52 protein-coding genes and 2 tRNA genes (2 of these 54 running past the window's edge) are annotated in these 57,671 nt (G+C 45.0%); 30 read left to right on the top strand and 24 right to left on the bottom strand.

What is annotated here, in order from left to right; all coding sequences use genetic code 11:
* The 5 genes from MUK70_RS21400 to MUK70_RS21380 all read left to right on the top strand — a co-directional run.
* Window positions 1-1,078 carry the 3' portion of a caspase family protein gene (locus tag MUK70_RS21400; protein WP_234655059.1) on the top strand. It extends 386 nt beyond the left edge of the window, so the window shows 1,078 of its 1,464 coding nt (coding positions 387-1,464); the start codon falls outside the window, past its left edge; its stop codon occupies window positions 1,076-1,078.
* 100 nt (window positions 1,079-1,178) lie between these two features.
* Window positions 1,179-1,547, top strand: a complete 369-nt coding sequence (locus tag MUK70_RS21395) for a hypothetical protein (RefSeq protein WP_234655058.1) — start codon at window positions 1,179-1,181, stop codon at window positions 1,545-1,547.
* A complete protein-coding gene (locus MUK70_RS21390) occupies window positions 1,544-2,497 on the top strand; it encodes an MvdC/MvdD family ATP grasp protein (protein ID WP_234655057.1) in 954 nt (317 codons plus the stop codon). Before MUK70_RS21395 ends, MUK70_RS21390 begins: the two co-directional genes overlap by 4 nt.
* On the top strand, window positions 2,460-3,341 hold the full coding sequence (locus tag MUK70_RS21385) for a hypothetical protein (protein WP_234655056.1): 882 nt from the start codon (window positions 2,460-2,462) through the stop codon (window positions 3,339-3,341). Before MUK70_RS21390 ends, MUK70_RS21385 begins: the two co-directional genes overlap by 38 nt.
* A 67-nt stretch (window positions 3,342-3,408) precedes the next feature.
* Window positions 3,409-4,098 (top strand): peptide arginase family protein, encoded by a 690-nt coding sequence (locus MUK70_RS21380; protein WP_234655055.1) that lies wholly within the window; start codon window positions 3,409-3,411, stop codon window positions 4,096-4,098.
* 697 nt (window positions 4,099-4,795) lie between these two features.
* On the opposite strand, the gene MUK70_RS21375 is transcribed toward MUK70_RS21380, so the two are convergent.
* From MUK70_RS21375 to MUK70_RS21335, 9 genes are all read right to left on the bottom strand, one after another.
* Complete coding sequence (locus tag MUK70_RS21375) at window positions 4,796-5,023, bottom strand: hypothetical protein (RefSeq protein ID WP_234655054.1); 228 nt, start codon at window positions 5,021-5,023, stop codon at window positions 4,796-4,798.
* Between the two features lie 196 nt (window positions 5,024-5,219).
* Window positions 5,220-6,440: a site-specific integrase gene (locus tag MUK70_RS21370; protein WP_234655053.1), complete on the bottom strand. Its 1,221-nt coding sequence runs from the start codon at window positions 6,438-6,440 to the stop codon at window positions 5,220-5,222.
* A 248-nt stretch (window positions 6,441-6,688) separates the two neighbouring features.
* Window positions 6,689-6,764, bottom strand: a tRNA-His gene (locus MUK70_RS21365).
* 116 nt (window positions 6,765-6,880) lie between these two features.
* Window positions 6,881-7,486 carry a superoxide dismutase gene (locus tag MUK70_RS21360; protein WP_234602836.1) on the bottom strand — a complete coding sequence of 202 codons (606 nt, stop codon included), beginning with the start codon at window positions 7,484-7,486 and terminating at the stop codon, window positions 6,881-6,883.
* Between the two features lie 63 nt (window positions 7,487-7,549).
* Entirely contained in the window at window positions 7,550-7,966 is a 417-nt protein-coding gene (locus MUK70_RS21355) for a nucleoside deaminase (RefSeq protein ID WP_234655386.1), read from the bottom strand.
* A gap of 117 nt (window positions 7,967-8,083) precedes the next feature.
* Window positions 8,084-12,235: a T9SS type A sorting domain-containing protein gene (locus MUK70_RS21350; protein ID WP_234655052.1), complete on the bottom strand. Its 4,152-nt coding sequence runs from the start codon at window positions 12,233-12,235 to the stop codon at window positions 8,084-8,086.
* 79 nt (window positions 12,236-12,314) lie between these two features.
* Window positions 12,315-15,371: a serine hydrolase domain-containing protein gene (locus MUK70_RS21345; RefSeq protein ID WP_234655051.1), complete on the bottom strand. Its 3,057-nt coding sequence runs from the start codon at window positions 15,369-15,371 to the stop codon at window positions 12,315-12,317.
* Between the two features lie 188 nt (window positions 15,372-15,559).
* On the bottom strand, window positions 15,560-16,267 hold the full coding sequence (locus MUK70_RS21340) for an ATP-binding cassette domain-containing protein (protein WP_234655050.1): 708 nt from the start codon (window positions 16,265-16,267) through the stop codon (window positions 15,560-15,562).
* A gap of 149 nt (window positions 16,268-16,416) precedes the next feature.
* A complete protein-coding gene (locus MUK70_RS21335) occupies window positions 16,417-17,532 on the bottom strand; it encodes an acyltransferase family protein (RefSeq protein WP_234602832.1) in 1,116 nt (371 codons plus the stop codon).
* A gap of 218 nt (window positions 17,533-17,750) precedes the next feature.
* Between MUK70_RS21335 and MUK70_RS21330 the strand changes: the two genes are divergently transcribed.
* Both MUK70_RS21330 and MUK70_RS21325 read left to right on the top strand, forming a co-directional pair.
* The gene (locus tag MUK70_RS21330; RefSeq protein ID WP_234655049.1) at window positions 17,751-18,161 is read left to right on the top strand and encodes a hypothetical protein; all 411 of its coding nucleotides are present in this window, start codon (window positions 17,751-17,753) and stop codon (window positions 18,159-18,161) included.
* A gap of 133 nt (window positions 18,162-18,294) precedes the next feature.
* Window positions 18,295-19,422: an ATP-binding protein gene (locus MUK70_RS21325; protein WP_234655048.1), complete on the top strand. Its 1,128-nt coding sequence runs from the start codon at window positions 18,295-18,297 to the stop codon at window positions 19,420-19,422.
* A gap of 5 nt (window positions 19,423-19,427) precedes the next feature.
* On the opposite strand, the gene MUK70_RS21320 is transcribed toward MUK70_RS21325, so the two are convergent.
* The 4 genes from MUK70_RS21320 to MUK70_RS21305 all read right to left on the bottom strand — a co-directional run bounded on the left by MUK70_RS21320 (window position 19,428) and on the right by MUK70_RS21305 (window position 25,604).
* Window positions 19,428-21,095 (bottom strand): complex I subunit 4 family protein, encoded by a 1,668-nt coding sequence (locus MUK70_RS21320; RefSeq protein WP_234655047.1) that lies wholly within the window; start codon window positions 21,093-21,095, stop codon window positions 19,428-19,430.
* A gap of 41 nt (window positions 21,096-21,136) precedes the next feature.
* A complete protein-coding gene (gene nuoL, locus MUK70_RS21315) occupies window positions 21,137-23,095 on the bottom strand; it encodes an NADH-quinone oxidoreductase subunit L (RefSeq protein ID WP_234655046.1) in 1,959 nt (652 codons plus the stop codon).
* Between the two features lie 61 nt (window positions 23,096-23,156).
* Entirely contained in the window at window positions 23,157-24,392 is a 1,236-nt protein-coding gene (locus tag MUK70_RS21310; protein WP_234602826.1) for a serine hydrolase domain-containing protein, read from the bottom strand.
* Window positions 24,393-24,467: 75 nt separating this feature from the next.
* Window positions 24,468-25,604: a T9SS type A sorting domain-containing protein gene (locus MUK70_RS21305; protein WP_234655045.1), complete on the bottom strand. Its 1,137-nt coding sequence runs from the start codon at window positions 25,602-25,604 to the stop codon at window positions 24,468-24,470.
* A 442-nt stretch (window positions 25,605-26,046) separates the two neighbouring features.
* On the opposite strand from MUK70_RS21305, the gene MUK70_RS21300 reads away from it, so the two are divergent.
* Both MUK70_RS21300 and MUK70_RS21295 read left to right on the top strand, forming a co-directional pair.
* Window positions 26,047-27,375, top strand: coding sequence for a hypothetical protein (locus MUK70_RS21300; RefSeq protein WP_234655044.1), 1,329 nt, complete (start codon window positions 26,047-26,049; stop codon window positions 27,373-27,375).
* A gap of 87 nt (window positions 27,376-27,462) precedes the next feature.
* Entirely contained in the window at window positions 27,463-28,491 is a 1,029-nt protein-coding gene (locus MUK70_RS21295) for a T9SS type A sorting domain-containing protein (RefSeq protein WP_234655043.1), read from the top strand.
* Between the two features lie 365 nt (window positions 28,492-28,856).
* Here the strand turns inward: MUK70_RS21295 and MUK70_RS31200 are convergent, their stop codons facing one another.
* Entirely contained in the window at window positions 28,857-29,030 is a 174-nt protein-coding gene (locus MUK70_RS31200) for a DUF6843 domain-containing protein (RefSeq protein WP_374759708.1), read from the bottom strand.
* Between the two features lie 74 nt (window positions 29,031-29,104).
* A complete protein-coding gene (gene asnS / locus MUK70_RS21290) occupies window positions 29,105-30,541 on the bottom strand; it encodes an asparagine--tRNA ligase (RefSeq protein ID WP_234655042.1) in 1,437 nt (478 codons plus the stop codon).
* Between the two features lie 192 nt (window positions 30,542-30,733).
* On the opposite strand from asnS, the gene MUK70_RS21285 reads away from it, so the two are divergent.
* From MUK70_RS21285 to MUK70_RS21275, 3 genes are all read left to right on the top strand, one after another.
* Window positions 30,734-31,372, top strand: a complete 639-nt coding sequence (locus tag MUK70_RS21285; protein WP_234655041.1) for a hypothetical protein — start codon at window positions 30,734-30,736, stop codon at window positions 31,370-31,372.
* Window positions 31,373-31,391: 19 nt separating this feature from the next.
* Complete coding sequence (locus MUK70_RS21280; protein ID WP_234655040.1) at window positions 31,392-32,171, top strand: enoyl-CoA hydratase/isomerase family protein; 780 nt, start codon at window positions 31,392-31,394, stop codon at window positions 32,169-32,171.
* Window positions 32,172-32,296: 125 nt separating this feature from the next.
* Window positions 32,297-32,370 (top strand) — tRNA-Arg (locus MUK70_RS21275).
* 335 nt (window positions 32,371-32,705) lie between these two features.
* Here the strand turns inward: MUK70_RS21275 and MUK70_RS21270 are convergent.
* Window positions 32,706-35,303 carry an AAA family ATPase gene (locus tag MUK70_RS21270; RefSeq protein WP_234655039.1) on the bottom strand — a complete coding sequence of 866 codons (2,598 nt, stop codon included), beginning with the start codon at window positions 35,301-35,303 and terminating at the stop codon, window positions 32,706-32,708.
* Between the two features lie 267 nt (window positions 35,304-35,570).
* Here MUK70_RS21270 and MUK70_RS21265 point away from each other — a divergent pair, with 267 nt between their 5' ends.
* From MUK70_RS21265 to MUK70_RS21245, 5 genes are all read left to right on the top strand, one after another.
* Window positions 35,571-36,800: an acetyltransferase domain-containing protein gene (locus MUK70_RS21265; protein WP_234655038.1), complete on the top strand. Its 1,230-nt coding sequence runs from the start codon at window positions 35,571-35,573 to the stop codon at window positions 36,798-36,800.
* 38 nt (window positions 36,801-36,838) lie between these two features.
* Window positions 36,839-37,849: an NHL repeat-containing protein gene (locus MUK70_RS21260; RefSeq protein ID WP_234655037.1), complete on the top strand. Its 1,011-nt coding sequence runs from the start codon at window positions 36,839-36,841 to the stop codon at window positions 37,847-37,849.
* Window positions 37,850-37,936: 87 nt separating this feature from the next.
* A complete protein-coding gene (locus MUK70_RS21255; RefSeq protein WP_234655036.1) occupies window positions 37,937-39,409 on the top strand; it encodes a M57 family metalloprotease in 1,473 nt (490 codons plus the stop codon).
* Window positions 39,410-39,460: 51 nt separating this feature from the next.
* Entirely contained in the window at window positions 39,461-39,991 is a 531-nt protein-coding gene (locus tag MUK70_RS21250) for a hypothetical protein (RefSeq protein WP_234655035.1), read from the top strand.
* Between the two features lie 28 nt (window positions 39,992-40,019).
* Complete coding sequence (locus MUK70_RS21245; RefSeq protein ID WP_234655034.1) at window positions 40,020-40,631, top strand: DUF3455 domain-containing protein; 612 nt, start codon at window positions 40,020-40,022, stop codon at window positions 40,629-40,631.
* A 267-nt stretch (window positions 40,632-40,898) separates the two neighbouring features.
* On the opposite strand, the gene MUK70_RS21240 is transcribed toward MUK70_RS21245, so the two are convergent.
* Genes MUK70_RS21240 through MUK70_RS21215 form a run of 6 tightly spaced genes read right to left on the bottom strand, consistent with a single transcriptional unit; the run spans window position 40,899 to window position 45,887 of the window.
* Entirely contained in the window at window positions 40,899-42,686 is a 1,788-nt protein-coding gene (locus MUK70_RS21240) for an NRDE family protein (RefSeq protein WP_234655033.1), read from the bottom strand.
* Entirely contained in the window at window positions 42,674-43,180 is a 507-nt protein-coding gene (locus MUK70_RS21235; protein WP_234655032.1) for a hypothetical protein, read from the bottom strand. Before MUK70_RS21235 ends, MUK70_RS21240 begins: the two co-directional genes overlap by 13 nt.
* A gap of 53 nt (window positions 43,181-43,233) precedes the next feature.
* Window positions 43,234-43,632: a DoxX family protein gene (locus MUK70_RS21230; protein ID WP_234655031.1), complete on the bottom strand. Its 399-nt coding sequence runs from the start codon at window positions 43,630-43,632 to the stop codon at window positions 43,234-43,236.
* Complete coding sequence (locus tag MUK70_RS21225; protein WP_234655030.1) at window positions 43,632-44,072, bottom strand: YHS domain-containing (seleno)protein; 441 nt, start codon at window positions 44,070-44,072, stop codon at window positions 43,632-43,634. Before MUK70_RS21225 ends, MUK70_RS21230 begins: the two co-directional genes overlap by 1 nt.
* Window positions 44,073-44,087: 15 nt before the next feature.
* A complete protein-coding gene (locus MUK70_RS21220) occupies window positions 44,088-44,555 on the bottom strand; it encodes a YHS domain-containing (seleno)protein (protein WP_234655029.1) in 468 nt (155 codons plus the stop codon).
* Between the two features lie 45 nt (window positions 44,556-44,600).
* Window positions 44,601-45,887, bottom strand: coding sequence for a spondin domain-containing protein (locus MUK70_RS21215; RefSeq protein WP_234655028.1), 1,287 nt, complete (start codon window positions 45,885-45,887; stop codon window positions 44,601-44,603).
* Between the two features lie 138 nt (window positions 45,888-46,025).
* Here MUK70_RS21215 and MUK70_RS21210 point away from each other — a divergent pair, with 138 nt between their 5' ends.
* The 7 genes from MUK70_RS21210 to MUK70_RS21180 all read left to right on the top strand — a co-directional run bounded on the left by MUK70_RS21210 (window position 46,026) and on the right by MUK70_RS21180 (window position 52,110).
* A complete protein-coding gene (locus MUK70_RS21210) occupies window positions 46,026-46,730 on the top strand; it encodes a response regulator transcription factor (RefSeq protein WP_234655027.1) in 705 nt (234 codons plus the stop codon).
* Window position 46,731: 1 nt separating this feature from the next.
* Complete coding sequence (locus tag MUK70_RS21205; RefSeq protein ID WP_234655026.1) at window positions 46,732-48,234, top strand: HAMP domain-containing sensor histidine kinase; 1,503 nt, start codon at window positions 46,732-46,734, stop codon at window positions 48,232-48,234.
* Window positions 48,235-48,372: 138 nt separating this feature from the next.
* Window positions 48,373-48,651 (top strand): DUF4242 domain-containing protein, encoded by a 279-nt coding sequence (locus MUK70_RS21200; protein ID WP_234655025.1) that lies wholly within the window; start codon window positions 48,373-48,375, stop codon window positions 48,649-48,651.
* A gap of 147 nt (window positions 48,652-48,798) precedes the next feature.
* On the top strand, window positions 48,799-49,299 hold the full coding sequence (locus MUK70_RS21195) for a GNAT family N-acetyltransferase (protein ID WP_234655024.1): 501 nt from the start codon (window positions 48,799-48,801) through the stop codon (window positions 49,297-49,299).
* Between the two features lie 299 nt (window positions 49,300-49,598).
* Window positions 49,599-50,978, top strand: coding sequence for an alpha/beta hydrolase family protein (locus MUK70_RS21190; RefSeq protein ID WP_234655023.1), 1,380 nt, complete (start codon window positions 49,599-49,601; stop codon window positions 50,976-50,978).
* Window positions 50,979-51,088: 110 nt separating this feature from the next.
* Window positions 51,089-51,439, top strand: coding sequence for an IS66 family insertion sequence element accessory protein TnpB (gene tnpB, locus MUK70_RS21185; protein WP_255716374.1), 351 nt, complete (start codon window positions 51,089-51,091; stop codon window positions 51,437-51,439).
* A gap of 65 nt (window positions 51,440-51,504) precedes the next feature.
* Window positions 51,505-52,110 (top strand): plasmid partition family protein, encoded by a 606-nt coding sequence (locus MUK70_RS21180; RefSeq protein WP_234655021.1) that lies wholly within the window; start codon window positions 51,505-51,507, stop codon window positions 52,108-52,110.
* Window positions 52,111-52,167: 57 nt separating this feature from the next.
* Here MUK70_RS21180 and MUK70_RS21175 read toward each other — a convergent pair whose 3' ends face one another.
* Window positions 52,168-52,578, bottom strand: coding sequence for a hypothetical protein (locus MUK70_RS21175; protein WP_234655020.1), 411 nt, complete (start codon window positions 52,576-52,578; stop codon window positions 52,168-52,170).
* A gap of 149 nt (window positions 52,579-52,727) precedes the next feature.
* Window positions 52,728-53,624, bottom strand: a complete 897-nt coding sequence (locus tag MUK70_RS21170; protein WP_234655019.1) for a helix-turn-helix domain-containing protein — start codon at window positions 53,622-53,624, stop codon at window positions 52,728-52,730.
* A 256-nt stretch (window positions 53,625-53,880) separates the two neighbouring features.
* On the opposite strand from MUK70_RS21170, the gene MUK70_RS21165 reads away from it, so the two are divergent.
* From MUK70_RS21165 to MUK70_RS21140, 6 genes are all read left to right on the top strand, one after another.
* Window positions 53,881-54,294 (top strand): (R)-mandelonitrile lyase, encoded by a 414-nt coding sequence (locus MUK70_RS21165; protein WP_234655018.1) that lies wholly within the window; start codon window positions 53,881-53,883, stop codon window positions 54,292-54,294.
* Window positions 54,291-55,361 carry a carboxymuconolactone decarboxylase family protein gene (locus MUK70_RS21160; RefSeq protein ID WP_234655017.1) on the top strand — a complete coding sequence of 357 codons (1,071 nt, stop codon included), beginning with the start codon at window positions 54,291-54,293 and terminating at the stop codon, window positions 55,359-55,361. The genes MUK70_RS21165 and MUK70_RS21160 overlap by 4 nt, the downstream gene beginning before the upstream one ends.
* Window positions 55,361-55,867 carry a cyclophilin-like fold protein gene (locus MUK70_RS21155; protein WP_234655016.1) on the top strand — a complete coding sequence of 169 codons (507 nt, stop codon included), beginning with the start codon at window positions 55,361-55,363 and terminating at the stop codon, window positions 55,865-55,867. The genes MUK70_RS21160 and MUK70_RS21155 overlap by 1 nt, the downstream gene beginning before the upstream one ends.
* A 10-nt stretch (window positions 55,868-55,877) precedes the next feature.
* Complete coding sequence (locus MUK70_RS21150) at window positions 55,878-56,444, top strand: sugar O-acetyltransferase (RefSeq protein WP_234655015.1); 567 nt, start codon at window positions 55,878-55,880, stop codon at window positions 56,442-56,444.
* A gap of 117 nt (window positions 56,445-56,561) precedes the next feature.
* On the top strand, window positions 56,562-57,200 hold the full coding sequence (locus MUK70_RS21145; RefSeq protein ID WP_234655014.1) for a (2Fe-2S)-binding protein: 639 nt from the start codon (window positions 56,562-56,564) through the stop codon (window positions 57,198-57,200).
* On the top strand, window positions 57,197-57,671 hold the beginning of the coding sequence (locus MUK70_RS21140; protein WP_234655013.1) for an FAD binding domain-containing protein. 509 nt of this gene lie beyond the right edge of the window; the window shows 475 of its 984 coding nt (coding positions 1-475); its start codon is at window positions 57,197-57,199; its stop codon lies off the right edge, out of view. The genes MUK70_RS21145 and MUK70_RS21140 overlap by 4 nt, the downstream gene beginning before the upstream one ends.

Here is a 57,671-nt window from a genome sequence, read left to right as displayed (position 1 = left end):
GGAACCTAACTTCCTAAATCGCATATTTGATCTTTCAAAAATACCTTCGAATGATTCAAGATATGACAATGCATTTGACGACATTCATAAACATCGAATAATGAATTATGATTGGGAAGACGATTGGGTGTTTACTGATAGACGATTTAATTTACTTCATTGTGAAGAAGACATATTTCTTAAGTTTTTAGCTCTGATTATAAATCCAGTTGCAAGAACCGACGATGAAAGTGTAAGCCAATTGGTAGAGATATATAATAGAAACCTGGCAACTAGTGACATCGAATACTATGAAAAGTCAAAAATTGCCGGGAAGTCTATTTATGGATATCGAGAAATTAATATTGAAGCATCTGAATCCATTAGTAATGAGGCCAAGCAGCAAAAGCTTGCATTAGTTGTGGGTTGCAATCAATATGAATTTGGAGGGAGTCTGCAAAATCCAATTAATGATGCAATTGCAGTTAAACAAAGTCTTGAATCCTTAGGATTTGATGTGATGTCAGCAGAGAATACAAAACTGAAAGAGCTTAAAATAATAATTGATGACTTCGGAGTGGAACTTGAAAAGTATGATGTAGGACTATTTTATTTTGCTGGGCATGGAGTTCAAGTTAAAGGTTTAAATTATTTGATACCAATTGACGCAAATTTAAAAAACGAACGAACTGTTGAATACGACTGCGTCCAAGTCGATAGAATATTAAGCCATATGGAGAATGCCAAAACCACAGTGAACGTTCTAATTCTGGATGCATGTCGTGATAATCCCTTCGAACGGAATTGGGGACGAAGTTTAACACAAAGAGGATTTGCAGTCATGGATGCTCCGAAAGGATCATTAATTGCATATTCAACGTCTCCTGGCAAAACTGCTTCGGATGGGGAGGGCCAAAATGGACTTTACACTGGTGAGCTAATTTTGGAAATTAAAACAGTAAACCTATCTGTGAATCAGCTGTTTCAAAAAGTAAGAAAAGCAGTTATGGAGAAGTCGAATGACGCGCAAATACCTTGGGAATCAACATCATTGACCGCAGACTTTTACTTTAATCATGATGGTCACAGCAATTTTTAAGACAAATCGAGGACTTTATCCATAAATGATAATATTAAAAATAGTTATTAAAGCTAGTATAAACCTGTTCATTTCGTAAAATTAATTTAGGTATAATAAAATGAATAAAACAAAACCATTTATCTTAAATTTTGGAACAGAAGTATCGAATGAGGGACTAGATTTTTCCAAGATCGAATACTCCTATACTAAAAATTTAAATGTTATTATGACTACTGGCATGCCTGCTATTAATATGGCTAGCCTGGATACAGAGACTTTGACTAAAACCGGTTTTGAGTCTTCTGACTCTGACAAAGACTTTAACCTCAAACAATTATTAGATACTTCAACAGGGACCCGAGCCTTCGGGGAAGTGTCAGATACTGATCAAGATAGAAATACTCGGCTTGAAATTTTGTCTTTGATTGATACAGCAACTTTGACGGAAAGTGGTACAGAGGTAACGGATACTGATCAAGATCTATGATCCTAGTCGTTACCCACAAATCTGATTTTACAGCCGATTTTCTCATCCAGAAGCTCAACGAAAGAGATATTCCTTATTATAGACTCAATTGTGAAGATATCGGCACACGTACAGATGTCAGTTTATCAAGTAAGTCAGGCTTTGCGCCAGTAATTGATGGGCAGGATAAGTTTTCTGGTGTATGGTTTAGACGCACAAAGCTTCCTGATCTCGAAGGTATCGACCCGTATGTCGAAGCTTATTATTTATCTGAATTCCAATGGTTTCAAAGAAACTTATGGAATACCATAGATGCGCGGTGGATCAGTGAGCCAGATTACGTTTATCGAGCTGAAAACAAATTCTTACAACTAAAAACTGCTCAACAAATTGGCTTTGCTATCCCTCCAACACTGATTTCGACTGATATTCAGGAGATTAGTAAATTTTACGAGGATTGCGAAGGGCAACTTATCATAAAGCCGATTTACAATAACCGATTTGAGCATAAAAATGGAAGCCAACTAATCTACACAACAAAAATTTCAAATTTAGAACTAGAAAAGTTGCTGGAATCCATTCCGCTGCCAAGTATATATCAGAGGTACGTAGAAAAAAAATGTGAGATCAGAGTAACAGTAATAAATGACGCAGTCTTTGCTGCTAGCGTCAATTCTCAACAAAGTGAGATGACCAAGGTTGACTGGAGAAGAGAAAGGCTACCATTCACTTCATACAGCTTGCCACAAATGCTTCAAGATAAATGTGTTGAAATTGTTAGAGCCCTAAACCTGTCGTTTGGAGCCATTGACTTAATCGAGACTCCCGAAGGGGATTATGTTTTTCTTGAAATCAACCCAAACGGTCAATGGGCCTGGATCGAGATGGATACGGGACTACCAATTTCTGATACGATAATTGACTTCTTACAAAATGCTAGGATTAAACAACAAGCTAGAGAGATTAGCTAATTTTTATGGATTCTATGGGGTTTTTATTAGGCCAACAAGTCCTACTCCACCGACCTTTCAACCATTATCTGGTAGCAGGGAATCAGACTTAGAAGATTTGAGATTGCAATACAGATATCAAAGGGATATCTCCGAACAGCATCTTTTAACAATCAAAGAACTTGTCAGTGATGAAGAGACAAGGCATAGCTCTATTGAAACAAAAATAGGTAATGTAATCACTCAGGCGGGATTAGTGTTTTCTATAACAGCTGTCATTGCTCCATTTTTTAATGATACGTTAAGCTCACAAAAATTAGGTATAAAGATATTCGTCTTGATCATTTTTGCTCTGGCGTTTTCAGCCTATGTCACTTCTATTTTGTTCGCAACTCAGATATTTGGAATCAATAAATTTGTATACAAGAAAACGAGTGTTGCATCGGTAATTGATTCAGGATCAACAAGTGATGCTATATTTGTAAAGCGAGTGAAGGATTTGATTTATCAACATCGAGAGAACCAAGTGGTAAACGATAAAAAGGCTGATATTCTTATTTATGCAAATCGGTGGTTTGTTTCTGGATTTATTCTTTCTGGTTTGTTGACAGGATTAATTACCGTATCGCTGCTGTTTGTCAATAAACCTGATGAAAAGGAGAAAGAAAATGATAGGATCATCAACAGCCTAAATTCTAGGTTGTTGATTGCTGAATCTCGGTTAACACAACATCAATTCACGATTTTGAGCAACAATGATTTTTTGAGTAATCAACAGGTAGGGAAAAGATTCGACCGCAGTATGAATGAGATTGATAGTATTCGATTTGAATTAAAAAAGTTGAAGGCATTGATTCACAAGTGAAGCGATCATTGTGGATAGGTCGAACAGTAGATAGCGGTAAACGATTTTCTATTTCAAGTTAGTATAAATGGAATTCAAAGTATTAATCAATAGCGGTAGACAAATATCAATGTCTGAAAATTTGAACTATTTTGCTCAAGCGGACCATATATATATTATGGATAATCATTTAGGCGCTATTTGGTGTTGGGACAAACTGCCAAAAGATAGAAATATAACTGTTGTACACATAGACGCACACTATGACCTAGGTTGCTCTCCACCTGGGGAATTTATTTATGGTTCCGTTGATTTAGAAGCTCTTCCAATAGATCAAATTGTAAATTTTAAACATGAATGCGGTTATAATTATTTTATGTGGGATAATTATATTCGTTTGTTTATTGAGAAATATCCTAATTTGATAAATGAATTTGTGTCAATTACCCAGGGAATAGGAGATATGTCAGATATAGAGGGTGTAAAATTCAATGAATTTAACATTTGGGATCTAAGTTCTAGACTATGGCATAAATATGAGAACAGAAAAATTTTAAACATTGACATAGATTACTTTTTTAAACACGATGATCACATAACCTTTGAAATATTCAGCACAAAGTTTATAAGTTTCTTTTCAAGATGGCTTCTAAAAAACAAAGACAATTTTGACTTGATAACTATTGCGTTAAGCCCCGAATGTTGTGGCTCATGGGATAATTCTGTAAACATGGCCAACAGGATATTAAAACCATTGAATATCAAGATAGAAATTTGAGATAGAGATAAGTTCGGTAAAAGTATTAATAAATTAAAATTAAGGTTAGAAATATGTGCCACAGAAACGATCGTTTCCGCGGACGCTGATAAACAACGACAAATGGGAGAATGAATCAAGGGACCTAGCCCATTGCTGGCCATGCAAAGTATGAAAGATTCCATGTCTTTAAGGGCAGAGCAGCTACATCATGCCAATGATTGCAAAGATTGAGCTATTGTATCCTAATCATCAAATATCGGTCTACCTCAATACATCCGGGTACAGCCATAAAAGTGTTAATAACCGGGAAACAGATATATTGCACCGTTGAAAAGTCAAAGTTCAGGAGTATGGTTCATGGGGCAAACCCAAATTTCAAAGACCTGACTATCAGCACGGACGCCATGTTATGCAATACGTATGATGAAAGTCGCTACTGCTCAAAACAGCTAGGTAGCCTCTTTACCCAAAAATCACTGGAATGCTGAATCGATAATGGCGAGCCTGCTAAGAAGTCACGGCATGACCATGCCAATATGCTGCGAGTATGTGATGAGGAAGCTTTATCCGATCATTAAGAGTTGATTGGTCATAAAGGATGGCTGGAATTGGCCCCTAAGGCATATACGTCACAGGCCTTTATTTGGAGATCTTTGAAATTTATGAATAAAAATTTCGCTTGTATGTTAACTAAAAATTGTCGTAGAAGATCGTTTTAGAAATTGAAAACAAATCCAACAGAACATTCTTTTGATTTTTGGCCAAAATAACCGTTAGTTATTTTTTTTATAGCTTCCAGATATAAAATATAATCTCTATCAAAGGCTGCACATTCGCTCTTAATCTGTTTCTCAAACCAGCAATAGACTGTACGAAATCGCTCACCGCCTGTAAAGACCGTGTCAACGATTGCATAGCCGATGGCGAGTTCTTCGAACGACATAAAATATAGGTATAATTTGAATACAAAGAATAGACATAAAAAGTTCTCGACAATATTCACTTTCATTAGCTTACAGAGTTAGTGTAAGGCTATTTCAGTGCAATACAATATGTTGTATAATTAACATTATGCTAAGCGTAGTCCAAAGTAGCCTCAAAGCGCTAGGCTTTGTAACCTAGCGCTCCTCCCTGATAATCTATCCACCCTTCAACCGCTCGCGCAACCCCTTCATATCCTCACTAATCTTCACATCGAGAATCTTCGCATAAATCATAGTCTGCTTCAACGACCGGTGCCCCAGCATTTTGGAAACCGTCTCAATAGGCACCTTATTACTCAGCGTCACAGTTGTAGCAAACGTATGCCGCGCAATATGAAAAGTCAGTGTCTTGGAAATCCCGCACAGGTCAGCAATCTCCTTCAAGTAAGCATTCATCTTCTGATTACTCAGCACAGGTAGCACAACACCGGCCACACAACATTGTGGATGATCCTTATACTTCTCAATAATTTCCAACGCTGTATCCAGCAGCGGAATACGTGTAGGGGCATCCGTTTTCTGCCGCGTGGTATCGATCCACGGCTCGCCATCCATTCCGACGACAATGTCCGTTGTCTTCAATTGCTTCACATCCACATAAGCTAACCCGGTGTAGCAGCAGAAAAGGAAGATATCCCGCACCTGGCTGATTCTTTCAACTTCAAACACTTTTTCCGTCAATCGTTTCAGTTCATCCCTGGATAGAGGATTCTTCACAACCTCTTTCTTCGTCAGCTTGAATCCTTGGAACGGATCCTTCTTCAACCACTTGTTATTGACGCAGATCAACACAACCTTTTTCAGATTGCTCATATACTTGATCGCAGAGTTATGGTTGCAGCCTCGCGCACTCCGAAGCCAGAAATTGAATTCAGTAATGAATTCATAATTCAAGTCCCTGATCGCCATATCATCCTTCTTGTACTTCCACTTGATGAAGGAAGCTGTATGCTCCTTGGCGGTCTTATAGCGCTTCAAGGTGAGCGGAGCGAACTCTTGGCCGACCAGTGCTTCCATTTGCTCATTATGGCGCTGGAAAACTTCAAGGACCGTGCGAGTCTCATTGCTCTTACCAAGCAGGACATTCTTCAATGCTTCGGCTGTTAATTCCTTGTCATCCTCGATCAGAATCTTCTTCGCTTGAAATACTTTTGAGCCCAGCATGTCCAGATAGGCATTAAGTGTGCGGGTGTCTTCTTTTTGGCCAGTAGCTCTACCCGCATCTGCATTCCATCTGGTAGGGCTCCAAAGCTGTTTCGTGGACATTTCGACAGACTTGCCGTCCACTGTAATTCTGAGGTAAACATAACGTAAACCCTCCTTCTGGTACTTGGCGTGTTTCAAATAGAAGAACAGGCCGAAAGTTTTTTCTAACATGACGCTAACATTTAAGTGGTTAAATATCGCGTTACCGGCCTTTCTAAACAAGATATTTACGGCGTAAACAGGTTGTCAATCAGAAACTTACGGGCATTTTCCAGCGTCTTTTTTCGTCAAGCGTTGAACTACACGAATGACGCTGGAAAACATGGGAATTTTTGTATTTTTTGATATAATCTGAAAAACCAAAATGCCCGCAAATCATTGATTTACAGGCATTTTGTTTGACTTTGAACTGTTTTCAAGGGAGGGAGACGGGTCTCGAACCCGCGACCTCTAGAACCACAATCTAGCGCTCTAACCGACTGAGCTACAACCTCCGTTCTGAGGGGAAAAACCCCTTTCGAGGATACAAAAGTAGGAAAAGGTTTGAAGGTTGCAAGGCTAATAGTGCACTTTTTTTTCAACCTTCAAACCTCAATCTATATTTCTAACCCTTATTTCGATGCAACGTAAAGAGCGTCAGCAGCTTTCCAGTCTACTACGTTCCAGTAAGCGTCGATGTAATCCGGGCGCTTGTTTTGATATTTCAGGTAATATGCGTGCTCCCACACGTCTAAACCGATGATAGGCGTTCCTTTTGCTTCTGCGATGTCCATTAATGGGTTGTCCTGATTAGGCGTAGAAGTGATCGCCACACCGTCGCCAGATTTGATAAGCCAAGCCCAGCCTGAGCCGAAACGACCTGTCGCTGCTTTTTTGAACTCATCTTTAAATGCCTGGAATGATCCGAATTTCGCTGTGATAGCTTGGGCCAATTCGCCTGTTGGTTCACCGCCTCCGTTTGGGGAAAGGGATTTCCAGAAAAATGCGTGGTTCCAGTGACCGCCGCCATTGTTGCGTACAGGAGCTGGTGCTTTGCTGATATTCGCAATAATTTCTTCTATGCTTTTGCCTTCCAGTTCAGTTCCTGCTACTGCTGCATTCAAATTGGTAACATATGCCTGATGGTGACGGTCGTGATGTATCTCCATAGTCAATGCATCGATATGCGGCTCCAATGCATTGTTTGCGTAAGGTAAGGGATCTAGTGTAAATGCCATTTTCAGTGTAGTTTAATGTTTTAAATAAATACTATATCACTAGGCTAACAGCAGAAGAAAGCTTTATGTTCTTAATTGCTTAAAAAATTTGAGCAGCAGTTCCTGTGATTCCTGGGCCAAAATTCCGGTTGTAAGACTCGTTTTAGGATGTAAAATGACGTTGCCAAGCCTCGAAAACCCCCGCTTTTCATCGGCTGCACCAAATACGACGCGGCTCATCTGCGTCCAGAAAAGCGCCCCGCCGCACATCACACAGGGTTCGAGCGTGACGTATAATGTGCAGTCCTGCAGGTATTTTGACCCGAGGTTATCGGACGCCGCGGTAATCGCAATCATCTCTGCGTGAGCAGTTACGTCGTGTAATTTTTCGGTTTGATTATAACCTTTGCCAATAATGCGCTCGCCAATCACAACTACGGCACCAACGGGGATTTCACCTTCGTCATATGCTTTTTCAGCTTGCCGCATGGCCTCGGCCATAAAGTAGTTGTCGAGAATGTCTGCCTGGATGTTCAAGGTATGGGTCCGTTGATGAATGAAAACGGGACATTCATTGCCAAGCAATAAATGTCCCGTTTGTTGTTTGTTATATCAAAATTATGGCTTCATAATGCGCCACACTGTATTCTTATTTCCGTTTGTAACTCTCAGCAGGTAAAGTCCGGAAGGGAAGGAAGAGAAATCCACTTCCGTTGTTTTCTGGCTGATTGTCTTCACTGCGCGTGAACGGCCGGTCAGGTCAATGACTTCCGCACTGGCTTCTTTTAGCGATATTGCGCCTTTTAACTCAACAGTGCATTGTGATGTTACAAGAGTAGGATATACATTCACCCAATCCGCTGATGCTGGCGGTTCGACACCCAGAATCGGGTCAACTTGTACACGTGCGGTGCCTGCACCTTTGCCCGTTCCACAGACGTTGGTTACTTTGGTAATGGTATAGGTTGTGGTTGTTTTCGGCGCAAGTTTGAACGTGTAAGGCGTTACGGCTGCGGTGATCAGTGAATCTTTTTTGCCATCGCTCAATGTAAATGTCCATGGTGCTTTTCCGGTGGTTGCAATCTTCATATCAGCTTTGTCTCCTACCAAAATCGTTTGCGTGCCTGTGATCGTCGCAATGGGAAGCGGGCTTGCTGTAATGGTGATCGAGCTGACACTGCCTTTCACAGTAAAATTCGGATTTGTGCCTGAACTTACCACGCGGACATAATAACTTCCGGCCAGCGTTGTGTCCGGAAATGTTGCGGTTATGATGTTCGATGAGGCAACTGACGGAATGCTTACAAATTTCGCATCCGTGTTTTCCGTCGCGATCTGAACTTTGAAAGTGTTTTCAGTAGGGAAATCCCCTGACTGCTGGAACGGTACACTAAATGTTTTTCCGGCGCAGGCTTCTGCCACGGACGGGTTACCCGAATTAATGGTAGGAACCTTTACCGTCACCAGGGCGCTGCCGATCGGCAAACCTTTACCACAAGCGTTAGCCACATTCGTAAGCAAATAAGATGTCGTCGTTGTTGGCTTAACCTGAATTTCGTGATTTTGTTGGTCTGTTGTATCAGTTGTGCCGTCTGAAAGTGCGTAAATCCAGGGGCCGTCACCAGTAAATCTGATCCGGATCGTAGCAGTTTGTCCAAGGTCAATGGTGGAGTTGCCCGAGATCGTAGCCGATGGTAATGCCTTAATGTGGATCCTGATCTCTTCTTTTGGACTTTCGCAGCCATTGGTGCCTGTTTGTGTCACGAAGAATGAATAATCCTGCACCTTTTCTGTAAACGGTGTAAACGGAATGCCTTGGAATTCAGTGTCATTTGCATTGCGATACCATTTCAGGATAGAACCGGTTGCGTCCAGTCTCGGCGCCACTTCATTCTGGCAGTAAGCAAGTTGCGTCGTGGTCTGTGGTTTTGGTGTTGTATTGATTTTTACATCAATTTTCGCACGGTCACCGATACATCCCTCCAAAGCCTGTCCTACAAAATAAGAAGTAGTCCCGCCCTCGGCTGTGGATGGAATTGGGGCATTGTCACTTGGATCACCGCCTGATGCGTTTGTTCCGTACCATTTCAAGATTCCTCCGGTTACCGGCGTTGCAGACAATGGCTGAGCGGCCACAAACTGGCATATTTCGACTAGTGGTTTTTCGACGCCTGGCAAGCCTGGAAGTGGTTTCACGCGGACTTTTTGAACGGCCCTCGGTAATGGGCTCTCACAGCCTTTTGCAGAAACCTGAGTTGCATAGGCTATTGTTTCGCCAGCGTTTTTCAGGTTTACCGATGGCGCATTTTTTGAAGCAGTTCCACCGGTAGGAGTTGTATACCAATTCACTGTGTTGCCACCGGACGGTTGAGCGGCGAGATTATATACTTTGTCTGCACGTTCCTGGCATAAGGCTTCTGAAATTGCTTGCAACGCAACAGGTAAAGCGTTAACAGTCACTTTTAACTCCGCACGAGGGCTTTCACATGATAGGCCATTTGCAGCCGTCTGGCTTACAAAATATGAAACTGTTCCAACTGTCGTGGTCGATGGCTTTGGAGCACCCGCCAAAGGACTTCCACCTGTTTCGGTGGCATACCACTTCAAACCCGTTCCAGAAGCAGTCAATGGAACTGCATTAGTGACGTCTTTGCAATATTCTAAGTTTGAGACTGTTGGTCTTTCCGGTAGAGCCTTAACCTCAAAGCTTACCGCCGCTCTTTCACTTTCGCATTTATTAACAGTTTGCGTTACGTAAAAGACTTTTATACCAGCAGTGGTTGTAGATGGTGTCGGAACTGTGGTGGAGCCGGTGCCGCCAGTAGCGCTATCGTACCACTTCAAGCCAGTCTTTTGCGAGACGGCACTTGATAAGAGCGAAGATGGAACTGTTGCATACATACAAACCGGATCAATAGCTGAGACTGTTGGCTTTGCGGGTGGGGTGCAAGCACTTACTGAGACTACGATTTCTGCCCTCGCACTCTCGCATCCACCAACGGTTTGACTCACAAAGTAACTCCTGGTTCCGGCCGTCGCAGTGGACGGTTTGGGAGCAGAAGCTAACGGAGAGCCGCCGGTGGCATTGGCATACCACTTTAAGTTTGTTCCGGTTGCTGTAAGCGTTTCTTCAGGATCACCAATCGTATAACTCTTATTTGCAACTCCCGGCTTGGCAGGCGGTGTGCAGGCGCTTACTGTGACTACAATTTCTGCACGCTCACTTTCACATCCTCCGACGGTTTGGCTTACATAATAACTTGTGGTTCCCGCTGTGGCAGTAGATGGTTTGGGAGCGGAGGCTAATGGGGAACCGCCCGAAGCATTTGAATACCATTTCAAGTTCGTTCCTGTTGCTGTCAGCACTTGCTCGGGATCGCCAATCGTATAACTTTTATTTGCAACTCCCGGCTTAGCAGGCGGTGTGCAGGCGCTTACTGTGACTACAATTTCTGCACGCTCACTTTCACATCCTCCGACGGTTTGGCTTACATAATAACTTGTTGTTCCCGCTGTGGCAGTGGACGGTTTCGGAGCAGAGGCTAATGGTGAACCACCAGATGCAGCCGCATACCATTTCAAATTTGTTCCTGTTGCCGTCAGCACTTGCTCAGGGTCACCAACTGCATAGCTTTTATTAGCAACTCCCGGCTTAGCAGGCGGCGTACAGGCGCTTACTGTAACTACAATTTCCGCACGCTCACTTTCACATCCTCCGACGGTTTGGCTTACATAATAACTTGTTGTTCCCGCTGTGGCAGTGGACGGTTTCGGAGCAGAGGCTAATGGTGAACCACCAGATGCAGCCGCATACCATTTCAAATTTGTTCCTGTTGCCGTCAGCACTTGCTCAGGGTCACCAACTGTATAGCTTTTATTAGCAACTCCCGGCTTAGCAGGCGGTGTACATGCACTTACAGTCACTACAATTTCCGCACGCTCACTTTCACACTCGTTAACTGTTTGGCTTACGAAATAACTTGTCTTCCCGGCTGCTGCGGTAGACGGTTTTGGCGCAGAGGCTAATGGTGAACCACCCGAAGCAGCCGCATACCATTTCAAATTTGTTCCTGTTGCCGTCAATGCTTCTTCCGGGTCACCAATTGTATAATTTTTATCAGCCACAACTGGTTTCGCAGGCGGCGTGCAGGCTGTTTTGGTTACATTAACAACAATTTCAGACCGCGCACTTTCGCAGCCGCTTACTGTTTGGCTTACGAAAAAATTTTGTGTTCCCTCCGTTTTGGTGTCCGGGACGGGAATCGTTGTTGATCCTGTGCCGCCGGTTCCTGCATTATACCATTTCAGGCCAGTGCCGCTAGCCGCCAATGCAACGGGCGTAGCTCCGACTTCGTAAGCAACAGGTGAAGTCACGGTCGGGGCTGCTGGAATAGCGTTGACTTTAAGCGCAGCGCTTTCCGAACCAGTGGCAATTGTAACGGCGGCTAAAACCGAAATAACTCGAACCTTGTAAGCAGCGCCAGCGACTGTGCCGACAGGAATGATTGCGGTAATGGGAGATGCCTCGGCAGAACCGATGTTAACCGGTGTTGTAAACGCCCCTGCGGCATCTGACAGTTGGGCAATAAAATTGGTTAATGGGGCAATCGTGCCGGTTGTGGTAAAAGGAACAGTAATATTTCCGCCTGCACAAACTTCCGTCGGGCTTAGGGCACCCGTGGTTATTGCTGTCTGGCCAAATGAATTTGCGACGCTTAAAATCGCGGCCAGGATTGTAAAAATACTCTTTTTAATAAATGTTCTTTTCATGTATCTGTCTTAATATCTTTCCGCTAACCTGTTTGTCTGGTAAAGTTAGAGATATTTTTCAAATACACTTTCGACTCGATTAAGGAAGCTCGCTTTTCCTTTCAATAAGTGAACTGTAGACTACATCCTGGATTTTCCTACGTGTGCGCTGCGTGGTAATTGCGGTGTTTTCGGCATCCGGATTGACGCGGTTTGAGAGGAAAATAAATAGCAGATCTTCTTCCGGGTCAATCCAGACCATGGTTCCGGTGAAGCCCGTGTGACCGAAAGAATTCACCGACGCTTGTGGCGATACGTAAGAACTATTTCCATCGACCGGCGCTTTGTCCCAGCCTAAACCGCGGTGATGCGATTCGTCATAAACCCGTGAAAAGAGTGGAACGGTTGCGTTTTCATAATATCTGCGGCCTGCGTAGCTCCCTTTCCAAAGGTTCATTTGGAACAAAACAGCAAGGTCACGCGCAGTTCCGAAAAGCCCTGCATGTCCGGCAACGCCGCCTACAATGGCCGACATCTGATCATGCACAGTCCCTTGAAGCAGCTGGTTTCTGAAACGGTAATCCTGCTCGGTGGGCGCTATTTGTTTTTCAGAAAAACGACGCAGCGGATTGAAACCCAGATAAGCGAGGCCCAATGGTTCGTAAATGTTAGCCGAAACAAAAATGTCGAGCGGCTGACCGGTTACTTTTTCAACGATCTTTTGCAATGTCAGAAAACCAAGGTCGCTGTACAGATAACCGTAACTTCCCGATCTTTCTCTGCGATTGTTCATTGGCGACTCGACCACCCATTTCCAAACCGAATCGCGCATGGCACCTTTGGCGAAAAGCTTCGGTGCAACTTGCAGATAATAAGCTGTATCCGCTTTGGAACTGTAATATTCCGGAAGCAAACCGCCAGCGCTGGTTTTAGTCCTATCCCAAAGCGGCGGATAAAACGAAACGAGGCCCGATCTGTGCAAAAGCAAATCCCTTATCGTGAAATTCTGCTTGTTCGTGCCGGCAAGTTCGGGTAAATAAGTGGATGCTTTTTGGTCTAAATCAATTTGCTTGCGATCGTACAAAAGCATGATGGCCTGTAATGTAGCCGAAACTTTCGTCACGGAAGCCAGGTCATAAATGGTTTCCGAAGTCACGCGGTCCGGCGTGCGGTAATCGAGGCCGCCGAACTGTTTGTCGTAGATGATCTTTCCTTTTCTTGCCACCAAAACTTCGCAGCCCGGAAAAACGTGATCGTTAACCGCAGCCGTGGCCAGCTCGTCGATTCTTTTCAGTGAACTGCCGTCCATGCCCACGCTTTCCGGCGTTCCAAATGCGATCCGGTTGATTGTCGTCGTGGTTACGCCGCTTCCGGCTTTATAGGAAAGCACCGAAACCGGCAAGCGCCCCTGCGATTTTAATGCACCAAAAATAATTTGCGGAACAATTTCCTGCTGGTCTTTTCCATCCTGGCTTGCGCAGATCAGAACATCTGTTTCCGGGAAAAACTGAATGCTATATGGTGTCCCGAACAAGCATAGGATTACTTTTTTGTTCTGCTGTTTCAATTGGTTAACAAAATCCACCATGCCGGTCGTAACCCCGTAATTGCTTTTGGGATTGGAAGTTACGCCATGCACATCCACGATCACGGTGTTGTAATTAGCCAGGTAACCAATCATTTCAGTAATCTGCGCTTGCGACGAAGGCCCTTCGTAGAATGTATAAGAGCGCATCGGCTTGTAAGTCGAAAGCATTTTCTGGAATGCAACGCTGCTTCCTTCCCCAATGCTCACAGAAGCCATTTTGTCATCTAAAACCGACCCGATTGGCAGCAAATCATTGTTGTTTTTGACCACCGTAACCGAAGCTTCACACAATTCACGATAAAGCTCTTTGCTCTTTTCGGTGTTCAGGTCTGCGTAAAGATTGTTGGTGTCAATCGGTTTATACTGGCTTAATCCCGACCAGTATTTGGCTTGCAGAATGCGTTTTACTTTATCATCAATGATTTTTTCACTAATTCTTTTCGAATCGATCGCATCCTTGATCCTGGCAACTGTTTCGGCAATGCTTTCAGGATAAAGGAGAATGTCATTCCCGGCGATTAATGCTTTCAGGTTGACGTCTGCGGCTTTTCCGGTTTTCAAAACACCGCGCATGTTCATGGCGTCCGTAAACACCAACCCACGAAATCCAAGATCTTTGCGTAAAAGGCCGGTAACGACTTTTTCAGAAAGGGAACTGGCCAGATTTGGCGTGCTATCCAGTGCCGGAATGTATAAATGACCATTCAAAACGCCCATCAGGCTGTCCGCGATCATCGCGCGATAGGGGTAAAGATCCGTTTCTGTCAGCTGGTCAACGGAATGCGTGAGAACGGGCAATGTAAAATGCGAATCAGCATCCGTATCGCCGTGGCCTGGGAAATGCTTTGCCGTTGCGATGATCTTGTTATGCTGCAAACCCTTCATGTAGGCAATCGCTTTGCGGGTCACGTTGTCGCGGTCTTCACCGAAAGAACGTATACCAATTACCGGGTTGCCGGGGTTGCTGTTGATGTCGGAAACAGGCGCAAAATTAATTTGTATGCCAAGACGGCTGCATTGTCTGGCAATGTCGCTCCCCATTTTGTAAACGAGCGCGTCGTCCTGGATGGAACCCAGCACCATTTGTTTAGGGAAAGATATGGTGCTGTCGAGGCGCATGCCGAGGCCCCATTCACCGTCAATGCCTATAAATAAAGGAATGTTGGAATGTGATTGATAGCGGTTGGTTAGCTGCGCTTGTCCTACCGGGCCGCCCTGAAAGAATATCAGGCCACCGATATGGAAATCGCTGATCAGGCGGTCAATGTATTTATAATGAGACTCGTCGCGATTGGAGAATGTGGCCACCATAAAAAGCTGGCCGATTTTTTGTTCAATGGTCAAAGACTTTAATGTGCTGTCAACCCACTCGTTTTCAGGCAACACAAGCACCGGGTCCAATCTTTTCTTTGCTTTTTTAGCGGGTTGCTTTACGGTTTCCGGCAATGTGGTAACAGGTTCTTCAAAAACCCGTATGCGCTTCCAGGCAACGGAAACCATTGAGGTTAAAATCACCAGAACGACTACACTTACAACTAAACGAAACCGGCTTAACAACCAATTTTTCATATTCTGAACTACTGATTTTAACGAGGGAATGTTAGGTTATCTGACTTTTGCACTGCTCGATTGAATTTATCAAAGGTTACAATAATAACAAATTACGGTCGGAATAAATCCGAAAAAAAGTTGTTTTAATGCAATTCTAATATTTGATCCTTCTGAACTTTAATCTCAAATAAACTTTAAACTAAGAACTATTTGGTAAGGCTCCTGAAAATTTCTTCGAGGGAATCTCCGGTTTTTCGAAGCTCGTCTAATGAGCTGTCGCTCACCACTTTTCCCTTGTTAATAATGATCACCCGATCGCATAATGCTTCCACTTCCTGCATAATGTGCGTTGAAAAAAGCACTGTTTTATCTTTCCCTGCATTGCGGATCACGTCCCTGATTTCCTGTATCTGATTGGGATCCAGACCCGTAGTGGGCTCATCCAGGATCAGCACAGAAGGATTATGCAAAAATGACTGCGCAAGTCCCACGCGCTGCCGGTAACCTTTCGAAAGCTGGCCGATCTTCTTGCGTTTCTCCGCTTCGAGACCGCACAATGCAATGACCTCGTCCACCCGCGTGCGCAGCTCGGCCGACTTCATGCCATACAATTTTCCCGAAAAGAGGAGAAATTCGCTCACGTACATATCCAGGTAAAGCGGGTTGTGCTCTGGCAAATATCCTATTGTCCTGCGCGCCGGCATCGGCTCCTCAGCAACGTCATAATCAGACACTTTCGCCGATCCTTCCGAGGCTTTGAGATAGCCCGTGAGTATCTTCATCGTCGTCGATTTCCCAGCTCCGTTCGGCCCCAGGAACCCAACGATTTCTCCTTTTTTCAAACTAAAAGAAATGCCATCAATCGCACGCTGCGTTCCGTAGAGTTTGGTGAGGTTTGTGACGGTTATGGACATTTTTTAATGAGTGAATGAGTGAATGATTGAATTTTGAATGATTGAATGAGCGGGCGCCATTGCGCTGAATGAGTTTTAGGGTTTAGAGTTTAGAGTTTAATGTTTAATGTTTGAACTTAACTTCTAAACTCATCAACTTTAAACTCTCTCTAGACTTTCAAAAATAGCTTATTTCTAAACAACAGATACATAAATGCCCATTGGACCATGATGTAGGCGATTACTTCTCCTACCGCTTCGATGGTGTGGGGGAAGTAACTTAGTATGCCGCCGAAAAGGGCATGGGCCGTGTAATTGAAGTTGATAAAGCTTCCTACCATATAAATTACGATGGAATTCATCCCGATTACGACGAAAAACAATGTCCATTTACGGTAATTCAGCACGTCCACGATCCAGTAGAACAGCGCCAGCAATAAGGTACTGAACCCGCCGGCACAAAGCACGAACGAACTTGTCCACAGATTCTTGTTGATCGGGAAAAAGTAATCCCAAACGACGCATACGAGCAGGCTGATAATGCCCGCGAAAACGAGGTAAACGACTTTGGTGTTTTTTGAAATAACTTCTTCACTTGTCCGCAAAAGTTCACCTGCAAAAATGCCCATTAACCCCGTCGCAATGGCTGGAATGGTGGAAACCAGGCCTTCCGGATCATGGATTTTCAAATGCAGCCTTCCGGGAATGATCATTTTATCGATGTAACTGGCCGGGTTGCAATCAATGGTCAGTAAGCCAGCGCCGCAGCCTGGGACCGGATAAAATTTCATAAACAGATAGTAACCGATCAAAATGGCGGCGAACCAGATCCAGCGGGTTCTTTTTTCTGTGTATAAATAAATGATTTGCGCAAACATTCCGGCTAACCCGATTCGGGCCAAAACACTCGGGTAACGCATGTTTTCCCATTCCGTTTGGAATAAACCATTGTTATAAATGACGCCCAGCAAAACCAGGGTTAACCCACGCTGAACCACTTTTCTGATCAGTTCGGAAGGCGGAATGCCTTTTTCTAATCGGCTGCCCAACGAAAATGGTGCGGAAACGCCAGCCATAAATAGAAATGTGGGGAAAATCAGGTCGTAGGCCCGGAAACCGTTCCAATCGGGGTGGGTAAACTGGTGCGCCATAAAAATAGCCCAGGACCAGCCGGTAACTTTTGCGAGCACTGCGAAAATTTCTTCGCCTCCTGAAATCCAAAACATGTCAAAACCACGCAATGTATCCAGCGATAACAACCTCTGCGGCGCAGGACTATCTTTCATTTGATAAAGTAGGGTAAAGAGAAATAAAATTTGGTAAAAAGGACATAGTTTGAAATAAAAGCTGTTTGTGTTTACTGTAAATATTGCAAAAAATACTATTTATACTTTCCGTCAAAACTACATTTATTTGAAAATACATATAAGTGTTGCCGACGATTATATATCAATGCCCCGGCGTTGCGTTATAGCATCCATATTTTAACCCATTAATTCACCCCATGAAAAAATTATTGATGCTGGGCCTAATGGCCGCGACCTTGTTTTTCACCGGCTGTGCCACTTCCAATACCGGAAACACGGCAGATAACGACGAGGCTTACCGCAGCGAAGAGCCTGTTACCAACAGCAAGCTCAACAATCGCCGCCTCGAAAAAAACCTCGACCGCTTCGCAGAAGAGCTCAACCTCAGCAAACGTCAGCAAAAACAGTTAAAGAAAATCGACCGCAGATATGCGCGCATGGATAGAAAGCTGTCAAGAAATGACGAAGCCAAACGCCGCGATCACAAAAGACTAGCCGAAGAAAAAAGACAAGAAATTATAGAAGTTTTGACGCCGGAGCAGCAAGAAACATTACGAGCATTGGCTAAGAAGGGAAGGTTCAGCCTGGATCAGATTTTTGGGAAGTAACATCCAAATCCATAATTATTATGGTTTTTATGGATTTGAATCCTTTAATATTATGGTTTTTTAGGATTCAAATCCCAAAATATTATGAATTTGAATTTGGTTGTTTCTACATTTGTGGTAAATCCAGTAAGCCATGATAGACAGAAACCAACTTGATTACGCGCTTAGCCATTTATTCAAAGGAAAAGCATTTATAATATATGGCCCAAGACAGGCTGGAAAGACTACTTTTTCAGAGCAATTGTTAACCTCGGTTTCAAAAAAGACATTACGCTTAAACGGGGACGAAGCCGACATCCGTGAGTTATTTGTCCGTCCGAATTCAGCATTTTTAGAAAGACTAATTGGTGATAATGAAATCGTGTTTATTGACGAGGCGCAACGGATTCCTGAAATAGGGCTTGTCATTAAAATTATTGTGGACAAATTTAAAGAAGTCCAGGTCATTGCCACAGGCTCCTCGTCGTTTGAACTGGCAGGAAGCATCAACGAGCCACTTACTGGCAGGCGCTACGAAATGCAACTTCTGCCATTGTCTTATAATGAGCTGCTCAAATACACTGACTTTCTAAATGAGCAACGGCTTTTGGAGCAACGTTTGATTTACGGATCTTACCCTGAAATTGTTGTCGACCCGAACAATGCAGAAAAGCATCTTAAACTGATCGCTAACAGCTATTTATATAAAGATCTTTTAATGCTGGAACAAATTAAAAAACCTGCGTTATTGGAAAAGATAGTTAAAGCAATTGCATTGCAGGTGGGTAGCGAGGTGAATGTCACTGAGATTGGCCGCCTCGTCCAGGCCGATAACAAAACGGTTGAAAAATATATCAACTTACTGGAAAAGGCCTTTGTTCTGTTTTCTGTGCCTGCATTTTCAGGGAACTTGCGCAACGAGATCAAGAAAGGGAAGAAGCTATATTTCTATGATAATGGCATCATTAACGCAGTCACCAATAACTTTAATCTATTAAAGAATAGAAGCGACACAGGTGCCTTGTGGGGAAATTACATTATAAGCGAACGTGTTAAATTCTTAAATGAAAATGGGATCGATGCTAAAATCTATTTTTGGAGAACCACTCAACAGCAGGAAGTCGACTATATAGAGCAGACTGGAACAGGTTTACGCGCAGTTGAATTCAAATGGAATGCTAAGGCAAGCCAACGCTTCCCATCGACATTTCTAACGACTTATCCTCAGGCAACCACAGAGATTGTGACGCCGGAAAACCGGGACGATTTTTTAAGAAAATAATAAGCCTACCGCAACCCATCCAACCAAGCCTCAACCGTCGGCCCAGTTATATCAAATAAAATTCCTGGAAGCAAACCCAATAAAATAGTCAACACCACCAAGGGGAGCAGCATGGCTGTTTCCCTTGGTGTTAGGTCGGAGAGGACGTGGGAGCTTCCGTTTTTGTACCAGAATGCGCCGAAGAACATACGCTGGTAGGTCCAGAGGAAATATGCGGCTGCTAGCACGATGCCTAACGTGGATAATGCAGGAATCCAGACAGGCAATGCTTCGGATTGAAATGCGCCCATTAATGTGAAAAGTTCTCCCACGAAACCTGAGAATCCAGGAAGTCCTAATGATGCGAAAAATGCAATGCCGGTAATAATGGTGTATTGGGGCATAACGGCGATTAGCCCGCGATAATGGTCGATGCGGCGGTCGTGCGTGCGGTCGTAAACAACGCCGGTGAGGATAAACAGCATAGCGGAAAGTACGCCGTGGCTCACCATTTGGTAAATGGCCCCGTTAATGCCTTCTGCGGTGAATGCTGCAATTCCAAGTAACACAAATCCCATATGTGAAACAGAAGAGTAGGCGATCATTTTCTTCAAATCGCTTTGTCCCAATGCATTAAATCCACCATAAATGATGGAAATCATGCCTAATACGGCCAGCGGAATGGCGCTGTACTGCGCTTCGAACGGAAAAAAACCATCCACGATCCGGATAAAACCATAACCTCCTATTTTCAAAAGAATCCCTGCCAGCACAACGGAAATAGGCGTCGGCGCTTCTACGTGCGCATCGGGCAGCCATGTATGCACGGGAACGACAGGCAATTTAACCGCAAAGCCGATGAACAGGAACCAGAATGCCAGCAAACGCAATGGAATGTTACCAATCAGATATTCGGAAGCGGTGCTTAGCAACGAGCCGGGAATATAGTTGTTAGGATCGGCCAGATAGGCGAAACGGAATGTGTGAACGAGCTGCTCCGGAGCAATTTTACCGTCAATAAGCCATTGCTGAACTTGCGAAATGAGGTCGGGATGGATTGGGTCTTCTATTCCTAAAATGCCTACGACTTTCGCCGTTTCCAGCGGATCGATCACAGACAAATACAGCGCGATCATCACAATGAGAATGAGCAGCGAGCCGAAAAAAGTGTAAATAAAGAACTTCAATGCAGCATACTCCCGCCTCGGACCGCCCCATAAGCCGATGAGGAAATACATCGGCAGCAGCATGAATTCAAAAAACAGGTAAAAAAGAAAGAAGTCCTGGGCAAGAAAACAGCCGATTACGCTGCCTGTGAGTAATAAATATAGTGCAAAGTAAGCGCGGGATTTTTGAATCACATTCCAGGAACTGATCACCCCAACGAAAAGCACGATCACCGCCAAAAGCACGAGCGGAAAGCTGATGCCGTCCACTGCAAGTGCGTAATCGATAGAAACCACACCCAATGCGCCGATGGGCAAAGTAATCCAGTCGGTGACTTCGCTGAGCTGGTGGCCTGGGTTTTGGCTGTCAAAAGAAAAATAGAGCAATGCCGAAATGACCACCTCCAAGGCCAGCGCGACCAATGCTATAATCCGGAAATTTTCGGGTTTTTGTGCCGGCCAGACAGCCACAGCGGCCGCGCCCAGCAGGGGAATGGCAATAAGTAATGTCAGTATATGATCAATCATTCAGCATTAGGTTAAAATCGTGGCCGGTCCATTGAGCCGCTTTACAGGACAACCAACCACAATATCAATAAAAACACGCCCATGGCAGTTACAATGAAATAAGACTGGATCTTGCCATTTTGTAAATTACGGACTGCCTGCCCACCGGATTTGATCGAAAAGATCAGCAAATTCACACCGCCATCCACAAAAAACCGGTCGAACCACCCGATGAGGTGGCCGATGACAACGCTCACTTTCGCAAGCCTGTCAACGAATGAGTCGATGATCCGCTTTTCGAATATTTTCAGATATTTTGTAATGAATGCAAAGGGAATGATGAAATACCGGGTGTCGGAATAATCCCTTAACCACACGAATTTTTGCAGCACATTCGAAGCGTTAGTAGCATTTACAGCATTTATACCGAATGGATTGTCGGTCTTAATTTCTCTGTATGCCAAAAAAATCGAAGCAAAAGTCGTCAAACTCGCAACAACCGGGACCCAAACTATATGTGTTTCTGAATGTTTTCCTATGAATGCCAAAAACCAGCCAGCTGCATCAAACGGGTTCCAGGAGAACCAAATAAAAATCGAAAAAACAGTCAGGACTGCCATAGGAAGCCACATTATGGCCGGTGATTCATGCGGGTGAATGTGCGTAGCCTTAAACCTGTTTTCGCCAAAAAACACCAGCCAGAGCTGCCGGGTCATATAATAGGCGGTCAAACCCGCGGAAAGGATCACGAGAATAGGGAAAATATAAAACAATGCACCCAATTCTCCTGCCCAAAAAAATCCTTCGGTAATGATGGCGTCTTTGGATAAAAAACCTGAAAAAAATGGCAATCCGGCCAACGCTGCCGCACAAACTGAAAAACAAATGAATGTTACCGGCAATGCTTTACGTAACCCGCCCATCATGCGCATATCCTGCGGGTCAAAATCGGAACCCAGTTCTGATGGCGTTACAGCGTGAATGACGGAACCGGCCGAAAGGAATAGTCCGGCTTTGAAGAAAGCATGCGTTGCGAGATGAAAAAGAGCAGTTTGCCAGCTTCCAAAACCGACTGCAATGACCATTAACCCAAGCTGCGACATTGTAGAATAAGCCAGAACACGCTTAATGTCCCAAACCTGCGTCGCCTTCACAGCCCCGATCAGCATGGTAATGGTGCCAATGATCGCAATGATCAGCTTGGCGTCGAATGTGAGCAGGAAGGAAATTCTTGCCAATAAAAAAATCCCCGCCGCAACCATTGTGGCCGCGTGAATGAGCGCGGAAACAGGCGTAGGGCCTTCCATCGCATCAGGTAACCAGCCCGAAAGGGGGAATTGGGCCGACTTTCCCATGCAACCACCAAAAAGACAAAGACCAATGGCAGTCAGGATTCCGGGACTTAGTGAGTTAATTTTTAAGGAGAGCACCTCAAAGTCGGTAGAACCAATATAGTAAAACAGCATTAAAATACCGGTCAGGAATGCTGCGTCACCGATTCTGTTGAGTACAAATGCCTTTTGCGCAGCCCAGACGGCCCTTGGTTTGAAATACCAAAAACCAATAAGCAGATAAGATGAAAGCCCTACCAATTCCCAGAAAATGTACATCACCAGCAAGCTGCCGGAAAGTACAATACCGATCATGGAAAAAAGAAAAAGCTGTATAAAAGCGAAATAGCGGTGTAGATTTTTGTCTCCGTGCAAGTAAGCCGTGGAATAAAGCTGGACCAGCAGTGCCACAAAATGCACGATAACGAGCATAATGCATGTTAATGCGTCAAAACGAAAAGGGATGTCAATGGAAGTTTCGCCGATTGTAAGCCAGTGAAAACTGACTACATGTAATGTCTGCGCATCTGCATATAAAATGCTGACAGCCAGCCCAGATGCTGTGATAAATGCGCCCGCCCAACCTGCTGCTTTATTAAAACTTTTTCCAGCCAGCCAGAGCAAAAGAAAACCAACAAACGGCAATCCCAACAGCAGACAAGCAGGTAAAAAGTATGCAGAATCGGGCATAGATGCTGGAATTCGTTTGTTTCGGCAAATATCCTGAATTCGCGGCCGAATTCAAATAAACCTAGATGTCTTTCTCAATCTCCTCGACTTTGCCAGGTCCGTGGATCACTTCGAGCAGTTCTTTGAGGTCGTAAGTGGAGCGGTTATAGGAATTTCCCAGTACAATGATCACCGCCTCGTCTTCCGGGCAAACCCAAAGCATGGTGTTATAACCTTTCCACCAGCCGCCGTGGTAAATGAAGCGCGGCGTGTTATCCTCTTTTGTGTGCATACGAAAGCCATAACCATAATTCCGGATGCCGGCGCGTTCGAAACTGCGCGGTTTGAATGCTTCGTCGAGCAGTTTTTTGTCTAACAACAAACCTTGCGAAAGGCCATTGTAAAACTTATAAATGTCGCCTGTTGTCGAGTATAAGCCCTTGTCGCCGACCACATCGTCATAATAATCCTTTTCCAATTTGCGCCCGAACTGATGGCCATCCGTTCTGTGTTGCATAGCGGCGCTGGATGTATCTGTGACCAAAAACGAATTCGTCATGCCGAGCGGCGCGAAAATTTGATCAAACAAATAGGTCCCGAAAGGTTCGCCCGATACTTTTTCTACAATCGCGGCCAGCACGCAGTAATTGGTGTTGCAATAATTAAATGACCTTCCGGGGCGGTTATACGGCGTTGGCGTAGGAACCACTTTGGCATACCAATCCATAATATCCAGGTTATCAGGATATTTCTTGCCGTGGCGCACGCTATCATCAAAGGAATAAATGTAATTGGGAAGTCCGCTGCGGTGGCTCAGAAGCATATCCACTTTCACGCCGTGGTAAGGGAAATCAGGGAAAAAACGCTGCACAGAATCGTCCAGGCTTACGCGGCCTTCCTGCACGAGTTTGAGAACGGCAATGGCCGTGAAAGGCTTGGAAAGCGAGGCAAGCTGAAAGCGTGAATGGCTGTTTAATGTATCCTTTTTCTTAATGTGAGCAAAACCAAAGGAATTCTGATAAAGCACTTGTCCTTTCTGAACAATGAGCACATTACCATTAAAACCGGCCCTTTTTTTACGCCTGAAAATATCTTCAATTTTAGCGATCTTCGCCGCAGTTGCAGCGTCAGGATTTTTAACGGGAACAGGGTCGAGCTTGGAGACCATCTTGCCGTCGACCATAATTTCCTCCGGTCCCGACTTCTTTTTCCTCACCAATCCCCAGGATACAACGAGGATTACCAGGACAGCTAATGCCGCCCACCACACTTTCGGCTGCACTTTTTTCAACATAGGCTTCAAGCCATTAATTTTCATCGGAACATTGCTTAGCTAACGACGAATCGCAGGCAATTTTTATACTAGAGCATTACAAATTAAGCGCACAATATTTTACCGAACTAATACTTTCGCATGTTCTTTGCGGCCATTTGTTTGGCAGGATAATAAATATAAACCGGGCAGAAGTGGCCGAACAGGAATTATATCAACAAATCCTTGTGCATTGAATTCCAGTTTCGTGACTATACGTAAGCCGGTCAAATCTCTGAGTTCAAATGATTCAGCATCCATATTTTTACCAAAAACAGAAATTTTCGTGGCGGAGGCCGGGTTAGGGACAATGCAGAACGAAGCAGATGCAGGCTGGATCAAAACATTCGCCGAACACGAAAATGCGGATTTCCCACCTGCATCGATCATTTGCAGTCTGTAATAGTTTATGCCGGGAAGCGGCGCCGGGTCGGTGAACCCGTAACGCGTTCTTCCATCCGTTTCGCCACTAGCGGGCAATGTTCCGATTTCTTCAAAATTGCTGAGATCGGCGCTCCGTTCGATTAGGAAATGCCTGCTGTTCCTTTCCCAGGTGGTTTCCCAGGAAAGCAGTGTTTTGCCTTCGCGCGCTGTTGCTTTGAAATAAGTGAGATAAACAGGCAGCACAATCGCCAGCACATCGCCGTTCACAACGATCTCATCAAACCATAATGTGCCGTAAATGCTGGTGGGGCCGTAGCCGTAAATGCGGAATGTGAAAGTGTTTTCTGAGAGGTTGTTAAATCCTGCCGGGACCGAGAATGTGTAAAATTGGCTGGGATTAACCAATGTAGATGCAGTAAGGTCCGAAGCAAAGCCATCCATACTCGTCCGGATTTTGAATTGCTTTGGCCCGTCGGGCGAGCGCCGGAGTCGCAGGGAAATGCTGGTAATGTTGTACTTAAATGATTTGGCAGTGAATTTGAACTCCATATAGCGGCTATCGGAAAAAGAGTTTGGCCAGGGCCGCACCACATATGCCGCCACCGTTGCGCCGCCGAGCCCATAACCGGCATTGAGCGCGTTCGTATTGCCGCCACCTGCGAGCACGGCGTCGGCAGGAATAAAATTAGCATGGTTGGAAACACCGCTCTGGATGTAATCCATCGACCATTTGATTTTAAATGCTTCCTGCGCAAAGCTATTTAAAACAGAAAACAGCATCATTGACGAAGTCAGAATGATGCTGTTTCGAAAAGAATGAAAGTCCTTTTTCAAGCGCGTGAAATTTAAGATTTACAGTATTTGCTTTATTGATACGGTAAAATCTGAAAAGGTCACGCGGGGATTGTCTTTTTCTTAAAGTGACTTTTTTGTGATTGTAAGTCCGGTTATCGTTTAGCCCTAAATCCTCATTTGTTGATAAACCTCGAGCCTTTCGCATGGATGTGAATTTAAAAGCCTGTCAAAAACATTGTAGTTGCAATTACTGCAAATACCTTCCCAATAATCAAGAACCAATTGCTTTCGACGCTGAAAGACAAGTAAATATTATAGGAATACCGTTGGTTCACTCAGACTAACCCTTCATTCATTACATTATCCAAAGTCTAATTAGCCACTCCAAATTACAACCCGTAATCCGATTGCTCGGGCCTAGATGAAACAATGAACACAAACAGTTTAAAGATGCTTATGAACATTTAAACACTATAATATTATGAATAAGATTTTTTTATCAGCTATCGCTATTTTTCTTCTTGCATTAGGTCATTCCAATGCCCAGCTTTTACAGGATTCTCATGGGGATCCCTGCGTAAACTGCGTTCCTTCCGGATGGACAATATCAGCATACCAACCTAGCATTTCTAATATCAAATACTTGGGGGGAAACACTTCGGCAGGCACTACCTGGAATCCCGCTATCTTACCTCCACCAACTTTTGAGGCTTGTCTTGACCCTTTGGCAAATGGGTTTCTTACAATTATGGCTAACTACTTAGGCGCCGCGGTGGCTCAAACAACAATCAGTAATCTGACACCCGGGCGGAAGTATAAAATACACTACAATGTGATTTCATTAAGAGTCGGCAATCTGGGCTTTGGTACGCAAGCGAAGCTAGGTCTTGTCTCTGGAGGTTCGGGAATAAACGTAACCAAGTTTCAACCAGGCGGTGGGCCAGGATTTGGTAATGTCAGCACTTGGATTCCCCAGGTTCTGGAGTTTACAGCAACAGGAACCACTGCAGTCGTAGCCTTTTCAGGAGAAGGCGGACAACTGACGGGCTACCTGGGCCTGGATATCGGACACAGTGCAATTAGCGCATGTGACGCCGGTTTATCCCAAGTAGCGTTAATACAACCCATTAATAAGGGAACGAATAAGTGTCCTGAGGCCACTGTCAATCTGAATGATTTTGTTGTCGCTGGTACTCCGCCATGTCCGTCATGTGTTGTGGTTTGGCAGCAATCCCAGTATCATAGCGAACCTCTAAATTTAACTGATGCGCATATTGCTGCTGCGGGGGATGGGCAGTATTTTGCTTTTTGGTATGATAAGCACAATTCGTGCTTTAATACGGACCTCTCTACCTCATTGGTTACCGTTCAAATAAGCGATTGCCCCGACCTGAGTCCTTCTCTGGATATCAATGCAATAGTTGTTACTGAGGCAAGCAAGGATTTTGTGGTTAACCTTTTTGAAAACAGTGGCGTACCTACTTCAGGAGCTGTCACATTTCGTATAAACAAAGTTGGAGGTTTTAAAATAACTTATCCAACTGTGAGCGGTGTCTCTGATGTATTTCAAGGAGGTACGCCTAACCAAAATAGCAACTGGACGTTTTCAGAAAATGCCAGTTATATCACCGCGTCTTCCACAACACCCATTCCTGCAAAAGGGAAAGCGGTTGTTGGTTTCACGATAAAGCCAAATGAAGGAGTCACACCCGGTACTGGCCAGAATATAAAAGCAACACTAATTGGTAAGACGGGTGGTGATAAAGATTCGCGCAACAACGCGATAGTGACATCTATTTCCACAAATTAAGGCCTGTCAACAAAAAGACCCGTGCTATATATAGGCCAATGCAATACTATTCAATTTTTAGGTCGATCCTTTAATTCAAAATGAACAATGAAAATCAAAACACTTTTACTTAGTAGTCTAATTGCCGCTTGCACCTGCATTTTCAATTTTGCACATGCACAGGATATCGGCATAAATATTACGCCTTTACAATCATCAATTCTCAACTACGAGACAGGCGCAATTGACGTGACGATATGCAATGATGATCCAGATCCGATAACTGCTCCTGCTAATAGAATACGACCACTAATAAGCTTTTCAGAGAATCTAACAATTACCGAAGTCGTAAATAGTGATGGAACTCCCCTAAGCGATTTTACGATCCTCTCACTTGAGAATATTCCGGGCAGCCATTCGGTTCGTTTACTGTACAACCCTCCCCTTGAAAATGCAACTTGTATTAGTTTTCATATTCTGTTTACTGGAAATAAGGTCGGTAACGGGATTATAGTGGCAAACCTTGGTTTTGCAGATCCAGGCCAAACTCCGGGAAACGACACTGGTAATGACAATAGCACAACAACCACACCTGTCGAGGTAAACCTCCCGGTAACGCTAAAAGAATTCAATGCTTCAAGTGAAGGAAAAACTGCATCATTGACCTGGGCCACAACCGAAGAAACCAACAGCGACCGCTTCGATGTACAGCGTAGTTTTGATGGAAAAAAATGGAAAACAATTCAGACAGTGGCTGCAACGGGTGAAAGTAAGGCGCAGGTCAACTATGTTGCAGTTGATAATGATCCACTGGAGGGTGATAACCTTTATCGTTTGCATATGATTGACAGAGATGGAACGAGCGCTTATAGCCGGATTCGTACTGTTAAGTTTGAGGGGGTTGCTACCTACACGTACCCTAATCCTGTTTCGGAGGAATTGACAATTCAAGCTGCTGATTGGAGCAAGATTTCGAAAGTGAAGATTGTCGGTTCTGATGGAAAAGAAGTTTACCGTTCAGCTGGTAAGCCCTCGTCAAAAGTGAATGTGAAGGGTATGCCGAATGGCATTTATGTGGTACAATTGACAAACACCAATGGATCGGAAACCACCTATAAAATCGTGGTTAATCAATAATCTTAAACAGTAAGCTATCCTCGAACATCGGCCAAACTCAATAGCGTTAGTTACAAAATTGAGTTTGGCCGAATCTCCCACTGTAATTAGATAGCTATCTGATCTTCATAAAATGGTCGTTGTTGCTCCGCGCGCAAGCACAAAGATTGTTTGGTTTCAGTCCTATCTCTGATTGGTGCCGATGTAGAAATATGAGAATCTTACCTCCTCCTTACTTTCATCGTCTTTATAGGATATGCCAGATACTTCTTCAAAACCAACAATAGTCTCCTTTGGTATTTCCTTTGATATGTTATATGAGGGCAGCTTATATCGCGGTGCTACTTTTTCATAATAATATTCTGCAAACTCTCGCCTTCCTGTGTTTATTTCAAGTTATGTTCCAAAATACTTTTAGCGTGGATTTCATACATGATTTTTCGGCCTTCTTGTTTTGGTAATACCCCTGATTTTTGGTTGAAAATTATTACGATGTACCCTTTAAAATCCTTTGGGATTATCCAAATATTCCCATCTCCGAAACTGCAACCAGATAGCATAAATAATAATATGGGAAGAGCAAAAGTAGCTTCTTAAAAAGGTAACAGGGTTACCAAAAAACTTCAAAATATTGTTAGAACTCTGCGCTTTTCGGATATCTCGGGAATGGAATTACGTCACGAATGTTGCTCATACCCGTCACAAACAGCACCAAACGCTCAAATCCAAGTCCGAAACCGGAGTGCGGCGCGGTTCCGAATTTGCGCGTTTCCAGATACCACCAAAGGTTTTGGGGATCGATGCCGACCTCGTGTACGCGACCTAAAAGTTTATCATAATCCTCTTCACGCTGGCTTCCGCCAATGATTTCACCGATGCCGGGAAACAAAACATCCATCGCACGAACCGTTTTGCCATCCTCGTCCAGTTTCATGTAAAAGGACTTGATCTCTTTTGGATAATTGGTGAGTATAACCGGTTTCTTGAAATGTTTTTCAACCAAATAACGCTCATGCTCGCTGGAAAGGTCAATTCCCCAGCCCACCGGATATTGGAATTTCTTTTCTTTATGTGGTTTTGATTTCAATAAAATATCAATGGCTTCCGTGTAAGTCAGGCGCTCGAAAGGATTATCAACTACAAAACTCAGTTTTTCGAGAAGTGGGATAGAACGCTCGTTTTGTGGCTTGTTCTTTTCTTCCTCTGCCAACCTGTTTTGCAAGAAATTAAGATCGTCTTTGCAGTTATTCAAAGCATAAGTGATCACTTTTTTCACAAAATCCTCTGCCAGATCCATATTGTCTTCCAGCTCGAAAAACGCCATTTCAGGTTCGATCATCCAGAATTCAGCCAAATGGCGCGTTGTGTTGGAATTTTCCGCGCGGAATGTTGGTCCGAATGTATAAATCTTGGAAAGTGCCATCGCACCCAGCTCGCCTTCAAGCTGACCGGAAACCGTCAGATTAGCCTCTCTCCCAAAGAAATCTTCTTTGAAATTGATCGCGCCTTCTTCCGTTCTTGGTAATTTATTGAGATCTAATGTCGTAACCCGGAACATTTCACCCGCACCTTCTGCATCCGAAGCCGTAATAACAGGTGTGTGCAGATAGAAAAATCCGCCATCATTGAAATATTGATGTACTGCAAATGCCAACGCGTGACGAATGCGCAGAATGGCGCTGAATGTGTTCGTACGAGGGCGCAAATGCGCTATTTCGCGTAAAAATTCGAGGGAATGTTTTTTAGGCTGCAAAGGAAAGGTCTCAGGATCGGCCGTTCCGTAAACCAGGATATCTTCGATTTTAACTTCAACAGCCTGACCAGAACCCTGTGATTCAACCAGTTGTCCCGTTATTTTAAGGCAGGAACCAGTCGTGACGGTGCTTAGCAGTTCAGCAGAAAACTGGCCGGGCTCGGCCACGGCCTGAATATTATGAATGGTTGAACCGTCATTCAACGCAATGAAAATCGCGTTTTTGCTCTCACGTTTTGTCCTGACCCATCCTTTAACTGTAACGGATTGGTTTTCAGGAGAAGTCTGTAAAATGTCTTTAATTTGCTGCGGTCCCATTTTCTTTTGGTTTCAATCTTAATGTACTGAATGCTTGTGAATCCGGCTTTCCGAATGAGGCGCAAAATTACAAATTACCCTACGAAAACCTATTCCGTGCGCCTAACTTACTTTTCTATGGGAACTGACTCTTGTGCAGACTGGTTTTCAGCGTAATTTTGTCAATCAATATCCGATTAAAGACATTCTCCCTTGAACAATCGAATCGCACTCATATTATCAGTAGCATTTCATCCGCTGATTCTTACGACTTATTTATTCGCACTATTATTTCTTATTTCCCCTGAACTTGTCGGCGTCAGCGCTCTCGAACTTCCGGCACTGGGCAGCCTGCTGATGCTTTTATTCCTGAACACATTCATCGCGCCCACATTGGTTGTTTATTATTTTCAAAAAATGGGCATTATCAGCACGATGCACGTGGACGATCTCGCCGAGCGCAGATTGCCTTACCTCGCCTGTATCATTATTTACGGCCTGGCCACTTACCTGTTTGGCTGGAAGCTTCAACCCATTAGCGAACTTGCCCCGCAAATCTCAATTATTCTTGGCGCTGCCACTGTTTCGTTACTCATTGTCACTGTGGTGAGTTTGTTTTGGAAAATCAGCGCACACGCAACCGGCATAGGAGGCACAATCGGCATGTTGACGGGCCTGTTAATGCGTCACGATGATGCGCAACTGCTTATCCCTTTAATATTTACTGTCTTGATCGCGGGCTGGCTGCTCAGCGCCAGGCTGCATTTGAATGCGCACACGCCTGCACAAATTTTAGTTGGCGTCATTTGCGGCGCCTTCGTAAGTAGCCTGACGGTTTATTTTTTCTTTTGACAAAAAACACTTCACGGCAATGTATCAGCACCTACTTTTCGAAAACACCAATGGCGTTGCCAGGATCACATTGAACCGGCCGCAGGTTTACCATGCATTGAGCCCTGCGTTGATCAGCGAAATCACCGTCGCAATAAAAGCCGCTGAAAACGACGAATCCGTGCGCGTGCTCATCATCACCGGCGAGGGAGACAAAGCATTTTGTTCAGGCGCAGACTTGAAAGAAACCGCAGGATCGGGTAAAGGTGCCGGGGAGATTTTACGGGAATATTATAATCCCATGATCCAGGCCATCCGCACCATTCCAAAGCCAGTGATTTGTCGGCTCAATGGTTTGGCAGTAGGAGCAGGGTGTTCGCTTGCCCTGGCCTGCGACCTGGTAATCGCCCGCGAGGACACTTATTTAAGTTTACTTTTTGTCCAAATCGGCCTGATGCCCGACGCCGGCGCCACATTCTTCCTGCCGCGCTTGGTCGGCATCGCCCGCGCCTTCGAAATCGCTTCGACCGGCCGGAAAATCTATGCTCCGGAAGCCGCCAGCATCGGCCTGATCAGCAGATCCGTGCCAGCCGACAAACTCGATGCAGCAATCGAGCAAACCGCCGCTTACTACCGCAACGCCCCAACGAAGGCCATAGGCGCAATGAAATTGGTCATGAACGAATCGTTCCAGTCAGACCTGGCCAAAATGCAGCAACACGAGCTCGAAAACCAGGAGCGTTTGTTCAAAACGTACGACGCCCAGGAAGGAATCGCCTCATTTCTACAAAAGAAAAGTCCTGATTTTCAAGGCCGCTAGCATTAAAGTTAAACTTTTTCAAGTTTTTTCACTTTAACCATTTGCTGCAAAGACGCGCTTTTCCTATCTTTGCAGTCCAATTCAGAAACGGTTAGGCATTTGCAGCCGCAAAAGAAAGGGAAAAAGGTTGCGTAGCTCAATTGGATAGAGCACCTGACTACGGATCAGGAGGTTTGGGGTTCGAATCCCTACGTGACCACTTGAAAATCAAAGACTTAGCAAAATTTGCTAAGTCTTTTTTGTTTTTGTTGCAATAAAAGTTGCAATAGATTATAAACTGAATATTCGGATAGCGATGTCTTCAGATAATTCCGATTGTGGCAACTTGCTGATGTTTCTCGTAGAATTACGATTTACGATAAAAGTCCGGCACGGAAAACTTCTGTGCCGGATCTGCTTATAACAAATCTAAAATTTTGATGAAGAAGACCGTCTTCCAAACGCAAGCCGGGTTGACGAACTACCAGGACAAAGCTACATGCAGTTGACTAGCCCGACTATGGTGATGATCCCCATATTATGCGACAATACTCCCTATTTTAAAATTTCGAGTTTCAAAGCTTCATTGACAGCCTTAACACGGGAATTTACATTGAGTTTGACCAGCAATGCAGAGATATGGTGATCTACTGTTTTAGAGGAAATAAACAACTTCGAGGCGATTTCCTTATTCTGCATACCTTCTTTCAGCAGTTGCAGCACAGTCAATTCGCGAAGTGTCAAATTGGCGACATTAGAACTTGTCGTTTGCCTCATTCCGCGTGGGATACGTCTGATACCTGAAGCGAGCATCAGTGACTTAAGCTTTTGATACGTAGCTGTTGCGCCCATTTTCTGGACGAGTTTGATCGCATTGCTTTTATCCAGTTCCTCACCGTCGAACAGGGTTAGGGCCTCTTCGTACGGACATCCTGCAACGTGCCAAAATTGTGTAGTCCGTGTAGCCAGGGTATGGTTGCAGGACTTGTATTTTTCATAAAGGCCGTCAACGGATATTTTCTGACTCCTGACTTTTAGCAGCCAGAAACAAAATTCAGAGTTTTCATAAATATTACCCATTGTTTCAGTCATCTCAATGGTCCTGTCCAACTCTTGGTTGCTCAAGACCTTTTCGCCTGTAAGCCATTCATATTCAAGTAAGGCAACCATTGCGGGGATGATCCTTTGTAATTCCATTGTCTCAAATGCCTTTTCCTGCGCACGGAGTAAAATTGGAAGTGCCCCTGCTTCTGCTCTTCTCATTTTAATGGTCCCAACGATGATCATCGGCCCGATGGTTACGACAGACGGATGTTCGTCGTTTGCGAGGAGTTGTTCCGCAGTTCGGTAAGCGTCGTCCCATGCGCCGGTTTCCATGTCCATTCTTGCATTGAGCGACAGCATATAATTGGTCCAGGAATCGAGCTCGCGTTTTTCGCAATATTGAATTCCTTCATCCAGTACTTTTTTTGCGAATGCAAAATCTTTAAGCCGGATTGAACTTGCGCCCAGGTTGGTGTAGGCACGGGCGGCGTGTTCGTGAAAAGAACCTTTCAATGCGATATGGAGACTTTCCTGCAATACACTGGCCCCTAACTGTTTCAGTTCCGGCATCTCCATCTGAACGGTGCCGACATTGTTGAGCGCGTGAGAAAGCGTTTCCATGTCATCGAGCTTCTTGGCCATGGCAATGGCAAGCTGTCCCCAGGCCATACATTCATGTGGCTGGTGCGAAAGCATTTTTAATTGAGATATATTACTGAATGCCTGCGCCTTGACCTGCGAGTCAGGCTGTTTTTCCAGAACTTCGACGGCCTGAAATCCATATTTTTCGGCCTCGGTGCGGTTGCCTTCAAACCACCACAAACGGGAAAGGAAACGCATACAATCGCCAATTTTTTCCACATCATTTTGCTGCTGGAATAGGGCCAGCAGCTTTTCCTGATATTTAATCGCCTCTCGTGTCTGGTTGGTCAAATAGCATTCATAGGCGTAAGATTCGTAATAATGAATGAGCCTGGCCATATCCTGGCCTTTGTAATAAGTTATGGCTGTACAATACAACTTAGCCGCTTCCTGATGGGCTCCGAGGCTAATGGCCTGGCGAGCAGCCACCGGAATGTAACGGAGCATCAGATCATATTCATTAGCCCGTTCGGCGTGGTGGATAATTCGTTCTGTTTCCTGCTCCGGTTCGTCGGCTTCCAGCAGCAGATCGAGGATGCTTTTATTTAGCGCCGTTTTGGCGAATGGTGAAATAGACGATTCAATCGTGCGACGATACAATTCATGCTTAAAAAATAGCTTATCTGCTTTCAACAACAGGATTTTACAATCCAATGACTGCATGATCATCCGTGTGTAAGTGGGGACAATCTTTTCAAGGTATTTGATCTCTAATCCCGTCGGTGCTACCGAAAGGATCTCCCACACATTGCGGGTTTCGTCACTTTGCCTGGCACAAACAGAAAGTATGGAGTCTTTGATGCTTTCGGGTAGCCCGCTACTATAGCTCGCCAGGATCTCGGTGACATAGAATGGGTTACCGCCGGATATTTCGTAAACGTCCTCGCCGCTATATCCTTTCTCAGCAGCCATCCTGTCCACCGCATGCTTGGAAAGAGGTAGGAGCTCAAGACGCGAAAATGAGTCAATGGGTAACTGGCCTAAAAGATTTCGCAATGGGTGCCGGGAATGAATTTCGTCATTCCGATAGGTGAGAATAAACAGGCACCGTAGTTGATTGATACGCCTGCTGAGGAATTTGATAAAATCCAGGGTTGCTTCGTCAGCCCAGTGTATGTCCTCGAAAATGATGACCGAAGGTTCCGCCAAATTTTTCATTTCGTGGAGGAAATCAGCAAATAGGTCGCCGCGACTGCCTTTGTTTCCTGTCTGAGTTAATGTGTCGTTTCCAAGTTGCCAGATGATATCGTATAACGGTGCCAGTGGCCGGGGCGTAAATAATGCATCGCAGGTACCTTTGAAAATCATGCAATCTCCTTTCCGCTCATTGCAAAATGCCTTTACGAGCGAAGTCTTGCCCATTCCGGCCTCACCACTCAGTAAAATGCAATGACCTTCTCCGTTTATGGTATCATCAAATTGGGTGTTTAGCCGGGTCAAAAAACCCGATCGTTCTATTAATTCCATGGCTAATTGATTAAAGTAGGAGTGTAAGCCTCTTGTTTACACGTTTGAGTGGATACGTAGCAATTATTGTAATAGTTGCTTGAATTGTAATATAGGAGTGGCAAATATTGCAAAATAGGGAATACCTCTTATATCGGTAACAAGATTCTGCACTTGTTTTGCATCAACAAGTTTTTCTGCTTTAATCAGCACATTCATCAGCATTTAAATCTTCATTAGCCGACCGGAATATTCATATAGATCGATTCATTGGAACACACTCAATTTATGTCAACAATTAGTAAATCAGCATATCCAATTAATAATCAAGAGCCCCTTGCATTAAAAAGCAAAAGGATTTACGCTATCGACTTGTTAAGAGGTATAGTAATGATAGTAATGGCGCTGGATCATGTGCGGGATTACTTCCATGTTGATGCTTTCTTTTACAGTCCCACAGATTTGACGCAAACCAATGTTGCTCTTTTCTTCACTAGATTAATTACACATTTCTGTGCGCCTATATTTATTTTCCTTGCAGGTATTTCAGCTTGTCTGTATGGCGCAAAGCGAAGCCGAAAACAATTATCTTTTTTCCTGCTGATAAGAGGCATATGGCTCATTCTGGCTGAATGCTTTATTGTGACATTTGAATGGACATTCAATCCTTCGTATCCTTATTTCAATCTGGCAGTAATCTGGGTAACGGGGGTGAGTATGGTTTTTATGTCAGCCATTATTTATCTGAATAAAAAAGTCATTTCCGTAGTGGGCATCTTACTAATTGCGGGTCACAATTTGCTGGATAATGTGAATGTTCCCGGTGGTGGTTTTGGATCGTTTTTATGGGCATTGATCCACGAGCCGGGTTACTTCACTTTTGGAAACTTCTCCTTTTCAGTCCGATATGCATTGCTACCCTGGCTTGGTATTATGGCAACGGGCTATGCCGTGGGCAATTTATACCTATCTAATTATCATTCCGCGAAAAGGAGGGCCACATTCATCTACGTGGGGCTTGGGGCCATGGTGCTGTTTGTTATTTTAAGATGTAATAACTGGTATGGTGACGCCGCGCATTGGTCATTACAAAAATCCGGCCTACTCAGTTTGCTTTCTTTTTTAAATGTCAGCAAGTATCCGCCGTCGCTGCTTTATGCACTCATGACGCTTGGGCCGGCACTTACTTTTCTTGCATTGATTGAAAAACCTTCTGGTAAATGGTCATCGGTGGTAAGTGTGTTCGGACGGGTACCCATGTTCTACTACCTAGCCCACTTGTATTTGATTCACATGATGGCAATGGGTGCGGCAGTGCTATCCGGTTATGAATGGGCGGATATGATATTAACGACCAGCGTTAACAACGCAATTGCTTTGAAGGGTTATGGTTTCAATTTGCCAATCGTATACATCATTTGGATAGCGGTGGTTTTGATACTGTATCCGATTTGCAAGAAGTTCGATCAATATAAGAGAGCCAATCAATCTACCAAATGGTGGTTAAGCTACTGGTAACTATGCACACGACATTTATATCCAACTTGCTTTTAACGATGGCTTTATTAATTGCAGGATCATGCAGTAGTATTGTTGAAAATGTGGAACCGCCACCCGCTGACGAGGTTTTAAGGCCATACACAGTGAGCACCCTCGCTGGTAGCGGAATCTATGGCTTTGCTGACGGAGACGGGAAGGATGCTGCTTTTTCAGATGCCTATGGTTTAACCACAGACGCCGCCGGGAATGTTTACGTGGCCGATGGAAATAACAATCGGATCAGGAAGATCACACCTCATGGCATTGTCACAACTGTTGCAGGGGACAGCATTTTCGGAAGTAATGACGGGTCAGTTTCCGAAGCGTTATTCAGCTATCCGCATGGATTAGTGGTTGATGGCAACGGAAATGTTTTTGTGGCGGACTCTGGTAATAGTTTGATCCGTAAAATCAGTCGTGACGGAGTCGTCAGTACCATTGCAGGCAACGGTGTTATCGGATTTAAAAACGGTGTAGGCAAGGCAGCACAGTTTAATTTTCCGGCTGACTTAGTGCTCGATCCGCAAGGAAATTTGTATGTGAGCGACGGCGCCAACCATTGCATTCGAAAAGTAACCCAGGATGGGACCGTCAGCACATTTGCTACTGGTTTTGGATTCCCGGAAGGTATTGAAATAGATAAAGTAGGAAACCTGTATGTGGCTGACACTGGCGGGTTTGTGATACGGAAAGTTACTCCTGAGGGAGCAGTCAGTGTGCTTGCTGGCAGCACGTCGGAAATCGGATATATCGATGGAAAGGGTGGCGAAGTGCGGTTTCATAACCCGGAAGGAATTGCCATAGACAAAGACGGAAATTTATATATAGGGGATTTGAATTCCGCCATTCGAAAAGTTACCCCGGAAGGTATAGTGAGCACCATCGCAGGTAATGGCACGGTCGGCTTTGCAGATGGCGCTGCCGACGAGGCCAAATTCAATCAGCCCAGCGGAATTGCCATGGATGCTGCCGGGAATATTTTCGTAGCAGACGTCAGAAACTCACGCATCCGAAAAATTCATCGATAACATACTCAACTTTTTTACACTTATCCTTTTTATGGGATCAGATTGTCATACTCTTTTAACTAATCTCTCAAACCAAATTCAAATGCTATGAAAAAAAATGTCCTGCTAGTAATCTTCGCTACCCTATGTATGTATGCCTGTCACCAGGACGCTGTTCCAGTTGAAACAGTCGTTCCCAAGGAAATCCGTGATTCGATATCCATTGAAGTGTTAAAAGGTTTTCTTACCGAGGCGATGGGTACATCGGAAAAAGCAGTCGTTTATAATTCAAGGGATACCACGTTTGTCATTGAAGGTGATATTTTAATATCTAAAACGGAGGCTGAGAAGCAATACAAGGATAACGTAAATCTGGCCAGCGCACATCGTCGCAGACGTTGGCTCGTGTCCGATACCTGGGTGCGGAATATCAAAATTTATATGCGTCCAGGTACTCCACCAGAATGGGTTGCGGTCACAAGAACTGCTTTAGCGCAATGGAATCTCCTGAAAGGTGTCAAAGTCAAATTTTCGGAGGTGAGTGAGCTCCGTTGGGCGGACATGGAAATCGTGGCCAGAATTGATGCTACAAGTGATAAAATAGCCGTCGCTCAGTTTCCTTACCTTGAAGGAAAGCCTGGTTCAAGCATTATCATCAATTTGAAGTATAGCTACATTCCCACGGAACAAAAATTGACTACGATGGCCCACGAGCTGGGACATACGCTGGGTATTGCGCATACTGACCTGCATCAGGACGGCATCATTGAGAAGCCAATTCCCGGTACACCAAATTCTGACCTTCATTCAGTCATGAACTCCGTAGTAAGCAACTGGACGGGTTTCACTTTTGGGGACAAGAAGGCTGTCCAGGCAATGTATCCCAATGGAGAATGGATCCAGATGGCCGGCTCTGCCACTGATATTGCGGTAGGGCCGCTGGGGTCGGTGTTTGCCATTGGTAAAGATCCCATAGGCGCTGATTTTGGTATCTATCAACTCGGCTCATTCAATCAATGGTTCAAGTTGCCCGGATCGGCGAGAAAGATTACGGCGGGGGCAGGCGATGTACCCTGGATTATTAACTCTGTAGGTGGAATTTACCGTTATAATTACAATACACGTTTATGGGATCGAATGCCGGGGTCTGCCAAAGACATTGCGGCGGCGGGCGATGGTTCGGTGTATATGATCGGCGGGGCCGCAGCTACGGGAGGTAATTGCATATACAAGTGGAATGGTAGCAACTGGACCCAATTGCCCGGCGGAGCAGTGCGTATTGCAGCAGGAGCGCAGGGTATGCCATGGATAGTCGACAATACGGGTAAAATTTTCTTCCTGGGCGGTAGCGGCGCACACTGGTCAGAGGTTCCTGGCTTAGCTACTGATATTTTCGCCGGGCCCGAAGGCTCAGTTTACATTACGGGCCGCACCCCTGTTTACGGAGGTTATACCTTATCTCGGTGGAACGGGGTGGATTGGAGCCTCATGCCGGGAACTGCGGTTACCCTGGCTGTTAACCACCTCGGAACACCATGGGCAGTGAATAGCTTGGGCGAAATCTGGTACCAGAATTTATAGTCAACAGGGGCAAATCATTTCAGAAAAATTCATCTACTGATAATTATTAAAATGAAAACAACATTAAACTTTAATGCATACCTGACTTTGGTCAAAAACTTTCCTACCTACCTTTTCGTCGGTGCCATAAGTATTTTCTTCACATCCTGCACCGAAGAGCAGCGGAAGGATCACGACCCAGTGGTGGAGCAGGAACTAAATCAGGTCCGGCAGGCCGTTATTCCTTTCCGGGATCTGAACAAAGCTATTGCAGAAGGTTACGATCAGGAAGTAACGGGTTACCGGACGCAAATGGGTTTTCATTACCTGAATACAGATCTGCTAGACAATAAATTCGAAATAGGAAAGCCCGAAATACTCTTGTATGCGCCTTATGGTAAGGATACAATGAAACTGGTAGCAGTCGAGTACGCCACGCCTATCAAGGACATAAAAAATCCGCCTGCTGTCCCCGAAGGTTTTACGGGTAAGGACGATGAATGGGAGATCAACACAGAATTTAATTTGTGGACGTTGCATGCCTGGGTTGAACTGGATAATACGCACGGCATATTCGCTCCTCACAATACTAAATTACCGTGATCCATTCATGGTGTAAACACTGATTACAATGTTCAAAATATTTCATTCGTTCACAGCTCAGGTGAGAATGGCTGTATTCGCCGCAGTCTTTCTGACCGCATGTACCGACCATGTTGATCCGGACACGTCATCGCCAGCTTTTAAAATTTCCCAGGCTCTGGCATTGCCTATCCCTGCGGCGGTAGCATTGCCCGCTAATCCTAGTGGAAACAGTCCAGTGGCAGTTTATTTTGCAGAAGGCGTGCAAAAATACAAGGCTCAGGAACGACAGAATAGCTATCCGACAGCATATGAATGGGTATTTATTGAGCCAGAAGCTGATTTATTCGCTGTTTCAAATGCGAAAGTGGGACGGCATTTTGGCGGGCCATCCTGGACGGTTGATGCGACGAATTCGTTGATCGTAGGCCAGCAGTTTTCTCCGGCGAAAACTGCTAGCGTAGATCCGCAGCACATCGATTGGCTGCTCTTAATGCCAAAGACAGGAACAATACCCAATGGCAGATTTGAAGATACCGATTATATTCAGCGCATTGCAACGAAAGGAGGGAGGGCACCTGCTGTCCCGCCAGGCAATGCGCTGGAAACCGTCGACGTTCCTTACACGGCTGTGTATATATTCTCAAAAATCAATCCCTGAAAGCAAGTTCTTATAAGAGATTAACAGTTATGTGTTGCCCTTCGGGGTTACCAAATTTTTGAAACACATCAGTTACGTATATTATTGTGCGTTATGTTATTGTTGTTGCGAAGGCTCTGAGTGAATGACGGAAAAATTACTTTCGCGCACAAAACAGGCAGCCCTTTCGATTAGGAGTTCACCGGCGCAAACTTAACCTTCTTTGCGAATCTGATTTCTTAATTGAAAAATCGGTACCCAGGGCACGGCTTCCTTTTGAAAACGTAGTTAATGTTGGGCTTGCATTAGATTTAAATGCTTGTCGTGCGCCCTTTTCATTTCCAAACCTTCTTTCAGGCTCATCAAAGGCTGTTTGCCATTATGAGCATTGATCATGCTGATCTTGAAAACGATTTTCCAATGTCGGTAAATCTCCTTCCATGCGAAAAACAACGAGTGGGCGGGGTCGTAAATGTGTGTGGGTTCGCTGCCTGTACCATTCAATTCGATGATCGAAAAATGTCTTCCGGCTTCGAGTTCTTCCCAATTTTTAAAGCGGATATCCAGTCTGCCGAAATAAAAGCCGGGCACCTGTGTGCATACCTTATCGATCATATCTGTTAGGCCAGGTGTTATGCGGCTATGCAGGTCAATGAACCTGGATCCACGGATATGATTGCCGTACGGTACCAGGGTAAGTATCTCCCCTGAGTCAGGAATGTTATCAAATTGATCGCCAAAGACAGCGGCCAATGCGTGCAGCTGCAAAACAGCTCGGTCATTTTGCATCAGTAGAGACAGCAGACTGGTCTGTCCATCTCCGGTCACGCTTAAAAACTCTTTCCCGACAATACCTGATAGTTGCCCGTTTTTATTTCCTGGAATACGGTAATAAAAAATGCCGATCTCATGGGAATAGTCGATATACTCCTGTAATAGAAAGTCGACCTTGGTGCGAGATCGATAGGTGTCCAAGTCAGCCGGCTTACGTAAAAGTTCAACTTGAATGCCGCGCTCGCCGATATCGGGTTTGGCAATCAAAGGGAAATCAAGAGAGGACTCGCGGAGCACCGAATTGATCTCCCCAGCCGACATTCCGGTTTTGCAAAGTACGCCTTTTGGATATAACCCTTCCGGCAATAATGGGTAAATATCGCTTTTGCGTTCCTGGATAAAACCGGAGTATGCTATCCCGGGATTTGCCGCACTGAAAAACAACAATGACCGGGCCCGCAAGCTGAGCCATAACCACAGCGGGACCAGGGGAAGATACAAGCATGCGAATGGCCAGTATTCCCAATGTCTGAGACGGATCCAAAATCTCCGGGTTTTCCAATAAAAACTGTTAAACAATAATGGCGTGCCAGGAGCCTGTGTTTGCATGCGTTTGGCAGCGACTTCGCCCGAGTGCAGATCATGATAAAGCACGCTAGCCCGCCTGTCAGTCGAAAGCGCTAACAAGGTGACACTCACCGTCCGGATATTTGCATTATGAGGCGCATTGCTGGTCTCATACCTCATGTTGGCGCCTAGGTGAAAGTCCGCCACAGCTTCCGGTTTTACCGGCCTGGTCTCTTTGAGCCACTGTATTAGGGCGTTTTCACGTTGTAATTGCATATCGCGGTCATATAATGTTACTGACGCCCAGATATGTGGTTTGGTCGCGTCGAGCTCAGTGAGATGTTTATGGTCCCCGTCCCACGTGCAACGCCGAAGTCTTCCTTGGGTTAAAAGAATGATGGTGAATGGCTCAATGGCTTTAAGGTCCATAGCCTGGAAATGGTCGGCAGGCGAATTTGTACCCATTATATCCAGCATGATGAGTCCCCGGCTTTTGCGGTACGGCGTCTGGTAAGAATGATTTTTAAAACCGCCGTTTAAGAGCACTGCTGCCGAACGGTCACCGTTCAGAACGATCCATGTCCCGCCTGCCTGCGCATCTTTGGGGTAGATCATTTCAATTTTATTTACGCAATAGCACTCGGGCGGCACTGCCGGAGCCCGGTCAATGCGTTCGTCCCGGTTAGAGGTGAGGAAAATGCTGTTTTCAGCCGGGATGTAGGTTACTGTACACATTTATCCTGATGGTATCGGATTGTCGAATTGGCAACGCCGAAATCCTCAGCCAGCTCAATGGTAGATATAGCTCTGATACCGATCTTCAATATCGCCATATGGTGCACTGTGTGTTCGAGGTTGTACAGCAGCTCGCGCTCGTAGCTAGTCTGAACATGAAAATTCGGCGTTCCGCTGCTCGGTTTATAAGCCAGCAGCAGTGTTTTATTATCATATTTGAGGTTCGCGATAATTTGGCGGAGTTTTAATATAGCGCAATCCAGGTGGTTTTCAATAGCCTTTTCCCGGCGTCTGGCATCGTAATCCACACAGCCGACAAGATAGCCCTGTTCGAGCTCCTGGAAAAACTCAATGATGTGCCGCACATGCATACCCAGCGAAGCTTCCGACAATACGGGAATTTTGCTGATATACTGCACATCGCTAAGCCTGCTCAGGACATCGCCGAGTTGTTCCAGCAGTGGAATCAGTGATGTTGTTATTAGTCTGTTCATATCAATCGTATGGTCAAAATCAGCCAGTACCTCGCAAGGCACCGGCTGATCAATTAATGTTCACGCATTCTAATGCCTGACAAACTGCTACGTTGCCAATAGGCCAGAATCAAACAGCTTCCCATCACCAGCACCGCGTAAATAAACAGCTGCCCCGAATCGCCTTGCACTTCAATACCCAGACGTGTAAGGTGCATAAATATCGCGCCGGTCATTACGCCGATCCCCACCAAGGCTCCGTAAGCTGTGGTGCGTGGCACCAGAATCAATACCGAAGCGACCAGTTCAAAAACGCCGACCAGTATACGGCCCCATGGCTCCATCCCCAGACTGGAAAAGATGTAAACGGATTCCGGGGCTGCGGTAAATTTGAAGAACACGGTTTGAAGCATGATCCCGGCGGAGGCCAATCTGAGCAGCCATGTCCAGGTCTTTTGAGTTTTACGCCTCATTATTGCTTGTCTTTGATCAGTGGCCACTCTGTATCGGCTTTCCTAATGAGCTCATCCCACTTTTTCGACCAGTTTTCCTTCACTTTCTGGTTGTAATTGAAGTATAATTTATCGTTGACGATGGTCCAGGTATCCGTTTCAGTAGGAGCTTTGTGACCTTGGGATGTTCCGTAGGCACAATAGCCGCCGTATTGGGGCATATACATGTCGGGATTTGCTTTGAATGCATCCAGGTTGGCGCGGTTGGCAAATAGCCACTGGGCATCTTTGTATTGGTAGGATAAGCTATCGGCCCCGGCAACAGGTCCGGCATCTTTGAAGAATGCCACTACGTCATATCCTTTAATGGCTTTGCCACCGGGTGCGAATATCTCTGATTTTTGAGCATAACTGCCCAATGCAGTTAGTATGAAAGTCGTTGCTAAAATAATTTTTCTCATGATGTATTTTGGATTTTAAGGTACAAATTTGCTCCAGTTCTTATTCGCCTGCGCTTTTAGACGGGCTTCGTCCTGATTCCAGCTTTTAAGGGTGTTGTTGAAATACTTATTGTAAAAAAGATAAAGCTTACCGTCAATGACTTTGAAAGTTTCGGGATCAACTTCCACCTTTTCCCCTTTCTTGCCCATTGCAAATGCACACCAGCCGCCATACTGAGGTTCGTAGCGGGCAGGGTTACCCGCAAATTCATCCCGGTTCTGTTTGGACATAAACCGATAGACAGTTCCGTTGAAGTTGGTCGAAAACTCCTTTTTACCTTCAAGTGCCTTGTTCATCGTAAAATATGCAACCGGATCATAGCCTTGAATCGCCAGCCCGGAACCTTCCAGGTTAAATTGCTTTTTACGAATCTCGACCGTTTGCGCAAAGGCTTGTCCAAGACCGAGCGCGAGCAATAAAAAAATGCTGATTTGCTTTTTCATTAGATTGAATTTAAAACCCGTTGCATTGCCACAGCGAGGCGTGGGTTATTGCAGCGTAACTTTGATCATGCTGCCGATCGCTGGCAGCGTGGTGAATTGGTTAGGGTTGGGGACCAGAGCAATGGCTTTACTCTCTGCCAACGGCGTTCCAGCCAGATTAAACTGGGTAATACCTGCACCGGGAAATTGGTCAATGGCCGTACCATTATCATATAATCCGATGGAGCTGGAAACATCTCCCGTGGTGCTTCCGTCAATACCATTGCCTTTCGGGGCAAAAAACCAGTCGTTCGAAAATCCGTACATGGTTGCAATCGCGATGCGGTCGCCGGGCATAAGTGACAGTGACTGGGAAACTTTGCCGCCGGGATTTCCGCCGATTTTAGGCAACAACACAGTGCTGTTAGGTTCTTTGAGAACGTAAACATTTTTAACGCCACCCTTACCCGTCAAGGCCTTAGCCAACATGTCGGCATTGCCTTTTTGTGCCAATTCCTTCAATCCTTCGCCCCTGTCGTTTTCCCCGGACTTGAAAAAAGGGTTTTCACTACCGTTGTAAACAATCACAAGGATTGGCGACAGCGGAGTGAATATGCCTGTCAGACCGGTCAGCATTGCACTCATTGGTCCATTGTCGCCTGCTTCGGCAATGCGTGTCAATGCTTCCGTTGTAGCCTTATCTTTGGAATAGATCGGTTCGGGCAAAAGCAGGTCGTTGCCCGCCACATAGGAAATCGCCCAGTTGCCTGGACTGAATGGTGTTTCGTTAGCCGTACCGCCTGACTGGTTTTTGATCGTGACAGTGAACATTGAACTGCCGTCATAATTTAGCGACACCTTCATCAATTGCGATGCGGGCAGAAATGCATGGCCATAGTCGTCCATGCCATTCACTTCCTTGATGTTTCGTTTCGCAGCTTCTGCCGTGCCAGGGTGCACGAGGGCCATTCCTGGTTTGCCGTTCACCCTTGTCCCGTTATCCCATAGTTTGATCTTCGACGAAATTTCTCCTGTAATGGGCGTTCCGTCGTCACCATAGAGCCTTATACCCGGATTTTCTGGTGCAAAAAACAGGTCATTGCTCCACCCGTACATGGTGGCGAAGGTCAGGCGCTGGTTTTTGGATGCCGAAAATGAGAAAGATATGGATTGCCCGGGCAGGATTACAGGGGGAGCGCCGGCCCCCTTGAATGTTCCCGACTGTACCAACGGTCTGCTGTCAAGGACATTCTCGATTGAAATAGTCCTCGGCTGTGGTTGAGGATCGTGGTCCTTCGTACAAGAACTGAAAATAAGGGCTGTCAGCGATAGCCCAAGCAGTGGTTTGATCATATCCGGTTGTGTTTTGCGTGTTGGAATGATGCAAAACAACGGAGACGATATCCCACCGGCGTTACGGAATTATAACAAAAGTATCACACCGGTTTTTGTGCTGTTTTATTTATGAACTTGCAGAAAATCAGGGGGCAAATGGATACAAGAAATGTTTTGATCATTGAGGACGACAGCAATATCACAGAGCTGCTGACCATCCATCTATCTGATCTGGGATGTAAGGTGGTTGCTGAAAAAAATGGGCAGAATGGTCTTGAGAGGGCATTGGATTCGGCATTCGAGCTGATTATCCTGGATGTAATGCTGCCAGGCATGAATGGGATGGAAGTGTGCAGAAAGGTAAGGCAGAACGACCGACAAACGCCAATAATGATGCTTACTGCGCGGTCAGAAGAAATTGATAAGGTTATGGGCCTTGAAACAGGCGCCGACGATTACCTTACCAAACCCTTCAGCATCAGGGAATTTATTGCACGTGTACGCGTCATTTTTCGCCGGAGCGAAGAAAAGGCCAGGTATAGCACGCCGCGGCCACCGCAGATCAGCATTGCCGGTCTTGAAATCGATATTGAGAAACGTAAAGTTATGCTACTCGGGGAGCGCATCGAGCTTTCGCCGCGTGAATTTGAGCTGATCGTCCTGCTGGCTTCCAATCCTGGCAGGAGTTATAGCCGCAAACAGCTGCTGAGTCTGGTTTGGGGTTACGATTTCGAAGGCTATGAGCATACGGTTAACACACATATTAACCGGCTCAGAGGAAAAATTGAAGTGGATGTTTCCAATCCGTCATTTGTATTAACCACCTGGGGCATTGGCTACCGATTTAATGAAGACCTGTAATATGTCTGTAAAAACCATCCGTGGAAACCTTTTATTCTGGAAGATCAGCGGCGTATTTGCGAGCCTTTTACTAGTGCTTGCCCTGGTGTTCGTCTTAATTGGATCGCGGTTTTCCAAATCGTATTACATGGCCGCTCATCAGCAGCTTTATGGTGACATTGCGGGGCACCTTGCCTCTTTTACCCAACCTATCAAAAACGGAAAGCCTGATACGACGGTTACGCACGATATCATACATGCAACGATGGTGGCCAATCCGAGTGTGGAAGTATACCTGCTCGATACACTCGGCAAGATCACCGATTATGTAGTACCCCAAGCTACCGTTCAAATGAACAAAGTCGACATGGCCAAGGTCAGGGAATGGCTGGCGGCCGATTCAAGCAAGCGGCCGCTGGGAGATAATCCTAAAAATCCCGACGAAGCAAGCATTTTCTCTGTCGCACCTGTTTTTGAAAATGGGAAGGTGGCGGGGTATGTATATGCGGTACTCGCAAGCGAAAAGCAAAAGGAGATTCTCGGCTCGCTCAATGATGACCTTTATTTCCGGCTAGCTGTTTACATATTTTTTGCGGCCCTGCTAGGGGCGTTTGTGGTGGGGGTAGTGACTTTTTTTCTGATCACTGATAGCATCTGCAGCATTGCGGGCGTAGTGAAAACCTTCAAGGATGGAGACTACTCAGCTAGGATACGTGGCTACGCAAAGGGTAATCTGGGTGTACTCACTTCTACCTTCAATGATATGGCCGATGTCATTGTCGATAACATCGAAAAGATCACTGCGGCCGATCGGTTCCGTCAGGAGCTGATCGCGAATGTGTCGCATGACTTGCGGACGCCGCTTTCGATTATGCAGGGTTATGTGGAAACGCTGATGATCAAAGGTGATTCCCTGTCCCACGCGGAAACCGACCGGTATCTATCCATTGTCCACGAGGGCACTAAAAGGCTTTCCGGGTTGGTGGATCAATTGTTCCAATACTCGAAACTGGAAGCCAATGTCGTTACACCGCAAAAAGAGCTGTTTCCGATAGGCGAGCTGGTCTCTGACATTGTCAGTGCCTACCAGCTGAAAGCCACGGAACGCAGTATCCGCCTGACACTCGAAGCACCCATCGTTCTGCCGACGGTATTCGCGGATATCGCACTGACAGAGCGGGTTTTCCAAAACCTGCTTGACAATGCTTTCAAATTTACTCCGGATGGCGGGCAAATATCAGTAGGCCTCCTCGAACTCGGCAACGGCGTTAGGGTAAGAGTTACGGACACCGGCGTGGGGATAGCCAAGGAATATCAGGAGCAGATCTTCGAACGCTACAAACAGGCCGACCTGCATATCGCATCCTCGAATGGGATAGGACTGGGGTTGGCTATCGTCCGAAAGATCCTTGAATTACATCATTCTTCCATTGAGGTTTTAAGTGAACCGGGAAAGGGAGCCGTATTTGAATTTGTCTTGCAAAATGGATTCCATTCTGTTGTAATCCCTAATAGTAGTAAGTAGATGGTTTCGATGAAAATTAAATGCACCTGCTATTCTAAAATAGGGAATTTTGCTTAGTAATATGGGCAATAATACCAAAATCCATATAACCAGTGCGCGATACCTTTGTGACCAAATTGTAAACAAATAAAAAATCACATGAAAAAATTTGTTATCGAACGAGATATTCCTGGTTTGGGAAATCTTTCTGGAGAAGAATTGCAGGCTATCTCGCAATTATCGTGCGCCACAGTCAGCGAACTCGGTGTGCCTTATCATTGGATACAATCATTTGTGACAAATGATAAACTTTACTGTGTCCACATTGCTGAGTCAGAGGAGGTGATACGAGAGCACGCCCGGCTTGGAAATTTCCCAATTAATTCCATTGCGGAAGTTAAAACCATCATTGATCCCACTACCGGCGCAAATACCTAGTAGCAGGCACAATTCCATCGCGAAGATAAAGGTTGTTATGGCCATATCCGCTCCGAACATTTCCGAGGCGGATATTATTGCTATTTGACCAATGGCAACAACAATGATATAGTCAAAACGACCCGCCCTAAAATGTTATTAACGATTATGGAATTACCAGAAAAAGAAAGCCAGTTAGTAATTAGTTCCCAGATTAGGATGTTAAACGATAACGACAAAATTCCTTACAATTTACTGTTAGATGCTGATCCTTCGAAAAAACTAGTTGATAGTTATCTATCAAGCGGAGAAACCTATCTTACAGTGATTGAAAATGAAACAATTGGAGTTTGTGTACTTGTCACTGTGAATTCCGAAACTATTGAGATAAAAAATCTTGCCGTTGCTGAGAATATGCGAGGTCAGGGAATTGGAACAAAAATGATAAAAAATTCCTTTCAAATTGCTAAACAGAAAGGATATAAAACCATTCTTATTGCTACTTCTACCCCTAATATAGGGCCACTATATCTTTATCAGAAAATGGGATTTGAATATGATTACCTCGTCAAGCATTATTTTGACAGTAACATTAACAACTATAATGAACCACTATTTGATCATGGAATTAAATGTAATCATCTAATAGTACTCTCAAAAAGGTTATAAATACATGTAAATAAGAGAACTAGTACCTAATTGAACCGCACAGGTACCGACTTACTGTTTTTAATTTTTACGACTATGATTTCTAGTGAGTGGGTATCCTTTGCTTTTTCAATAACTCATTACTAACGGATTGCTAATTTTAGCATAAATTTGACAACTGCACAATGACTAGTTTTCAGTTTTCTTATCTCAGTTGATCGGTGAGTTGGGAGAGTAGGTAACCCACTTCGGTGATTCTGTTAGGATCTTTACTGCGACCAATCCATCTTAAATTTGTTTTTAAATTGCTGCTATAATCTATGAATAGCTTGGATATCCTGATTTTGGTAATGCTGGCGATCACTACAGTCTATGTAATAATCTCTTCTAAGCGGGCCAACAGCATACTGACTATTTCAACAGGCTTACTAGCCCTTTTATTAGTAATTCAATTTTTTTGGAAAGGTTTCTATTGGCAATATATTCCAACTTATTTGCAGAGCTGTTTGTTGATGATCGCAATCTACGGCAAACTAGGATCGCGTCGAAAACTTCTGCACCTTAGTTTAGGGATCTTAACGGTCGTTGCCCTGGTGCCCTGGGCTATTTTTCTACCAGTTCCTAGTTTAACAAAGCCTGTCGGCAAGTATTCTGTCGGAACCCAGATTTTTCGCTGGGTAGATTCAACCAGAGCTGAACAAATAAGCGAGGACCCTTTTGATAAGAGAAATGTAATTGTTCAAGCTTGGTACCCAACACAAGGGGACGCGAAAGGAACCCACTCACTTTACCTGGATGGGTTGCCCACTTTACCGCCAAAGGTGAGTGTTATACCAAGCTTTTTAATGGACCACTACGATCAAATTGATACTTATGCATTAATAAATGCAGCACCAGCAAAAGCTCGGGAAAAGTGGCCTGTTGTGCTTTTTCTGCCAGGCTATGGAGCCGCGCGCGCGTTTTATACCAGCCTTGCTGTTGGCCTGGCAATTCATGGCTACGTTGTTCTCTGTCTGGATCATCCCTATGAAGCCGCTATTACGCAACTAGCAAACGGCAAACTGGCCACCACGATTGAAAACTTTCAACCGGGGGATCCTGACCGACTTGGGTTTATGAAAGACCGGCTCGACATTCGTGTTGCTGATGTGAAGTTTGTAATCAATCAAATAGAAAATAAAAGTTCTAATGCTGATACTTTTTTCACTTCCCTTGACCTGAACCGGATTGGCATCGCAGGTCATTCTTTAGGTGGCGCTACGGGTGCATCAGCCATGGCTGATGAGTCGAGAATTAAAGCAGCGGTCAATATAGATGGCACCCTGTACGGCGGGTTACCCAAATCAACTGTGTATCGTCCTTTTCTATTAATAGAAAGTAAAAAAGATGAAGTAGATCGGTTTGAAAGATATGAAGCGGGCAATCAGGCGTTATTCAAGCAATTTCACGGTGGGTATCGATACGAACTGGAAGACGCCGATCATTACAGTTTTACGGATGTACCGCTCCTGTTAGCACCTCCTGCGCGCCTGTTGGCGGGGTATGTTTTAAGTATTGGTCAACAATCGAAAAAAACGCATAAGGCAACTGTCAGCTTATTAGATGCGTTTTTCGATCATACGTTAAATGGCAATCCATCTCAGATTGACGCCGTTGCTAACCGCTATGAGAGTATCGCGAGGAAATCAGTTGCGTACTAACGTTCATGCAGGTCCTTCAACATGCGCTAGCGGGAATTACTTTTCCATCGGGAGCGCGTGTAGCACTATTCGGCTCTCTGGACGCATCTTTATCAAGAAGCTGATTATTTATGCTGGCTTTATCTTACAGGTGCCGTTACTTTTTATATCGGATTCCAACCGACATGCGCTTTGGCATATACAGCCTGGCTGGCCTAGTCCGCAATGAGTTGAGCTTTGATCCAGCAAGCGGTGATGTATTCGTTTTTCTTGGCAAACGGCTTAATCAGATTCATCTGCTGCAGTGGGACGAGGGTGGGTTTGCTCTGTATGTCAAAAAGCTGGAACAAGGTACTTTTGAATGGCATAAAGGAGAAAATATCCATCACCAGCCAGCAATTGACACCTTTTACAAGGTTTATTGCTGGATTCAGTCCGCCTCAAAAAACGATATCAGTATAAAGCAGCTGTCAATCTCATAGGAGAGATCTATCTAAAAAGGGCCATTATAACTTATTTCGGCGGATTTTGTATCGTATCTTCAGGTATGGAAGATGCAGCGACGGATTATAAATTACTTTATGAGCAGGCGATTGCCGCACATAAAAAATCGCTGGAATTGATATCCGAAAAAGATAAACAGATCCAGGCTCTAAACTTTGAGCTTGATAAATACAAGCGGTATATATTTGGCAAAAAGAACGAAAAACTGGCTCGTTATCTCGTTGATAAAACAATCAAGTTCGAAAAACTATTCTATCATGCCTCTCGGGCCTGGAATGGTCCGACAGTGGCAATGCAGGTAGACAGCAGCAAAAGCATGTATATGCGATATACAAACAACACTGGTAGTTTAGAAAGAGGTTTGCCAACGGGCAGGTATAAGGCCGTATTGGACGATGATACTTACAACGAATTGATAAAGCAATTACAAAACTGCAATTTGAGAACCCTTAGATTTGGAAACATTAAGGGAAATGATGCACCTGATATCACCTTGATAGTGTATTTCAATGGCAAGCGGAAATACTTGAAGTCTATGTTTCCTCCCAGGATCTCCGAAGAGCTCTTGACGTTTATCATGTTGCGATTGCAGGGTTATGGAAAGTTGATCCCAACTGATGAAAACAAAGACTTGGAATGGCGCCCATAAAAAAAAATTGGAAGCGATCATCTGACTGGACTATCTCATCCAAAATTTGCGCAGCCCCTATCTAGCCGACACCATTTCATTGTTCAAGAGCTGATCTTCGGTGGTCAGATGAAAATTTTCGACTCCCAGAACGCTGTTATCCAGTATCTTGGTAAATTTTCGTCCGGTGCGGATAAGGACGGCGCCGAGGTATCTCAACCGGGTCAGGTCATTGTATTTGTAAGGTTCTTCTTCGTGGACTCTGTTTGCCCGGGGCTTGTAGAGCACATAAATTTTAACTTTCCGATATTCAAGTGAATCACCCGGAAGCTGGACATAGGAGGCAATGATGTTGCGGAAAACCGGCTCCCAATTGACAACATAGGCGTCTTTCGGCAATCGTTCAACGATCTCGATCTGCGAGAATGCGGGGACACAAAAGCCTACGATTATCGCTAATGTCAGCGGTATAAATCTGCACTGTTTCATGATCTGTTTTTTTGAATGGGATGGGGCATATAAAAATCTTGCCAGAGCCGCACGCGCCGCATCAGGAAAACAGCGGTATAAAAAACAGAATGTTTGGCTGGCTTTTGTTTCTATCTTAGGATGTGGTGCAAGATAAAGTGATGGGATCATTAATTCAGATTCCGGTATTCATTGGGCGTAACGCCGGTTTTTTGTTTAAAAAGCCTCGTAAAGTGCTGCTGATACTTAAATCCCAGTTGGTAAGCAATTTCACTGAGTGGCTGGTTCGCTTCGAATATCTTGACTTTCGCCTCATCAATTAACCTGGATTGGATGAAGTCCAGCGCAGTATGTCCGGTCTCTTTTTTGATTAAATCACCAAAATAATTGGGAGACAAGTTCAATTTCTCTGCACAATAGGCAACACTGGGCAAGCCTGATGTCTGCGATTTTCCCGATTTAAAATAATCATTGAGCAGCTCCTCAAAACGCACCAGAATGTCTTTGTTGACATTACTGCGGGTGATAAACTGACGGTCGTAAAACCGCATGCAATAGTTGAGAAACAGTTCGATATTGGAAACGATCAGCGTTTTGCTATGCTTGTCAATGTTCTGGTCAATTTCGGAATTGATTTTTTCAAGGCAATCCACAATCGTTTCTTTTTCCTTTTTAGACAAATGCAACGCTTCATTAACTTCATAGGAAAAGAAAGAATAATCCTTGATCATCCGCCCCAGATGCGTTCCGGCGATCAGATCGGGGTGGAAAACCAATGCGTAGCCCGAGGGTTTGGTGACCACGCCTTTGCTATCGATGCCGTAAACCTGCCCGGGTGATATGAAAACGAGCGTTCCGTCATCGTAATCGTAGGGCTGGCACCCATAAATGATGTCGCCGCATTTGATGTTCTTGAAAAAAACAGCATAAATCCCCATGTAGCGCCGGAAGTGCTGCACAGTGGGAATTTCATTGAAGTTGATCACACTCACCAGCGGATGCAGCGTCTCCACACCGATCCAGTTGTTGTATTGCTTTACCGTATCTATTCTTTCTACCTGTTCCATATTCCGGCAATTTTAAGACCAAATATAACACTGCTTGCAAGACCGATGCGATGTAATTATCCTAATCAGTAAAAGTGGTAAATATTCCTGTAACCTGTATAAAACCAGTGCGCGTCCGGTGGACGAACTTTGTCCTATTCAATGTCACAAAAATCGTAGAACAATGATACTCGTCAATAAATCAATAACTTACATTATACTGCTCGGAGCAATGCTTTCGACTGCGGCGTTTTCACAAACTAAAAATCAAGCGAGCATGACACAGACGGATGACACACCGCTTTTTCCAAAAGGGAATCCATTGCCAGGCACTTATTTCACTGGAAATGCCTTCCTGACGCCAATGATAGCGAAAGATAAAAACAATGATTTCATGATGGGCAGCGTGACATTCGAGCCAGGAGCACGCACCAACTGGCACACGCACCCGAGAGGACAGGTTTTGATCGTCACCGGGGGAGCAGGTTTTTATCAGGAAAAAGGCAAACCAGCCCAGCCCATTAAAAAGGGCGACGTTGTCAACATCCCGGAAAATACAGAGCACTGGCACGGAGCAGCCGCAAAAACCAAAATGGTACATATCGCAATCACTAACTACGAAGGAGAGACCAATGTAGTTTGGTTAAAACCGGTTTCGGAGGAAGATTACAATGTCGCGAATAAACAGTGAAAACGATCACCATGAGCCGGTTCAAACTTCTCTCACTGCTTATTTTCGTTCTCAGCTCGACTGCGATGAATGCACAAGATAAATCAGGCGAAAGCCAGGCGTTAAGCCCTCAGCAGCAAAGCATTGCAATCATTGCCGCATTAACTGCGGCCGGCGATATGGAAGGCTTATCCACGCAGCTCCATGCAGGTTTGGATGCGGGGCTGACGGTTGAAGAAACCAAGGAAATCCTGGTTCAGCTTTATGCTTACTGCGGTTTTCCAAGAAGTCTGAACGCCATCACCACATTGATGAATGTAGTCGAAAAGCGGAAGGCAAGTGGCAAGAACGACCAGCAGGGGAAAGCAGCATTGACTGGAAATAAACCTGCCGACAAATACGAGCAAGGCCGGAAAGTGCTGGAAACTTTGACCAAAACAACACAGACAAAACCAGCTCCCGGCTTCGGCGAATTTGCCCCACGGATCGATGCGTTCCTGAAAGAACATTTGTTTGCCGACATTTTCGAAAGTGAGGTGCTGACTTTCCAGCAGCGCGAAATAGTCACTATTTCTGCATTAACGGCCATGCCGGGCGTCACATCGCAGTTGCAGGCTCACGTGAAAATGGGAACAAATACAGGCATCACCGAAAACCAGCTCGCCGAAATTGCCGACCTGATTGAAAAACACGTCAGCAAAACACAGGGAAACACATTGCGAACAATCATTTCGAAACCTTTGACCCCTGTCATCGAAAAAGACATGATGGTAAGGATCTCCGAAATAGAGATTGTGCCGGAGTTTCTGGCGGAGTACAATGCCATTTTGAAAGAAGAATCCTCAGCCTCGGTCGAAAAGGAGCCGGGCGTGCTGGCTATTTTTCCAATGTCAATCAAAGAGCAGCCCAACCAGATCCGGATCGTGGAGATCTATGCCGATAGCGCCGCTTACCAGTCGCATTTGAAAACCCCGCATTTTCAGCATTATAAAACAACCACGCAAAAAATGGTCAAAGCCTTAAAGCTCGTGGATATGCATGCGCTTGACTCGGACACGATGCTGGAAATCTTTAAAAAATTGAAATAATGAAAAATGCATTCATACGAAAACAACAATGTTTGACACTGGCACTCGGTATATTTTTACTCGGGATTATGGCTTGTAAATCAGACGGTAACATTCCCGCCGAAAATCTGGAAGAGGAGGTGGATGAAACCGGTGCACAGCCGGGGGATTCAACAGGCAACCGGTTGAGGATCAGGATTGGGTCGGCGATTTTTTCAGCTACGCTTTTGAATAATGCCACGGTAAAAGCATTCAAAGCAAGGTTGCCACTGACGGTGAACATGAGCGAGCTGAACGGAAATGAGAAGCTTTATAACTTCCCATCCAACCTTCCTGCAAACGCTTCAAACCCCGGCACGATCCGAAATGGCGACTTAATGCTTTACGGTTCCAACGTGCTGGTATTGTTTTACAAAAGTTTCTCAACACAGTATTCATACACCAGGCTCGGGCGTGTGGATGATGCAACAGGCCTTGCCTCAGCCGTGGGTGCGGGTAATGTAACGGTGAGTTTCGAATTGGAATAAAGAAAACAGCATGCATACGGAAAAAGACATTTTCGCTCGGTTACAGGCCGGTGAGCTGCTTCGGAAAGATGATCCTGAATATGGGAAATTTGCGGAGGCAGTTTCCCGGACGATCCGGTTGTGTGTGCAAATGAATGCAACCGCGATGGAACCGGACCAGATGCGAGCGCAGCTTAGTGAAATCATTGGCAGTGAAATAGACGAATCTACAACCATTTTCCCGCCGTTTCATACCAACTTCGGACGGTCGATACGGCTGGGGAAAAATGTATTTATCAACCATGCGTGCTCGTTTCTGGACATCGGCGGGATCACGATCGAAGACGATGTACAAATCGGTCCGCGGGTGAACCTTACTTCCGAAAACCACCCGCTCGATCCCGGCAACCGCACCACACTCATTCCCAAACCGATTGTTATCAAACGAAATGCATGGATCGGCGCGGCGGCTACAATCCTTCCCGGCGTGACCGTGGGCGAAAATGCCATTGTTGCAGCAGGCGCGGTTGTCAACCGCGACGTTCCTCCGAATACAGTCGTGGCAGGAATTCCAGCAAAAATGGTAAAGCAGCTTTAATAATAAGTTTTTCTTGCAGCCAACATTGAAATGCTTCATGCTCAGGAAATCAACAAATCCTGGCGCGATCTTTATAGTTCCTCAAAACGTCGCTTCGTGCACTAATCAACAATCACCATGGACAAACAAAATCCAACAGAAAAACCTGAAAAAGAGCATAGCAGCGAATCCAGGCGCGATTTCCTGAAAACAACTTCCATCCTGACTGCCATTGCCGTTGCACCTGCAACTGTGGGAAAAGCAGCAGCATATAATCTGGGAGAAAAAATAAGCACAGCTTTTGAAACGACGCCCGTAAATCTGACGGTCAATGGCGTAAAAAAGCAGCTCAGCCTGGAACCTCGCTCGACACTTCTGGACGTGCTTCGCGAGCAGCTGGATCTGACCGGGACCAAAAAAGGATGTGATTACGGTCAATGCGGCGCGTGCACGGTTCATGTGAACGGTCAGCGCGTTTTGTCCTGTCTGAGCCTGGCCATTATGCATGAAGGCGAGGAGGTTACGACGATCGAAGGACTGGCAAAAGGCGAGCAGCTGCATCCGATGCAGCAGGCATTTATCAAGCACGACGGATTTCAATGCGGTTACTGTACACCCGGACAAATCATGTCGGCCGTTGCCTGTATTAACGAAGGTCATGCCAACAGTGAAGATGACATCAGGGAATTTATGAGCGGGAATATATGCCGCTGCGGCGCATATCCCAACATTGTGAAGGCGATTCAGGAAGTTAAAAACGGGGGGCAAAAATCATGATACAATTTCAATACGAACGCGCAACGACCACGAAAGCGGCGATCAGCGGATTGGCAAACAGTGCGAATGCGAAGTTCATTGCCGGCGGCACGAATCTCGTCGATTTAATGAAACGGAACATTACAGCACCGACCAAGCTCGTCGACATTAACAAAGTTCCGCTCAAAGATATACAGCAGCAAAACGGGAAAATTATCATTGGTGCGCTGGCATTGAACAGCCACGTAGCCGATCATAAACTGATTATTGAAAAGCACCCGTTGCTTTCACACGCATTGAATGCAGGCGCCTCGGCGCAGATCAGGAACATGGCGACCGTGGGCGGAAACATGATGCAGCGTACGCGTTGCCCTTATTTTTACGACACGGCATTGCCCTGCAACAAACGGGAACCGGGTTCCGGCTGCGGCGCATTGGAAGGGCTGAACCGAATGCACGCCGTTTTTGGAACCAGTGAACAATGCATTGCCG

It is taken from the genome of Dyadobacter chenwenxiniae (genome assembly GCF_022869785.1).
GTDB lineage: Bacteria > Bacteroidota > Bacteroidia > Cytophagales > Spirosomataceae > Dyadobacter > Dyadobacter chenwenxiniae.
The sequence above is the reverse complement of the archived record's forward strand: the minus strand, read 5'-3'. Positions and strand labels throughout refer to the sequence as shown.

Coding starts and splice junctions, on each gene's coding strand:
- MUK70_RS21395 (WP_234655058.1), top strand. CDS start 1,179: ATGAATAAAACAAAACCATTTATCTTAAATTTTGGAACAGAAGTATCG.
- MUK70_RS21390 (WP_234655057.1), top strand. CDS start 1,544: ATGATCCTAGTCGTTACCCACAAATCTGATTTTACAGCCGATTTTCTC.
- MUK70_RS21385 (WP_234655056.1), top strand. CDS start 2,460: ATGCTAGGATTAAACAACAAGCTAGAGAGATTAGCTAATTTTTATGGA.
- MUK70_RS21380 (WP_234655055.1), top strand. CDS start 3,409: ATGGAATTCAAAGTATTAATCAATAGCGGTAGACAAATATCAATGTCT.
- MUK70_RS21375 (WP_234655054.1), bottom strand. CDS start 5,023: ATGTCGTTCGAAGAACTCGCCATCGGCTATGCAATCGTTGACACGGTC.
- MUK70_RS21370 (WP_234655053.1), bottom strand. CDS start 6,440: ATGTTAGAAAAAACTTTCGGCCTGTTCTTCTATTTGAAACACGCCAAG.
- MUK70_RS21360 (WP_234602836.1), bottom strand. CDS start 7,486: ATGGCATTTACACTAGATCCCTTACCTTACGCAAACAATGCATTGGAG.
- MUK70_RS21355 (WP_234655386.1), bottom strand. CDS start 7,966: ATGGCCGAGGCCATGCGGCAAGCTGAAAAAGCATATGACGAAGGTGAA.
- MUK70_RS21350 (WP_234655052.1), bottom strand. CDS start 12,235: ATGAAAAGAACATTTATTAAAAAGAGTATTTTTACAATCCTGGCCGCG.
- MUK70_RS21345 (WP_234655051.1), bottom strand. CDS start 15,371: ATGAAAAATTGGTTGTTAAGCCGGTTTCGTTTAGTTGTAAGTGTAGTC.
- MUK70_RS21340 (WP_234655050.1), bottom strand. CDS start 16,267: ATGTCCATAACCGTCACAAACCTCACCAAACTCTACGGAACGCAGCGT.
- MUK70_RS21335 (WP_234602832.1), bottom strand. CDS start 17,532: ATGAAAGATAGTCCTGCGCCGCAGAGGTTGTTATCGCTGGATACATTG.
- MUK70_RS21330 (WP_234655049.1), top strand. CDS start 17,751: ATGAAAAAATTATTGATGCTGGGCCTAATGGCCGCGACCTTGTTTTTC.
- MUK70_RS21325 (WP_234655048.1), top strand. CDS start 18,295: ATGATAGACAGAAACCAACTTGATTACGCGCTTAGCCATTTATTCAAA.
- MUK70_RS21320 (WP_234655047.1), bottom strand. CDS start 21,095: ATGATTGATCATATACTGACATTACTTATTGCCATTCCCCTGCTGGGC.
- nuoL (WP_234655046.1), bottom strand. CDS start 23,095: ATGCCCGATTCTGCATACTTTTTACCTGCTTGTCTGCTGTTGGGATTG.
- MUK70_RS21310 (WP_234602826.1), bottom strand. CDS start 24,392: ATGAAAATTAATGGCTTGAAGCCTATGTTGAAAAAAGTGCAGCCGAAA.
- MUK70_RS21300 (WP_234655044.1), top strand. CDS start 26,047: ATGAATAAGATTTTTTTATCAGCTATCGCTATTTTTCTTCTTGCATTA.
- MUK70_RS21295 (WP_234655043.1), top strand. CDS start 27,463: ATGAAAATCAAAACACTTTTACTTAGTAGTCTAATTGCCGCTTGCACC.
- MUK70_RS31200 (WP_374759708.1), bottom strand. CDS start 29,030: ATGCTATCTGGTTGCAGTTTCGGAGATGGGAATATTTGGATAATCCCA.
- asnS (WP_234655042.1), bottom strand. CDS start 30,541: ATGGGACCGCAGCAAATTAAAGACATTTTACAGACTTCTCCTGAAAAC.
- MUK70_RS21280 (WP_234655040.1), top strand. CDS start 31,392: ATGTATCAGCACCTACTTTTCGAAAACACCAATGGCGTTGCCAGGATC.
- MUK70_RS21270 (WP_234655039.1), bottom strand. CDS start 35,303: ATGGAATTAATAGAACGATCGGGTTTTTTGACCCGGCTAAACACCCAA.
- MUK70_RS21265 (WP_234655038.1), top strand. CDS start 35,571: ATGTCAACAATTAGTAAATCAGCATATCCAATTAATAATCAAGAGCCC.
- MUK70_RS21260 (WP_234655037.1), top strand. CDS start 36,839: ATGGCTTTATTAATTGCAGGATCATGCAGTAGTATTGTTGAAAATGTG.
- MUK70_RS21255 (WP_234655036.1), top strand. CDS start 37,937: ATGAAAAAAAATGTCCTGCTAGTAATCTTCGCTACCCTATGTATGTAT.
- MUK70_RS21250 (WP_234655035.1), top strand. CDS start 39,461: ATGAAAACAACATTAAACTTTAATGCATACCTGACTTTGGTCAAAAAC.
- MUK70_RS21245 (WP_234655034.1), top strand. CDS start 40,020: ATGTTCAAAATATTTCATTCGTTCACAGCTCAGGTGAGAATGGCTGTA.
- MUK70_RS21240 (WP_234655033.1), bottom strand. CDS start 42,686: ATGTGTACAGTAACCTACATCCCGGCTGAAAACAGCATTTTCCTCACC.
- MUK70_RS21235 (WP_234655032.1), bottom strand. CDS start 43,180: ATGAACAGACTAATAACAACATCACTGATTCCACTGCTGGAACAACTC.
- MUK70_RS21230 (WP_234655031.1), bottom strand. CDS start 43,632: ATGAGGCGTAAAACTCAAAAGACCTGGACATGGCTGCTCAGATTGGCC.
- MUK70_RS21225 (WP_234655030.1), bottom strand. CDS start 44,072: ATGAGAAAAATTATTTTAGCAACGACTTTCATACTAACTGCATTGGGC.
- MUK70_RS21220 (WP_234655029.1), bottom strand. CDS start 44,555: ATGAAAAAGCAAATCAGCATTTTTTTATTGCTCGCGCTCGGTCTTGGA.
- MUK70_RS21215 (WP_234655028.1), bottom strand. CDS start 45,887: ATGATCAAACCACTGCTTGGGCTATCGCTGACAGCCCTTATTTTCAGT.
- MUK70_RS21210 (WP_234655027.1), top strand. CDS start 46,026: ATGGATACAAGAAATGTTTTGATCATTGAGGACGACAGCAATATCACA.
- MUK70_RS21205 (WP_234655026.1), top strand. CDS start 46,732: ATGTCTGTAAAAACCATCCGTGGAAACCTTTTATTCTGGAAGATCAGC.
- MUK70_RS21200 (WP_234655025.1), top strand. CDS start 48,373: ATGAAAAAATTTGTTATCGAACGAGATATTCCTGGTTTGGGAAATCTT.
- MUK70_RS21195 (WP_234655024.1), top strand. CDS start 48,799: ATGGAATTACCAGAAAAAGAAAGCCAGTTAGTAATTAGTTCCCAGATT.
- MUK70_RS21190 (WP_234655023.1), top strand. CDS start 49,599: ATGAATAGCTTGGATATCCTGATTTTGGTAATGCTGGCGATCACTACA.
- tnpB (WP_255716374.1), top strand. CDS start 51,089: ATGCTGGCTTTATCTTACAGGTGCCGTTACTTTTTATATCGGATTCCA.
- MUK70_RS21180 (WP_234655021.1), top strand. CDS start 51,505: ATGGAAGATGCAGCGACGGATTATAAATTACTTTATGAGCAGGCGATT.
- MUK70_RS21175 (WP_234655020.1), bottom strand. CDS start 52,578: ATGAAACAGTGCAGATTTATACCGCTGACATTAGCGATAATCGTAGGC.
- MUK70_RS21170 (WP_234655019.1), bottom strand. CDS start 53,624: ATGGAACAGGTAGAAAGAATAGATACGGTAAAGCAATACAACAACTGG.
- MUK70_RS21165 (WP_234655018.1), top strand. CDS start 53,881: ATGACACAGACGGATGACACACCGCTTTTTCCAAAAGGGAATCCATTG.
- MUK70_RS21155 (WP_234655016.1), top strand. CDS start 55,361: ATGAAAAATGCATTCATACGAAAACAACAATGTTTGACACTGGCACTC.
- MUK70_RS21150 (WP_234655015.1), top strand. CDS start 55,878: ATGCATACGGAAAAAGACATTTTCGCTCGGTTACAGGCCGGTGAGCTG.
- MUK70_RS21145 (WP_234655014.1), top strand. CDS start 56,562: ATGGACAAACAAAATCCAACAGAAAAACCTGAAAAAGAGCATAGCAGC.